Annotated in this window: 46 protein-coding genes and 1 pseudogene (2 of these 47 cut by a window edge); 33 read left to right on the forward strand and 14 right to left on the reverse strand. The window is 45.0% G+C overall.

What is annotated here, in order from left to right; genetic code table 11:
* From C1S74_RS16635 to C1S74_RS16665, 7 genes are all read left to right on the forward strand, one after another.
* Window positions 1–617: the 3' portion of a class I SAM-dependent DNA methyltransferase gene (locus C1S74_RS16635; protein WP_045395724.1), read on the forward strand. It extends 13 nt beyond the left edge of the window; the window shows 617 of its 630 coding nt (coding positions 14–630); its start codon lies off the left edge, out of view; the stop codon is at window positions 615–617.
* Window positions 618–642: 25 nt separating this feature from the next.
* Window positions 643–1,398, forward strand: coding sequence for a class I SAM-dependent methyltransferase (locus tag C1S74_RS16640; RefSeq protein ID WP_045395727.1), 756 nt, complete (start codon window positions 643–645; stop codon window positions 1,396–1,398).
* Between the two features lie 17 nt (window positions 1,399–1,415).
* Window positions 1,416–1,847: a GNAT family N-acetyltransferase gene (locus C1S74_RS16645; RefSeq protein ID WP_045395730.1), complete on the forward strand. Its 432-nt coding sequence runs from the start codon at window positions 1,416–1,418 to the stop codon at window positions 1,845–1,847.
* On the forward strand, window positions 1,847–2,377 hold the full coding sequence (locus C1S74_RS16650) for a GNAT family N-acetyltransferase (RefSeq protein WP_045395733.1): 531 nt from the start codon (window positions 1,847–1,849) through the stop codon (window positions 2,375–2,377). Before C1S74_RS16645 ends, C1S74_RS16650 begins: the two co-directional genes overlap by 1 nt.
* Entirely contained in the window at window positions 2,377–2,787 is a 411-nt protein-coding gene (locus C1S74_RS16655) for a hypothetical protein (RefSeq protein ID WP_045395736.1), read from the forward strand. The genes C1S74_RS16650 and C1S74_RS16655 overlap by 1 nt, the downstream gene beginning before the upstream one ends.
* A gap of 189 nt (window positions 2,788–2,976) precedes the next feature.
* On the forward strand, window positions 2,977–3,348 hold the full coding sequence (locus tag C1S74_RS16660) for a hypothetical protein (RefSeq protein WP_231565459.1): 372 nt from the start codon (window positions 2,977–2,979) through the stop codon (window positions 3,346–3,348).
* A 4-nt stretch (window positions 3,349–3,352) separates the two neighbouring features.
* Window positions 3,353–3,676 (forward strand): helix-turn-helix domain-containing protein, encoded by a 324-nt coding sequence (locus C1S74_RS16665; RefSeq protein WP_045395739.1) that lies wholly within the window; start codon window positions 3,353–3,355, stop codon window positions 3,674–3,676.
* A gap of 48 nt (window positions 3,677–3,724) precedes the next feature.
* Here C1S74_RS16665 and C1S74_RS16670 read toward each other — a convergent pair whose 3' ends face one another.
* Window positions 3,725–4,234 (reverse strand): GNAT family N-acetyltransferase, encoded by a 510-nt coding sequence (locus C1S74_RS16670; RefSeq protein ID WP_045395745.1) that lies wholly within the window; start codon window positions 4,232–4,234, stop codon window positions 3,725–3,727.
* Window positions 4,235–4,342: 108 nt separating this feature from the next.
* Complete coding sequence (locus C1S74_RS16675; protein ID WP_045395748.1) at window positions 4,343–4,882, reverse strand: TetR/AcrR family transcriptional regulator; 540 nt, start codon at window positions 4,880–4,882, stop codon at window positions 4,343–4,345.
* A 257-nt stretch (window positions 4,883–5,139) separates the two neighbouring features.
* Between C1S74_RS16675 and C1S74_RS16680 the strand changes: the two genes are divergently transcribed.
* From C1S74_RS16680 to C1S74_RS16705, 6 genes are all read left to right on the forward strand, one after another.
* Complete coding sequence (locus tag C1S74_RS16680; RefSeq protein WP_045395751.1) at window positions 5,140–5,988, forward strand: MBL fold metallo-hydrolase; 849 nt, start codon at window positions 5,140–5,142, stop codon at window positions 5,986–5,988.
* Window positions 5,989–6,183: 195 nt separating this feature from the next.
* Window positions 6,184–7,320 carry an efflux RND transporter periplasmic adaptor subunit gene (locus C1S74_RS16685; protein WP_045395754.1) on the forward strand — a complete coding sequence of 379 codons (1,137 nt, stop codon included), beginning with the start codon at window positions 6,184–6,186 and terminating at the stop codon, window positions 7,318–7,320.
* Window positions 7,313–8,584: a TolC family protein gene (locus C1S74_RS16690; RefSeq protein ID WP_038870603.1), complete on the forward strand. Its 1,272-nt coding sequence runs from the start codon at window positions 7,313–7,315 to the stop codon at window positions 8,582–8,584. The genes C1S74_RS16685 and C1S74_RS16690 overlap by 8 nt, the downstream gene beginning before the upstream one ends.
* Complete coding sequence (locus C1S74_RS16695; protein ID WP_038880611.1) at window positions 8,581–9,810, forward strand: ABC transporter permease; 1,230 nt, start codon at window positions 8,581–8,583, stop codon at window positions 9,808–9,810. Before C1S74_RS16690 ends, C1S74_RS16695 begins: the two co-directional genes overlap by 4 nt.
* 2 nt (window positions 9,811–9,812) lie before the next feature.
* Window positions 9,813–11,096 (forward strand): ABC transporter permease, encoded by a 1,284-nt coding sequence (locus tag C1S74_RS16700; RefSeq protein WP_045395758.1) that lies wholly within the window; start codon window positions 9,813–9,815, stop codon window positions 11,094–11,096.
* Between the two features lie 22 nt (window positions 11,097–11,118).
* The gene (locus C1S74_RS16705) at window positions 11,119–11,811 is read left to right on the forward strand and encodes an ABC transporter ATP-binding protein (protein ID WP_045395761.1); all 693 of its coding nucleotides are present in this window, start codon (window positions 11,119–11,121) and stop codon (window positions 11,809–11,811) included.
* A gap of 55 nt (window positions 11,812–11,866) precedes the next feature.
* Here C1S74_RS16705 and C1S74_RS16710 read toward each other — a convergent pair whose 3' ends face one another.
* On the reverse strand, window positions 11,867–12,481 hold the full coding sequence (locus tag C1S74_RS16710; protein ID WP_045395764.1) for a 3'-5' exonuclease: 615 nt from the start codon (window positions 12,479–12,481) through the stop codon (window positions 11,867–11,869).
* A gap of 810 nt (window positions 12,482–13,291) precedes the next feature.
* Here C1S74_RS16710 and C1S74_RS26885 point away from each other — a divergent pair.
* Both C1S74_RS26885 and C1S74_RS26890 read left to right on the forward strand, forming a co-directional pair.
* Complete coding sequence (locus C1S74_RS26885; RefSeq protein WP_244184841.1) at window positions 13,292–16,087, forward strand: DUF4011 domain-containing protein; 2,796 nt, start codon at window positions 13,292–13,294, stop codon at window positions 16,085–16,087.
* Entirely contained in the window at window positions 16,077–19,031 is a 2,955-nt protein-coding gene (locus C1S74_RS26890) for an AAA domain-containing protein (protein ID WP_244184842.1), read from the forward strand. Before C1S74_RS26885 ends, C1S74_RS26890 begins: the two co-directional genes overlap by 11 nt.
* Before the next feature lie 356 nt (window positions 19,032–19,387).
* Here the strand turns inward: C1S74_RS26890 and eamB are convergent, their stop codons facing one another.
* Window positions 19,388–19,972 (reverse strand): cysteine/O-acetylserine transporter, encoded by a 585-nt coding sequence (gene eamB, locus C1S74_RS16720; RefSeq protein WP_045395769.1) that lies wholly within the window; start codon window positions 19,970–19,972, stop codon window positions 19,388–19,390.
* 112 nt (window positions 19,973–20,084) lie between these two features.
* On the opposite strand from eamB, the gene C1S74_RS16725 reads away from it, so the two are divergent.
* The 5 genes from C1S74_RS16725 (at window position 20,085) to C1S74_RS16745 (ending at window position 26,707) form a co-directional block, all read left to right on the forward strand.
* Window positions 20,085–20,960, forward strand: a complete 876-nt coding sequence (locus C1S74_RS16725; RefSeq protein ID WP_045395772.1) for a LysR family transcriptional regulator — start codon at window positions 20,085–20,087, stop codon at window positions 20,958–20,960.
* A gap of 255 nt (window positions 20,961–21,215) precedes the next feature.
* Complete coding sequence (locus C1S74_RS16730; RefSeq protein WP_045395775.1) at window positions 21,216–22,190, forward strand: DUF1852 domain-containing protein; 975 nt, start codon at window positions 21,216–21,218, stop codon at window positions 22,188–22,190.
* A gap of 30 nt (window positions 22,191–22,220) precedes the next feature.
* Window positions 22,221–23,261: a methionine synthase gene (locus C1S74_RS16735; protein ID WP_045395778.1), complete on the forward strand. Its 1,041-nt coding sequence runs from the start codon at window positions 22,221–22,223 to the stop codon at window positions 23,259–23,261.
* A gap of 380 nt (window positions 23,262–23,641) precedes the next feature.
* Window positions 23,642–25,276: a leucine-rich repeat domain-containing protein gene (locus C1S74_RS16740; RefSeq protein ID WP_045395781.1), complete on the forward strand. Its 1,635-nt coding sequence runs from the start codon at window positions 23,642–23,644 to the stop codon at window positions 25,274–25,276.
* A 207-nt stretch (window positions 25,277–25,483) separates the two neighbouring features.
* Entirely contained in the window at window positions 25,484–26,707 is a 1,224-nt protein-coding gene (locus C1S74_RS16745; RefSeq protein ID WP_103415307.1) for an IS4 family transposase, read from the forward strand.
* An 80-nt stretch (window positions 26,708–26,787) separates the two neighbouring features.
* Here C1S74_RS16745 and C1S74_RS16750 read toward each other — a convergent pair whose 3' ends face one another.
* Both C1S74_RS16750 and C1S74_RS16755 read right to left on the reverse strand, forming a co-directional pair.
* Window positions 26,788–27,807 (reverse strand): DUF2955 domain-containing protein, encoded by a 1,020-nt coding sequence (locus C1S74_RS16750; protein WP_045400901.1) that lies wholly within the window; start codon window positions 27,805–27,807, stop codon window positions 26,788–26,790.
* A 9-nt stretch (window positions 27,808–27,816) separates the two neighbouring features.
* Window positions 27,817–28,881, reverse strand: coding sequence for an HlyD family secretion protein (locus tag C1S74_RS16755; RefSeq protein WP_045400902.1), 1,065 nt, complete (start codon window positions 28,879–28,881; stop codon window positions 27,817–27,819).
* Between the two features lie 114 nt (window positions 28,882–28,995).
* Between C1S74_RS16755 and C1S74_RS16760 the strand changes: the two genes are divergently transcribed.
* From C1S74_RS16760 to C1S74_RS16770, 3 genes are all read left to right on the forward strand, one after another.
* A complete protein-coding gene (locus C1S74_RS16760) occupies window positions 28,996–29,856 on the forward strand; it encodes a LysR family transcriptional regulator (protein ID WP_045400904.1) in 861 nt (286 codons plus the stop codon).
* A 117-nt stretch (window positions 29,857–29,973) separates the two neighbouring features.
* Window positions 29,974–30,516: a hydrolase gene (locus C1S74_RS16765; RefSeq protein ID WP_045400907.1), complete on the forward strand. Its 543-nt coding sequence runs from the start codon at window positions 29,974–29,976 to the stop codon at window positions 30,514–30,516.
* 21 nt (window positions 30,517–30,537) lie between these two features.
* Window positions 30,538–31,014 carry a GNAT family N-acetyltransferase gene (locus C1S74_RS16770; RefSeq protein WP_045400983.1) on the forward strand — a complete coding sequence of 159 codons (477 nt, stop codon included), beginning with the start codon at window positions 30,538–30,540 and terminating at the stop codon, window positions 31,012–31,014.
* A 129-nt stretch (window positions 31,015–31,143) separates the two neighbouring features.
* Here C1S74_RS16770 and C1S74_RS16775 read toward each other — a convergent pair whose 3' ends face one another.
* From C1S74_RS16775 to C1S74_RS16785, 3 genes are all read right to left on the reverse strand, one after another.
* Window positions 31,144–32,586 carry a hypothetical protein gene (locus tag C1S74_RS16775; protein ID WP_045400910.1) on the reverse strand — a complete coding sequence of 481 codons (1,443 nt, stop codon included), beginning with the start codon at window positions 32,584–32,586 and terminating at the stop codon, window positions 31,144–31,146.
* Between the two features lie 96 nt (window positions 32,587–32,682).
* The gene (locus tag C1S74_RS16780; RefSeq protein WP_045400912.1) at window positions 32,683–34,017 is read right to left on the reverse strand and encodes a hypothetical protein; all 1,335 of its coding nucleotides are present in this window, start codon (window positions 34,015–34,017) and stop codon (window positions 32,683–32,685) included.
* A 330-nt stretch (window positions 34,018–34,347) separates the two neighbouring features.
* Window positions 34,348–35,244: a 1-aminocyclopropane-1-carboxylate deaminase/D-cysteine desulfhydrase gene (locus tag C1S74_RS16785; protein WP_045400914.1), complete on the reverse strand. Its 897-nt coding sequence runs from the start codon at window positions 35,242–35,244 to the stop codon at window positions 34,348–34,350.
* 264 nt (window positions 35,245–35,508) lie between these two features.
* Here C1S74_RS16785 and C1S74_RS16790 point away from each other — a divergent pair, with 264 nt between their 5' ends.
* A complete protein-coding gene (locus C1S74_RS16790; protein ID WP_045400917.1) occupies window positions 35,509–36,747 on the forward strand; it encodes a leucine-rich repeat-containing protein kinase family protein in 1,239 nt (412 codons plus the stop codon).
* Between the two features lie 110 nt (window positions 36,748–36,857).
* Here C1S74_RS16790 and C1S74_RS16795 read toward each other — a convergent pair whose 3' ends face one another.
* Together C1S74_RS16795 and C1S74_RS16800 are read right to left on the reverse strand one after the other, a co-directional pair.
* Window positions 36,858–38,156 carry a sensor histidine kinase gene (locus C1S74_RS16795; RefSeq protein ID WP_045400918.1) on the reverse strand — a complete coding sequence of 433 codons (1,299 nt, stop codon included), beginning with the start codon at window positions 38,154–38,156 and terminating at the stop codon, window positions 36,858–36,860.
* The gene (locus C1S74_RS16800; RefSeq protein ID WP_045400921.1) at window positions 38,153–38,830 is read right to left on the reverse strand and encodes a response regulator transcription factor; all 678 of its coding nucleotides are present in this window, start codon (window positions 38,828–38,830) and stop codon (window positions 38,153–38,155) included. The genes C1S74_RS16795 and C1S74_RS16800 overlap by 4 nt, the downstream gene beginning before the upstream one ends.
* Before the next feature lie 152 nt (window positions 38,831–38,982).
* Here C1S74_RS16800 and C1S74_RS16805 point away from each other — a divergent pair, with 152 nt between their 5' ends.
* From C1S74_RS16805 to C1S74_RS16840, 8 genes and pseudogenes are all read left to right on the forward strand, one after another.
* Window positions 38,983–40,023: a glycosyltransferase family 2 protein gene (locus tag C1S74_RS16805; protein ID WP_082039061.1), complete on the forward strand. Its 1,041-nt coding sequence runs from the start codon at window positions 38,983–38,985 to the stop codon at window positions 40,021–40,023.
* A 2-nt stretch (window positions 40,024–40,025) separates the two neighbouring features.
* Complete coding sequence (locus C1S74_RS16810; RefSeq protein ID WP_045400923.1) at window positions 40,026–41,432, forward strand: ArnT family glycosyltransferase; 1,407 nt, start codon at window positions 40,026–40,028, stop codon at window positions 41,430–41,432.
* A 4-nt stretch (window positions 41,433–41,436) separates the two neighbouring features.
* The gene (locus tag C1S74_RS16815) at window positions 41,437–41,823 is read left to right on the forward strand and encodes a GtrA family protein (protein ID WP_045400925.1); all 387 of its coding nucleotides are present in this window, start codon (window positions 41,437–41,439) and stop codon (window positions 41,821–41,823) included.
* Between the two features lie 390 nt (window positions 41,824–42,213).
* The gene (locus C1S74_RS16820) at window positions 42,214–44,310 is read left to right on the forward strand and encodes a methyl-accepting chemotaxis protein (RefSeq protein ID WP_045400928.1); all 2,097 of its coding nucleotides are present in this window, start codon (window positions 42,214–42,216) and stop codon (window positions 44,308–44,310) included.
* A 552-nt stretch (window positions 44,311–44,862) separates the two neighbouring features.
* Window positions 44,863–45,531 (forward strand): helix-turn-helix transcriptional regulator, encoded by a 669-nt coding sequence (locus C1S74_RS16825; RefSeq protein ID WP_005434997.1) that lies wholly within the window; start codon window positions 44,863–44,865, stop codon window positions 45,529–45,531.
* A gap of 24 nt (window positions 45,532–45,555) precedes the next feature.
* Window positions 45,556–45,939 (forward strand): RidA family protein, encoded by a 384-nt coding sequence (locus tag C1S74_RS16830; protein WP_005434996.1) that lies wholly within the window; start codon window positions 45,556–45,558, stop codon window positions 45,937–45,939.
* Between the two features lie 40 nt (window positions 45,940–45,979).
* Window positions 45,980–47,387: pseudogene (locus tag C1S74_RS16835) on the forward strand (cation:dicarboxylate symporter family transporter).
* A gap of 76 nt (window positions 47,388–47,463) precedes the next feature.
* Window positions 47,464–48,786, forward strand: coding sequence for a CoA-disulfide reductase (locus tag C1S74_RS16840; protein ID WP_045400931.1), 1,323 nt, complete (start codon window positions 47,464–47,466; stop codon window positions 48,784–48,786).
* A gap of 79 nt (window positions 48,787–48,865) precedes the next feature.
* Here C1S74_RS16840 and C1S74_RS16845 read toward each other — a convergent pair whose 3' ends face one another.
* From C1S74_RS16845 to C1S74_RS16860, 3 genes are all read right to left on the reverse strand, one after another.
* On the reverse strand, window positions 48,866–49,819 hold the full coding sequence (locus C1S74_RS16845) for an APC family permease (protein ID WP_045400934.1): 954 nt from the start codon (window positions 49,817–49,819) through the stop codon (window positions 48,866–48,868).
* A 3-nt stretch (window positions 49,820–49,822) separates the two neighbouring features.
* On the reverse strand, window positions 49,823–53,332 hold the full coding sequence (locus C1S74_RS16850; protein ID WP_045400936.1) for a T6SS effector BTH_I2691 family protein: 3,510 nt from the start codon (window positions 53,330–53,332) through the stop codon (window positions 49,823–49,825).
* A 539-nt stretch (window positions 53,333–53,871) separates the two neighbouring features.
* Entirely contained in the window at window positions 53,872–56,265 is a 2,394-nt protein-coding gene (locus C1S74_RS16860) for a YgiQ family radical SAM protein (RefSeq protein ID WP_045400939.1), read from the reverse strand.
* Between the two features lie 409 nt (window positions 56,266–56,674).
* Here C1S74_RS16860 and C1S74_RS16865 point away from each other — a divergent pair, with 409 nt between their 5' ends.
* Window positions 56,675–57,671, forward strand: partial view of an EAL domain-containing protein gene (locus C1S74_RS16865; RefSeq protein ID WP_045400942.1) — the 5' end (the start) only. 1,466 nt of this gene lie beyond the right edge of the window; 997 of the gene's 2,463 nt are visible here — the first part of the coding sequence; it begins with the start codon at window positions 56,675–56,677; its stop codon lies off the right edge, out of view.

Genomic DNA, 57,671 nt, shown 5'->3' on the forward strand with positions numbered 1-57,671 from the left:
AAATGTATGATGAAGTATCTGAGCGCTATCAGAAATTAATCGAAGACAGCCAATACGTTGGTCCGCGCTGGATAGATGGGAAGTTAAAAACGCTCAATCTCCAACAAGCTTCTGCTCTTGATTTGGCTTGTGCCACAGGCAGTATTGGGGAAGTCATCAAAACGCATTACCCGGACGTTACTCTACACGGCTTGGATATCTCATCCAAAATGGTCGATAAAGCGCGCGAGACAAACCTCTATCAAAGTGTCAACGTTCATAATCTCGACCAACCTTTCTCTCCTATTTTCAATCAAACCTTCGACATCATCACCGCTCTCGGATTCACGGAATTCCTTACCAATCCCCAATCGCTACTTCAATGCGTTACAAACAAGCTCAATGCTGACGGACGCTGTTTTATCAGTTTCCAATGTCACGACCCAGAAAGAAAAGACCTACCAAGAAACACCTACAGCGGCACGGTTGTGCATACGGCTTACACCGAGAGTGAAGTCCGCGAATTCAGCCACAACGCAGGGCTAGAAGTGGTGTCTTTAGAAAACCTCGTCGGCTACACATCAGGTGCAGGTTATGTATGTCGTTACCTGCTCTTAGAGCTAAGAAAGCCAAGTTAATCAATTAAATAAACAAGGACTGTTTTTGAAGACACAAGACCTGAGTGAGTTCGAATCGGGCATGGAATACGATGCGCAGTATGATAAACATTACGAATACGGTATCGCTCTGATACAAAGTCACATTTCCGCGATGGATGCTCGAAGTTTGCTGGATGTGTGCTGTGGCACGGGGATTGTCACAATCCCTGTTGCGAAAGGGCTTGATTGTGCTGTCGGTATTGATATTGCAGAGGGCATGTTAAAACAAGCTAAACGCAAAGCGCAGAGGCTAGGGAACCTTTCTTTTTTGCAGCAGGATGCCACTAAATTCTCTCTCGATAAACGGTTCGACATGGCGATCATGACAGGCAACGCTTTCCAAGCTTTCCTCTCTGATGAGATGTTAGCTGATGTCCTCCACTCGATCTCTAATCACCTTGAGAAAGGTGGTCGTTTCCTCTTTGATACCCGCCTACCAACGTCCGAGAATCTGGAAATTGATTCTGAAATGTCACTGTGGCAAACCTATCAACTGCCAGATAAAGGCGAAGTGAAGTACATGGGTATGAGCGAACACTATGACGATGAGAACGCGATTCTTTACTTGAAGAAAGTACGTCATTACCAAGATGGGACAACGGCCTACTCAAGCATTGATTTGAAGTACCGACAACTAGATGAGATTGAAGTATTTCTTGAACAAGCGGGTTTTCGCGTTATCGAAAAGTTTGGTTCGTGGACAGAAGAGAAGTTAACGGTTAACTCAAACAATCTTATTTGTGTCGCAGAGAAATTTTGATTTATAGGGAACGTTTAATGCAAGGGTATCGCATCAGTACCGCCTTTGAAGATATGGATCTTGATTGCATCCATCAATTCATCTCGCAAGGCTATTGGGCGAAAGGTGTGCCGAGAGAAACGTTAGATAAAGCAATACGAAACTCCTTTTGTTTCGGCGTGTTCACTGAGTCGAATCAACAAGTCGCGTTTGCTCGCCTTATTACTGACAAAGCCACCTTCGCTTATCTCGCCGATGTTTTCGTGCTCCCTGAGTACCGCGGCAATGGCATTAGCAAGTGGTTGGTTTCTGAAATCGTGTCCCATTCAGAGCTTCAAGGTTTACGTAGAGTAATGCTCGCAACGCGCGACGCACATGGTTTGTACGCACAATATGGCTTTAAGCCTATCGAGCCTGTTGAAAACTTTATGCAAATTTGGAACCCCGGTGTATACCAAGGTGACGATTAATGAGATTGGAAGCACAAGATGTAGCAATTAGGTATCTTGAAGAGTTGGACGCCGTTCCTTTGTTTGAAAACTACCTTGGTGATGATCAAGCGTGTTTGTATATCAACCGACAAGCGCATCAAAGCTCAAAACAGACGTTACAAGCCATCAAAAAATGGAGCACTCAATATGAGTTGGATCAACCCAATATCTTGGTATTCGCAATCGAAGAAACATCCTCTCAAGATCCCATTGGCTGCTTAGTCTTAATCCCTGAAAAAAGCACCAGCGAAATTCACTTTGGTATCTCTAGGAATTATCAAGGCAAAGGTTATGCGACTCAGGCATGCCAGCTCGGTATTGAGTATTTGACAAGGATGGGAGTAGAGCAGATTCATACTGCTCCTCATATCGACCATCAAGCCAGTCTTCGCGTGCTCGAAAAATGTGGATTTAAGAAGCAAGGCGTGTTGAAGGAATACACGGTATTTCCTGCGTTGAGTGCGTTTCCGCAGGACTGTTTGAACATGTGGTTTAAAAGGGCTGAATAATGAAATGGGCACTATGGTTTGTCGCTTTTATCACGATAGAAGTGGCGGCAAATGAGCCACTTAGAATCGCGGTCAGTCAAACACCATATTCTGCTGTTTTACAGCTCACGAGTTTTGAAGAAGTAGAGCAAGGTGGTGATGCCTACTACAAAATTCAAGCTGAAGTATTGGAAGACATCAGAGGGAACTCTTCCTCCCACATCTATTTCAACATGCACGCAGAGATGGGAGATGAGCCGAATTTAGACACTGCACCTGTGATCATTACGCTTTGTCATGATGAGCAAGGGTTCTTTTGGCCGAGCACTGGGTCGGAGTTTATGGCGAGTAAGCAAAATGTTTCCATTGCTAAAGACGTGGCAGAACACCTAAATGTAAAGCAAATATCGTTTTCTCATTGTCCACAATAGCAGACGTGGAGCCATGATAACTGCAAAGTATTCTTAAGTAATTGTTTATTTAAGTTACTGAAAATAAATAACTGTCATACCATTGCCGCTATGGTGTCACATGACAGAATAGCGACTGTCGCTTGTACGTCGTTTTAATCGATCAGCGCTTACGGCACGATGTGAACATCATTGAATGAATAGGGATATATGATGCAAACAGGGAAAACAATTTTAACCAGTTACTTTGAATGGAAAGGACATGACATTACTGTTCAAATTTCAATGTTAAGTGGAAAAGAATGGGTTTACGTCGATGACGAGCTCGTATCTCAAAAGTCCAATTGGTGCTTTAAATCCAGCCATATGCTTGAGATTGAAGGAGAGAAATTGGAAGTCCAAATTTGCTTAAACGGTAAGTGGATGATAACGGTCTTCCTGAAAAAGGGTTATCGAAGTATTGATGAGTATGAATTTGGGTTAACTCATCTCCAAATTCTCAAAGGCATCGGTGTTGCTTTTGCGTGTGGCTTAATTGTTGGTTTTGTAACTGTCGCTGCATTTTTTGGTGGTAAAGGGTGAATAGATGCAATTAGATACCTCAAAAATTCGCCACCTAAGGCAGCACAAAGCATGGACCCAACAACAACTCGCTGATATCTGTGGCTTAAGTTTACGCACCATACAACGTGTTGAGCTTCACGGAAGTGCTTCTTTGGAGACTGGTCGCTCTCTGGCTGCTGCATTTGATACTGAATACACTGCACTTTTGGTAAATGCTAAACCTGATAGCCACGGGAGTAATAACCCCTCATCTTTTAGCGATTCTCCTAACCTTATATTTATTAGTGTAGGGATGTTTGCGTTTGGTGTCTTGGTCGGTGCACTTGCAATGATTCTATTAAGATAAACTGGGCTACGCTGCATGCCCAAAGCAATGTGCTCTGGGCATGACATATTAGGCGACTTGTTCGTCTGGGTGACCCCACATCAATGGTTCTGCATAAGGGCCTTTGATGGATGAGGTTGATTCGCCAATACCATCTAATGCGCCTGGTGTTAATTCACGTGCAAACCAACATTCCAAAGGTGCCTGCGTTCTTACTGGTGGCAACACATTGTGCGGCGTGTTGTAGCGGTTTCCGTAGTGGAACGGCTCACCCATCACAAAGATAACGTCAGCATCTAACTGCTTCTCTGCTTCTTCCATCAATCTTGTCGCGTAGCCTTTGCCTTGGTATTCAGGTAGTACGGCAAGTGGTGCAAGTACATAGCATTTTAGGTGTGGTGCCGCGTCAATCACGATAGGGGTATAGCACGCATGTGCCACGCCTTCGTAGACGATTGAAAAGCTGCCATCTGCAATAAGATTGTCGGCAAACTCCGCATAGAGTTTGGCGTGTCTCTCGTCGTATAGTCCACCCGCTTTTGCGAACGCTTCGTATTGAATTTGATAAGGTGTATGCATTGGTTTCTCCTTTGTTTTCTATATTTAACAAATACACCGACTGACCGTACAGTCAGTGTATTTGGTCAAAAAAAACACGCACCGATATGTGCATGATTTTTGGTATTTCTAACAGTACTTTTTGATGAACTCTTGTCTGATTTCTTCGATAGGGAAATCCTCATTGAGTAAGTAGTTCATGGCAATGCCGTCGATTTCTGCGATGAACATTTTTGTCACGACAGAAGGGTTCGAGTGCCCCAGTGAACGGAAGACTTCTTCAGTGGATGCCTGTAAACCTTGGTAGCGTTCGTCTACCAGGTCGACAACAATCGCTCTGGTTGTCGGGTGAACCATCACACTAAAGTTGAACTGGTATATCTTGCGATGTTCAGGAACTGTCATGCCATCGAAGATCGAGTGGATCATCGCTTCAATGCCACCTTCTTCGTTGGATAAATGCTCATCATTTTTATCAGTTTCTTCAATGATCTGAGTGATATGAACAAAAACTTCTCTCAACAGCTCGTTTTTATTTTTGAAGTGATGAAACACCAAACCTTTTGAAATCTCAGCCTTCTCACAAATGGTGGAGACGGGCGTTTTCTCAAAACCATGTTCCGCAAATAATTGCGTTGCAACTTCAATGATCTGTTGTCGTTTGTCCATCGTGTTCACTCTACATACCGACTGACCAACTGGTCAGTTTTGCGAATGATCGTGCGTTTCTTTATCCTCCGTCAAGTATTAATAGGATCAAAACTGATTGATTGATGTGTTAGCAGCGAAGTGAAAATCAAGCATGATAGAAAACGGATACTGTAAACCTCTGTCTAATCACACAATTACCATTACTTTTTTCTAGAAGCATCAAACCTCGTTATTGTCTCATCCACTAAAGCGGTGCAACGCCATTAGGAGACACCATGATCGTTACCACTCTCGTTGATAATTCTCGTCTTGAGCACAGAACCGATCTCTGTGTCGAGCGCGGTTTATCGCTGCATATCGACACTGAAGGAACCAAACTGTTGTTCGATATGGGCAGTGGGCGAACGTTTTTCGACAACGCGCCTTTACTAAATATTGATATTCAAGAAGTGGATCTCGCCGTTATTTCTCATCGGCATCATGACCATTGCAACGGCACATCTCATTTTCTAGAGCAAAACGGTGTAGCCAAAGTCTATTTAAAGTCGTGTGGAGACAAGGACTACTGCTTTCGAGCTTTTGGTTTCAAAAGTGATGTGGGCATCGACAAAGCGTTGTTGGAGAGAACAAGTGGCCGTATCGTGCTGGTCACTGAAACGACACAAGTTGCTCCGAATGTTCATGTTATTGCGAAGATCAGCGATAAGTACCCGCAACCAAAAGGTAACCAATATCTCTATACCCAATCAAAAGACGGCCGTTATGAAAAAGACACCTTTGAGCACGAGCTACTTTTGGTGATTAAGGAGGAGGATGGCTTAGTTATCTTTACTGGATGTGCGCACAGCGGAGTATTGAACATGATTGAAACGGCCGTTGAGTTGTTTCCAAACGACAGGATCAAAGCGGTAGTGGGTGGCTTTCATCTTGTGGGCTTACCCGTATTTAATAGCATTGGCGGCACTAAAGATGACATCAAAGCATTGGGGATAGCGCTATCTAGATACCCTGTTGAGAAGTTTTACACGGGCCATTGCACGGGCATGAAGGCGTATCATTTACTGAAAGAAGTGCTTGGTGATCGTCTGGAGCATTTGCCAACGGGTCGTTGTGTTGAGGTTTAATCATCGACCCTGCTAACGTTTATGATTGTGAGCGAGCCAAATTCCAATCTCAGCTATTCATCTTGCCTATTGTCAAAGCGCCCTGACAAAACCTTACCAAATATGACAGTTTTAGCGGCTTCAAACCACGGTATCCTTAGAACTTTATGTTCATCAGATGGTCACAAGACTACAAAACAATAATTGGAATCAATAATGGCAAAAACTTGGCTTGTCGCTGCTGTGAGCGTTGCATTACTTGGCGGCGGTGCGTATTTCTATCTGCAATCTTCGGCTCAACCAGAGGCGTTTCCGACATTGGCAGTGGAAAAGGGAACCATCGAGAAACAAGCGGTGGCAGTCGGCAATATTGTCCCTGCACATTCTGTATCTATTAAGTCACAGATCGATGGCATCGTGGGTGAGATGTTCGTTCAGGTCGGTGAAAAGGTCAAGCAAGGCCAACCATTGATTAAGGTTCGTCCGAACCCGACACCTCAAGCGCTTACTGATGCTTCAACAGACTTAATGCGCAGTGAAGCGGACCTCGAATCAGCCAAACAAAAGCTCGCCAACCTAGAAAGCTTGGTGAAGCAAGACATCATTCCAAAGAATTACGATGAATACGTTAGTGCGCGTTCAACCGTGAAATCGGCTCAAGCGAACGTACTGCAAAAACGCCAGAACCTCGAATTAATTCGCAGCGGTGAAGCTTCTATTGGTGACGCTCGTTTAACCTCAACCATTTATGCACCAATTGATGGCACAGTATTAAACCGCAAAGTCGAAGTCGGTGAACCAATCATCTCGACCGAATCTAGCCAAGCCGCGACAGAAATGATGTCTCTGGCGGACATGAACAGTCTGATTTTTAAAGGCAGCGTGAGCGAGCATGATGCCGCGCAGCTTTCTCCGGGTATGCCAGTTCTACTAACCGTGGCGCCGTATCCCGATGTGGAAATCTCCGGCGTGCTGACCAAAGTGGCGATTCAATCAGAAAACCTAAACTCGCCTGAAGGCAATACGTCTGCAAAAAGCTTCGATAACGGGTTTGAGGTCGAAGTGGGTGAGCTGAAGATCCCGCAAGAAGTGTTGCTGCGTTCGGGCTTCTCATCAACGGCACAAATCACACTGAAGAAATCTGAGAACGTATTAACCTTACCAGAACGAGCGCTGCAATTTGATGGCGACACGCCAAACGTATTGATCCCTGATAGTTCAGAGCAAGGCTTCCACAAACAGGAAGTGAAGCTAGGCTTGTCGGACGGCATCAATGTAGAAGTGTTAGATGGTGTTGAGCTAGATGAAGAGATCATCGATAACAGCATGATGATGGGAGCTGCACATGGCTAAGCTGCACTTATCTAAAATTGGTGTTGCGATATTAGCGGCAACACTCAGCTTACCAAGCTATGCGATTTCGATTGAACAAGCGTGGCAACAGGCAAAGCAAAGTGACCCAAATTACGAGAAAGCCAAAATTGGTGTTCAACTTGGTGAAGTGGGTGTCGATGCAAGCCGTAGTTCACTCTTACCCGGTTTGAGTGCGACAGCATCGGCGAATTGGAGCGAATCTGCCGACAATACCAATAGTTATGGCGCATCGCTTTCTCAAACCATTTGGGACAGCAGCTTGTGGTCGGATCTAGACCAAGCGAATGCCAATTACATCAAAGCGCAGCTTGAACTGGCTCAATCACATAATGAATTAGCACAAAGATTGCTTTCATCGTATTTGGATGTCGCAAGTGCACAAGGCGACCTTCAACTGGCGCAATCCAAGTTGGAAGAAGGCAATAAACTGCTGAAGATCATCGAGAAGCGTTACCTCGCGGGTAAAGTGAAATCGGTGGATGTTGAAGAGATTCGAGCAACACAAGTCGCGGACAGAGCCGGTATCTTGAATGCGCGTTCTGATTTAGAAGTGAAGCGAGCGGAACTGGCTGCGTTGATCAATCAAATCCCGCAAAACGTCGATCAAATTCGTACTGATTCGCTTGTTCAACCGCCCTTGCTGGTGGACTCTCAAGAGCAATGGTTAAAGCTTGCTAAAGACAGCAGCCCAGAGTTGCTGGTGGCAGCCCAGAACGTCAAAGCCAGTGAGTTTGCCAAAGATTCTGCACAAGGTGGGTATTACCCAACGTTAAAAGGGAACGTTGGCTACAACGATGATGACCGACGTAAAGACGGCGAGTTCAATGCAGGCATTACACTCAGTGTGCCCATTGATTTGAACGGCGCAACGCGAGCAAGAGTCGATGAGGCGTCACTCAATACCCTAAGTGCAAAGCAAGATCTACGTCGAGTGGAAATCGATATTCAAAAGCGCGTGATCCAGCAGTTTACTCAAGTCGACATCAATTGGAACCAAGTTTTGATGGCAGACGAATTGGTTACTTCTCGTGAGAAAGTGCTGCGCAGCAAAGAGAAGCTTTATGATGCGGGTTTGCTCGAAGTATCAGAAGTGATTAGTGCACACAACAGCTTGTTTGAGGCGAAAAACAGCCTACAAACCAACTTGTACAACTATTGGCGTCAGCGTATCGGCTTGTTGCAAACCGCAGGTAAGTTAGATGACGACACCATGGCGCTGATCTCCCGAGCGTTTAATTCATGACCAGTTTATTGCAGCAAACCTTATTGCAGCAAACATGGCAAACGCTGATGGCACATCGCATGAAAAGCATGCTCGCCATCATTGCCATTGCGTGGGGCGTAATATCTGTGGTGGTTCTGATTGCGCTGGGAGAGGGCTTTTATCGCCATCAAACTCAGCAGTTGTCGTTTATGGTCAATAATGTGCAAGTCGCGTTTCCATCGAGCACCAGCAAACCTTGGCACGGCTTACCTTTACGACGTCAGATTCAGATCCCGCAGGATAAAGTCGATATGATCAAACAATCTGGCTTTGTGAAATCTGCATCCAGTGTGTATGCCAAGTGGGATGCAAACATCACCAATGAAAAAGGCCAAAAACTAACGAGTTTTGTTAGCGGCATAGATCCGTACTATTTCTCATTGATTCAACGCAAGTTGGAGTCGGGTTCGCGTAATCTGTCACCCAGTGATATTGCCAATCACACTCGCGTAGCGATTTTGGGTGACCAAATTGCCAAGATGGGTGAAATCAGTATTGGTCAAATGGCCAAAGTTAACGGCGTGCCATTTTTGGTGATCGGCATTATGAAAGACGAAGATGCGGGCATTTCATTTGGTGATAGCCGTAAAGTCTTCATCCCTCAAACTACCTACCTTGATTTGTGGGATGCCAAACCTTGGATGCTGCTACTCAAGCCTGTCGACGGTATGGATGGCAACGCATTCCGACAAGCCATTGTTAACTTCTATGCCAAGCAATTGCACTTCGACCCAACCGACAAAGAAGCGATTAACTTGCCAGACTTCAGTGAGGGCGCAGCGGTGATTACGGGTATTTTTCGTGGCATTCAAATCTTCCTTGGGGCAAGCGGTGCGATGACCATGGCCGTTGGCGCTCTTGGTGTCGCAAATATTATGTTCCTCTCTGTGACAGAAAGAACGCGAGAAATCGGCGTACGCCTGGCGATTGGTGCAACGCAAAAATCTATACTCAACCAGTTCATCCTTGAAGGACTCATTTTGGTGGCGGTCGGTACAGCTCTCGGTTTAATGGTTGCTTATTTAGTGGTCGCATTGCTTGGCTCCATTACCTTACCGGAGTGGTTAGGTTTTCCGGTTATCACGCCAGACTCTATCGCTTGGTCACTGTTAGTCACGCTGGTTCTGGCGTTGCTGGCGTCTTACTTTCCGGCAAGACGAGCATCGCGTCTCACCCCCGTAATTGCATTAAGTGCGAGGGCGTAATCATGTTGCTACCGATGAGACAAATTTTTCAAGAAATGGCAGCAGAAAAGCTGCGTTTGGGTTTGACCATTCTTGCCGTTGCATGGGCGACCTTGTGTATTGCTGCCATGTTGGCGGTCGGCGAGGGCATTCGTCAGGGCGTATTAAGAACCGCGCAAAATGGCAACGGTAATCTGATTTACTTAACTGGAGGCATGGCGACCGTCGATTATGGTGTGTTCCACCAAGGTAAGTTTCTAACCTTAAAAGCCGACGATACCGATGTCGTTAAAGCCCTACCAGAGGTGAAAAGTGTTGCGCCAACCGCAGTATGGGATGAGCGTATCACCGTGGACGATAGAGGTTCATGGCAAGAACCCTTAGCGGTCACGACGGATTTTGCGTCCATGACCAATCTGATCCCAATGGATGGCGGTCGTTGGCTCAATCCGCTCGATCAAAAGCAGATGCGTAAGGTGGTTGTATTGGGTTATTCACTCGCCGCGGATCTGTTTAATCCTAATGAAGACTTCAGTTGGTTTGCCCCTGTGACATTACAAGCCGATCCAGTGGGTAAAAAGGTCAAGATTGGCAGTGAAGAGTTCACGGTGATTGGCGTGTTGAAGAAAAACAGTGCTGAAATCGAACAGGGTGATCAAATTAACTACGCCAGTTTTGTGCCGTTAGCCACGTGGCAACGCTTTCATACTAATGGTGATATTGGTGGTATCAACGTAGAGCCGAATGCTAATGCAGACCGTGAAAAACTCGCAGAGACCATTCGTCAGGTGATCGCTCGTAAACATGGCGCGAGTGTGAGTGACGAGCAAGTCGTCCAAGTGGAGGATATGTTCCTTAAACAGAAAAGCATGCAACAGTTCTTAGTTGGTCTACAAAGTTTTCTCGGCATCATTGGCTTTGTCACGCTTGCAGTGGCGGGCGTCGGGATTGCGAATGTGATGTACGCAACCGTGAAGCGTTCAACCAGAGACATTGGCGTACGCATGGCCGTTGGTGCTACGCCAACTGCGATTCGTCTGCACTATTTGGTGCAATCGCTGATGACCATGATGTTAGGTGGTGTATTGGGATTAGGAGTGACTTACGCGCTTGTTAGCGCAATTAGCGCGATCAATTTAGAAGGCAACATGTTTTATGAACGCCTTGGCAGACCCGTCCCTGAGCTCTCTTGGATAGTCGTTGCAATTGTGATTACCACCTTGGTGTTTATTGGCGTTGCATCTGCTTGGTTACCTGCTAACAGAGCAGCAAAAGTGAGCCCGCTGGAGGCGCTGCAAAGTGAATAATAAAAAGAATTCTGGAGAGAAAATGTCGAACGCCCCATTGGTTGAGCTGACTAACATTTGCAAATACTACGCAAGCGGAGAGGCCGAAGTGCGCGCTCTAGATGGCGTCGACTTAACCATCAATCAAGGTGAGTTTCTTTCCATCCTTGGCCCGTCTGGTTCGGGCAAATCGACTCTGATGAACATGCTTGGCTGCTTAGATAAACCAACCGATGGCGAATACCAATTGGGTGGTCAAAACGTCGCAAGTTTAAGCCCGAACGAGCTAGCCGGTATTCGTAACCAAAAGATAGGTTTTGTCTTCCAAAGCTTTAACTTGTTGGAATACGCGACAGCGTTGGATAACGTGGCACTGCCGTTGGTTTACTCTGGCATCAAAGCCAAAGAACGCCGCCAGCGTGCCGCTAAATTGTTAGAGCGAGTCGGGCTAGGGGATCGTCTCGACCACAAACCAAACCAGCTTTCTGGTGGTCAAAAGCAGAGAGTCGCGATTGCAAGAGCCTTGGTCAACGATCCGCAGATCATCCTAGCCGATGAGCCTACTGGTGCATTGGATTCGAAATCTGGCGCAGAGATTGAAGCCTTGTTCAATCAACTCCACGCTGAAGGCAGAACATTGATCATCGTGACGCACGATAACGCCCTAGCAGAGCGCACCAAGCGCATCATCACCATCAAAGATGGCAAGGTGATTTCGGATAGGGTGCCGCAATAACGCTCCAGCGTTGGAGATAAACTCTCGGACAGTGAAGCGTGAGTATTCGAGTGGATTAAGCGCGGCTTTTAGCCAGTAGCTGATCCACTTTTCCTTTTGCTGTCTTACTTACCGTCTGCATAAACTTGAAGCTTGGCGCTGCAATGCCGGATTGTTCAAGCTCCTCTACCATCAACAACCACAGTTTTGCTGTTACCTGTGCATCGGCTAACGCGCGGTGGAATACACCGTCGTTTTCGATGTTCTTGTAACGAACCAACTCACCCAATTTGTGTGACGGTGCGTCTTGAATAAGGCGTCTTGCTACCAACAAAGAACACGCGAACTCGCCAGAATAACCACAGTCGATTCGTTCTAGTTCTGCATCCAGAAAGCGCTTATCGAACGACGCGTTGTGCGCGATAAGATTCTCATCCGCAATAAACTCACTGAACGATGCCATGACTTCATCGCAGCTCGGCGCTGTGCGCAGCATGTTATTGGTAATGCCTGTGTAGCCCTCAATAAATGAGCTCACACGAAAGCCAGGATTCATAAGTTGCTGAAAACTATCGACCACCTCACCATCAACGATCTTAACCGCACCGATTTCAATCGCGCGATCACCCATATTCGGAGACAGACCTGTGGTTTCAAAGTCGAGTACGACAACGGAGTTAGCTTGAGGCATGAAGTTTTCCAACTGAACAATAAGGCGCAAGAGTATCGTTGAAAGTGGTGGAAAAGGGAAGGAGTGGGAAGTGTTATTCGGGTGTAAATTTTAAGTAAGCAATAGATGAACAATAAATACCCTAAATCACATAGTGCATACGTTCCTCACTAAACAAGCACGATTATATTGACCAAATTTTTTTAATGTTAGAGGCTCATATTTAACCAGTATCTTTGAAGGTTTATATGGATAGTACTAGTAAGGCTATTTATAAAATCACTAACAAGAACGGAAAAATCTATATCGGAAAGGATCTGACAAGCAGCATCAATTTCTGGGAAAGTGCGACAATACCGGGAAAGTAATAAAGCGTGGTTCTGGTAGATTTTTGGTACGCGTTATCATTGCGTTTCTCAAAAAATACAGAACGTAGTATTATAACGAGTGGCGTACTGTACGTGATAGAGGATAAAACTAACAAGTAACGATTGAGCGTTGTGCAGCTAAAGCTTAATCCTAGGGTACGATAAGTACATTGTGTAAGCGGCTTTTTAATTGACCGAGCCACAAAAACATAGAAATGGTCAATCTTCTGTTCTCTCAGGTTTTGAGTTCATATTCTCTGATTTGGTTGCTGAAAACTGTATAACCGAAATAGTAGAAAAATCAGCAAGATTGTTTGGCAGCTCAAAATGAAAGCTTTAATCGAAGCTGAGAAGTTGCTGTGCTCAGAGGATATTCCTCTCACTTCAGTAGATTACGCCAAGAAAAGAGCTTAGCTAGAGAATTTAATTTATTTTGGTTAAACCGTTACATCAGTGATGAATCATGTCCAACGAATATAATAAGTATTTGATAGACCAACTTGAAGAGCTGGTCGAAAAACACAAACACAATGACTCGATACTCAAAAAAATTGATGCCGTTTTAGCTTCCCGTCGAATTAGAAAGCGCAATACGGATTTACGAGATCGTATTAAAGCTATTCGGACCACGGCGAAGAACAATGTTCCTCGAACGTATAAGTCCTCGAAAAATCAATCTACGAAGAGTGAGCCGATGAGAAACACCGATACACCCATTGTATATCCCGATAATTTTCTTATTTCTGCGTTTGAAGGGATGCGGCAGAGGCTACTAGATACATCTGGTGGGCGTTCTCGATTGCTAAATTTGGACCAGAATGGGCGGTCATTTGTTCGTATTGTCGATGAGCTACCTGATCAGTTGATGAAACTTCTGATGTCTGACAATGCAATGCATGTTGCGCCGGTTCCAGAGCCGACATCAAAACAACTTGTCGAACATGGCTTTCTCCGATGGGATGATGAGCTTGAAAAGTTCATTGAACTAAAGAAACAGCCTGATGCGAAGCAGTGGGCAGGTATTCTTGGTATTCACAACAGCTTTGAGTTGCCGTTAGATTCGGAACATGCTGATGATAATAGACACTCAGATCTGGAGCTTCAATCGCTGCTTTTTGAGGCAGAGCTTAACAGTTGCCTCAAAAAACTAGCAACAGACGCCAGAACTGCCATCGATGAAACGGGAAATAACATCCTTTTCTTATGTTTGGGTTTTCTGGAGTGGGTTGAGCAAGATGAAGGCGGTAGAAAGCGTTTGGCCCCGCTTTACATGGTGCCTGTAAGTATTACGAAGCATTTTCAAAGAGGCCTCGCTGTATACCGCTTGCAGTACACCGGAGAGGATATTATTCCGAACTTAGTACTTCGTGAAAAACTTCAGCAAGAGTTCGGTCTTACGCTCCCTGATATTACCGAACCAGATAGTGACGATAAGCTACTTACACCTGAAAAGTACTTTCAAGAAGTTAGCGCTTTACTTGACAGAAAGAGTAACGATAAAACAGTCAGACTTTGGCAAGTTCGTCGCTTTGGCACCCTAGCTACTCTTAGCTTAGGTAAACTTTTGATGTACAAAGACCTCGATCCAAGAAAATGGCCGGAAGGTGAAGGTAATATTCTTCAGCATGAGGTTTTTCGTCGCTTCTTCCAAGATGAAGCTAGACAGTCTGAATTCCGTGGTGAAGCAGAAAGCTACGTTCTAGATCAAATAGAGAGCGTTCACCAAAGTTTCCCCATGATTGAAGATGCGGACAGCTCTCAAATGAGCGCACTCATCGATGTGATGAAAGGTAAGAATCTGGTGATTGAAGGGCCGCCTGGCACTGGTAAATCACAAACGATTACCAATATTTTGGCTGCTTCTATGGCTCAGGGGAAAAGTGTCCTTTTCGTAGCTGAGAAACAGGCTGCGCTGGAAGTGGTTAAGCGCCGTATGGATAAAGCGGGTCTTGGTGACTTTTGTCTAGATCTACATAGTGACGGGGCGAAAAAACGTGTAGTGTTGGATGACTTTAACCAGCGTATTGCTAATTCCCCCAATTTCAATTATTCGACAGCTGAATATGAACGCCAAGTAGAGCGTTATGAACGTGCCCGTGAGAAGCTGCAGAGCTACGTCCAGATGATCAATGCGGAGTGGAAGCACACCGGGTTGACAATTCACGAGATACTTATGGCGGCGACTCGCTTTAGTAGCGAATGCTCCAATCTTAAGTTTCAAGATGTTGCTCCTGATGACCTCACTGGTGACACATTCAATCGTGTCATCCTAGATGAAAAAATCGAGCAATTAACGCAATTTTATGACTACCTACAGCGTGTTAGTCAACAGCTTGATGATAGCGACAATTGGTGCTCTCATCCCTGGTATGGTGCTACGAACAAAGCTCTATCTGGAGTAGAGCCAGAAGAAGTAGTTCGACAGCTTCAACAATGGTGTTCTAGCCTCATTGATTGGCTGAATGAGCTCGTAGACCAGTGTGATTCATTCGATCTTCATCCTGATTATCACTTGGTTGAAACTGAGGCATTTGTCAGCTCTTGGGCTAACATTCCAGCCCCTAAGGGAGACGAACTTTTCACTGTAATAGGACAAATCACGCCAGAGTTACTTGAAGAATTCGACGACTACTTAGCGCTATACCGCTCCATTGCTGAGGGATATGGTGAGCTAAGAAAACATTTCGTAATAGATGTCATTGAGAATCTAGACAACGTTGAGCATATCGAACTGGCAATGCTTGGGTTGGCTGACCTTGGCGTGGATAGAACTCTTGGATTTAGTGAGCTGGCAAGAACCTTAAACTCCTTGCAGATTGCTATTGACACGTGTGCGAAAATTGACACAGTCCGAAGCGAAATGGTTCCTCATTTACCCGAGGCTACTAAGCAACTTTTGGGTTTTAGCAGACAAGGCTTGAATGAGTTGGATACGTTTGTTCGTCTGGCGTGTGAACTGCCACCTGCTAATCTCTCTTTAAGAAACGAACTTTGGGATAGCGAAGAGCTAGCACATGTATTGGGAAGATTAGAGCAACGAGTGCAGGCTCTGAGAGATGATAAACGTAAACTAAGTGAAAGCTTGAATGTTGACGGTTTACCCTCGATTGAACTGTTAAAACGCTATGCGGAAGCATACAGAAACAAGGGACTGTTTTCGTGGCTTTCTCCTACGTGGCGAGAAGCCAAAAAAGCGGCTTCAGGGTTTAAAAAAAACTGGAAATCACTCGAGCCAAGACATTGCAGCCTTGCTAGATAGAGCTGCTGCTTGGCATGAGGAAAGTAATAAGCTTCTAAGTGACTCTGATTTCCGCTCGCTGCTTCAAGAGCATTTCCAAGGCGTAGATACCGACGTAGAGAAAGTTCGTTCCATGGTCGATTGGTATCAGAAAGTTCGAGCTGAATATGGTATTGGATTTGGTCGTCGAGTGCCGCTTGCTCAAGCTTTGTTCTCGCTTCCTTCTGAGTTTTTACGGGGAATCAATACACTAAACAACGATGGCCTTCGCCAACAAATCGACTCTTTTAACCAAGCCCTGAGAAGGCTTGCATTGGTTTACACTAAAATGGCTGTGTTTACTGCGGACGATGTCGACTTTGCGTCCGACAACAAGCCGCTCGAAACTGCAAAAGTTGAGATTGAGAAAAAGCTTATTTCATGTCAACGATTTCTTGTTGATGCCAATATGTCCCAAGCGTTACTTTGGGAGAAGGTCACTTCGGTCAAACAACTTGATGCTCGGCTTAAGTCATTCCTACATCAAGGGCTCGATGAAAAGTATTTTGGCAACGATGCGCTGTTATCCATACCAGTCTCAGGTCATGTCTCTCCTGAACTTTCTCGTATCACCGCAACGATGGATTTTGTTAGAAAGCTATACAAGCAGTGTTCTTCTCCTGACATTATTTCTCTCGTTAAGCAATGCTCAAACATTGAGTCCATAGCTGAGTTAAGACAAGTAGGCTCTGCGCTTGAAGCGCTCATGCGACGTACGCAGTATGAAGAGTCTGTGTTTTTTGAACTGGTGGGTGGAAATCGCGAACAGTGGTTTGAATACAGTGGTTTCGATATAAAACATGTCATTGAACGCAATGAAAGAGCAGTAGAAAGTGGGGAGTGGTTGGATAGCTGGATAAAGTATCTTTTTGCTAAAGCTCGTATGGAGAAAGGTGGATACTCTCGGCTAAATCAGTACTTGAGCCAAAGTAGCTGCTCGCGTGAACAGGCGCAGAGGGCTCTTAAGTTTGCCACTTATCAAATGCTAGCTCGAGAAATTTACAGAGAGCGTCCTGAATTAACGCAAATGTCTGGTCATGAGCAGGCTGCAATTCAACAACAGTTTGCTAAATATGATGAAGAGCTAAAAATTCTGCAGAGAAAACGTGTTGCCGCTTTGGCTAGTGAAAGGCACATACCGAGCGGTACAAGAGGTGCTAAGGTTGCAAGCTACACGGAAGATGCTCTGCTAGACCATGAGATCAAGAAAAAGACGCGTCATATCTCTATACGGAACCTGGTGTCTCGTGCTGGCCCGACTTTGGTGGGATACAAGCCTTGCTTCATGATGAGCCCTATGGCCGTTGCTAAATATATCCCGCCTGGCAGTATAACCTTTGATATCGTAGTAATGGATGAAGCGTCACAGGTGAAGCCTCAGGATGCACTTAGCTGCTTTGCTCGTGGTAAGCAAATTGTAGTGGTGGGTGATTCCAAACAGCTACCACCTACGTCATTCTTCGAAAAAACAGTGTCGAATAATGCTGAAGATGATCAAGAGGATGTTGGCGTAATAGATGATGCAGAGAGCATTCTTGATGCAGTAAGTGACCATTTCCAAAAGAGACAACTTAAATGGCACTACCGTTCGCGACATGAAAGCCTGATAGCCTTCTCAAACCATCGTTTCTATGAAAATAGCTTGGTTGTTTTCCCATCGCCTTGGGGGCAATCGGATGAATTTGGTATCAAATTTAATCATGTCCCAGAAGGACAGTTTTTGAATAGTGTTAACCACGGTGAATCTCATGCTGTTGTCGCTGCGATTAGGGAGCACCTGCTTTCAAAAACATCAGAGAGTCTTGGCGTCGTTGCAATGAACTCCAAACAACGCGATTACATTGAAGCAGATTTAGAGCTACTGATTGGCAAAGACAAGCTTTTGCGCGAGGCATATGAATCAAATCAACGTAGTGATGACCCTCTATTTATCAAAAACTTGGAAAATGTTCAGGGTGATGAACGTGATGTGATTTTCATCTCTTTCACATATGGGCCTCAGGAAAAAGGTGCGGCAAATATTCCTCAACGCTTTGGTCCGATAAACAGTGCAAGTGGTTGGCGACGACTGAATGTTCTTTTTACCCGAGCTAAGAAACGAATCCAAATTTACAGTTCAATGATAGCTGATCAAATTGTTTCAAACGAAAACAGTAGTTTGGGCGTCACTTCGCTGAAGGGGTACCTTAAGTATGCTCAGCATGGTCAGTTGATTGGATATGATGGTGTCCAACAAAAAGAACCTGATAGTGACTTTGAAATTTCGGTCATGGATGCTTTGGCGAGAAAGGGCTTTGAATGCGTCCCGCAAGTCGGAGTTTCAGGGTTCTTCATCGATATCGCAGTGCGAGACCCAGGAATGCCAGGTAGATACCTAATGGGTATTGAGTGTGACGGAGCAACCTACCACAGCAGTAAATCTACTCGTGATAGAGATCGAGTAAGGCAGGGGGTTCTCGAGGGATTGGGGTGGAATATTCGTCGGATATGGTCAACGGACTGGTTTAAACATCCTGAAGCTGAGTTAAAACCAATTTTTGAAGAACTCAAAAGGCTTTCAACACCTATGAAAGAACAAACCTACGCAGAGTCTGCTTTTGAGGCCAACAAGAAGCTAACAGAAGGACTGAGCCATAAAGCAGCGGAAACACTGGAGATCGCCTTAAATCGTTACAAGTTGGTCATTGAGAAAAAGTATCCAGATACTGAGCCCCATGAGAGGTTACTTCGTCCAGATATGATTGAACACCTGATTATGGACAGGCCGATGACTCATGAGGAATTTACATTGAGAATTCCTGCGTATCTTCGACAGAATACTTCTGTCAAAGAAGCGGCGGATTATCTTGATGATGTCTTGGAGATTATCACTGACTACGAAAGCATTGAGTCTTTCTCTTTAACTAGCCCAGGACAGTACTCGTGATTATGCACTTCGAATATTAAGTTAGTACAATAAAGGGACGTTGGGGAGCCAAGATACATTTAGGTAGACAAGCATGTAAAACGCTAGAAGTGCAAGTTAAACGCCAGTAGGTGGTAGAGTGTATTTCTCATACCACCTTCGCTGCTTTGTGGAACACAGTGATGCTCGATACCTGAGTATGGTCAACTCTATTTCTGTCGATCAGGTCTTGGTTGAAAGAAGTAAAGAGTTGGCCGTTAATCTGATAGATTTTGATAACTCATATAACAATGAATTTAGCTGCTGTAGTCAGTTGAATGATGCCATTCCTGTATAAATCTAAGATGCAGCAATCACTGCGTCTCATCTCCTCAATCTCAAACAAACAACTGCACCGCGCAGTAAAGTAGCGTCGCCGCTAAAGTCATATTGATCGCTTTGCCGTACTTCTGGAATTGTGATTGAAGCAGTTTGCCTGCGATAGCCCAGATCAAGTTGCTGGCTAAAGCGATAAACGCGAGCAGTAGGCTGGTTGCCAAGATCCAGTAGATGTTTTGTGTGTAAGGCAACACGAATGTTGAGATGGATGTTACGCCGTACAGAATGATTTTCACGTTCACGAACTGCAAACCAAAGCCCGTCAAGAAAGTGATGCCCTCAGAATTTTTTGATGTGGTTTTGATATCACTTGTCGCAATTCCCCAAGCTAACCAAATGATATAAGCCGCACCCACCCATGTAAGCCAAGGTGTAATCACAGGAAGCAGGCTGACCATGTGGTAAGTGAAAACGCCACACAACAGCATCAAAACAATGTAGCCGCAGAACATCCCAGAAATGACTTTGGTCGAACGCTTTAGCCCGTGCTGCGTTGCAACACTGAGCGACAAAATGTTGTTGGGGCCTGGCGTGATTGAAGTAATGATGACGTAGGTGAAAAATGCGGTGTAGATGGCACTCATCTCTATCTCTCCTGTTTTTTGTGCACTATACTTCGCGTTAATCAATTAAAAAATTGAATATATTTAAACTAAGAGTTTTAATTTTTCGAACTATTAAGTTAGGAGTTTGGTCATGAATCTAAAGCGTTTCCTTACGTTTAAAACCATTGTTGAGGAAGGCTCATTTCTGAAAGCATCACAAAAGCTTTATTGCACTCAGTCGACAGTGACCTTTCAGATCAAACAGTTAGAACAAGATCTCTCATTGCAATTGTTCGAAAAGATCGGCCGAAAAATGGTGCTGACTCAGGCAGGAGAAAAGATCCTTCCGTACGTTTATGAGCTCGCACGAGTGATGGAAAACATTGAAGGCACGGCACAACAAGAGAGCTCTGAGCCGACAGGGGAGTTGAAGGTTTTAATCGCCGAAACTCAGCTCGCTTATAAAATGGCCAATGTTTTGAAGGAATTCAGAATACGAGCGCCGAATGTAAGGCTCTCTTTGCAATCACAAAACTGCTATAAGATTCGTGATGAATTGATTGCTGATAAAGCCGATTTGGGTGTGTTTTATCGTGTCGGTAATGATGATGCACTCAAGGTGCATGAGTTTGAGCAAGAGCCGCTAGTCCTTGTTGCTTCGTCGCTTTTAACAGGATTGGATTTGCAGAAAAGGGATCAACACATTGATCTGGGGTTCATCAGTAATGGTCCTAAGTGCCTTTTCCGACAGACCTTTGAGAGCATCATCCAAGAGCGCAACATCAGCATCGATAACATGATTGAGCTGAGTAGCATTAACACCATCAAAAACTGTGTAGAGAGTAATATCGGTATCTCTTATCTGCCTCGCTTCACTGTTGAAAAAGAACTGCAAGAGGGCAGTCTGCAAGAGCTAGCGTTTACCGACGCACCGCAAATGATCAAACCGCTGTGTGGCTACCATGCCGGAAAGTGTGTTACGCCTGCAATGGAAGTCTTTATCGACTGTATGCGTAATGCGCACTAGACAGGCTTTTTCCTCAAACCATGAAATTCCTTCATGTTCAACGTGAAGTATTACCAATGTTATTCAAGTAACGAAGCAAGTATAAAAAACAGACTGCTCTGGTGTTAGGCACTGTGACAGCTGTTTTTGAACTGAATTTTCGAAGTAAACGCTGCACAAACTGACGATTGGGAAAATCAAAAAACACAACCATCCCCAAGAACAGAGTTAGGAATCAGTCAGCGTTTATCTAAGGAAATAGGATACCAACTCACCATGAATAACGATTTCAACTTTGCTATTAAGAGCATCCGTTTTGATGAGAACTACCAACCATCAGACAGCACGCGCATCACGACCAACTTTGCCAACCTAGCTCGTGGTGACAGCCGACAAAATAACCTTCGTAATGCACTGCGCATGATCGACAATCGTTTTAACGCCTTGGCACATTGGGATAATCCAAATGGCGATCGTTACAATGTCGAGTTGGAAATCATTTCTGTGGATATGGACATCCAAGGTAGTGGTGAAGCGTTCCCTTCCATCGAAGTGCTTAAAACCAACATTATTGACCGCAAAACCAACGAACGTATCGAAGGCATTGTCGGTAACAACTTCTCTTCTTATGTGCGCGATTACGACTTTAGCGTTCTGCTGTTAGACCACAACAAAGACCAGCCTCAATTTAGCATTCCTGCTGATTTTGGTGAGTTGCACGGCAAGCTGTTTAAAGCGTTCGTGAAGTCGGAATCGTACCAACAACATTTCCAAAAACCGCCAGTGATTTGTTTGAGTGTGTCGGACAACAAGGTTTACCGCCGTACTGAAAACCAGCATCCAGTGTTGGGTTTTGAATACCAGCCAAACGAATCGTCATTGACCGAGCAGTACTTCAAAAAGATGGGCTTACAGGTACGCTACTTTATGCCGCCAAACAGTGTCGCTCCGTTGGCATTCTACTTCTTCGGTGACTTGTTGAATGACTATTCTAACCTAGAGCTGATCAGCACCATCAGTACCATGGAGACGTTCCAGAAGATTTATCGCCCAGAGATTTACAACGCGAATGCGGTAGCCGGCCAGTGTTACCAACCGAATTTGAAGAATCTCGATCACTCATTAACCCAAATCGTTTATGACCGCGAAGAGCGCAGCCAGCTTGCGAAAGAGCAAGGGAAGTTTGCTGAGGAGAATTTCATCAAACCTTATCAAGCGATCCTTGAGCAATGGTCTGCAAATTACGCGTAATCGAAAACGAGAATCTAGAAGGGAATGACGATGAAAACACTATTACCGACTTCAACGGCGGGCAGCTTACCTAAGCCTTCTTGGCTGGCTCAACCAGAGACGCTCTGGTCACCTTGGAAACTGCAAGGCGATGAGCTGATTGATGGCAAACGCGATGCGCTGCGTGTCTCTTTGCAAGAGCAAGAACTGGCAGGGGTCGATATTGTCAGTGATGGTGAACAAACTCGCCAACACTTTGTGACGACCTTTATTGAACACCTTAGCGGCGTAGACTTTGAGAACCGCAAAACCGTGACCATTCGTAATCGTTATGACGCGAGTGTGCCGACGGTTGTTGGCCCAGTAAGCCGAACCAAACCTGTATTTGTGGAAGATGCGAAGTTCTTGCGTCAGCAAACCAAACAACCGATCAAGTGGGCGCTGCCGGGGCCAATGACGATGATCGACACACTGTATGATGATCACTACGATAGCCGTGAAAAACTGGCTTGGGAATTCGCAAAGATCCTCAACCAAGAAGCCAAAGAGCTTGAAGCGGCGGGTGTCGACATTATCCAATTTGATGAGCCCGCATTTAATGTGTTCTTTGATGATGTGAACGAGTGGGGTATTGCTTGCTTAGAACGCGCCATTGAAGGACTCAAGTGCGAAACCGCAGTGCATATCTGCTATGGCTACGGCATCAAAGCCAACACGGATTGGAAGAAGACGCTAGGCTCTGAGTGGCGACAATACGAAGAGGTTTTCCCGAAGCTGCAGAAATCCAATATCGATATTATCTCGCTTGAGTGTCATAACTCACGTGTACCTATCGAACTACTAGAACTTATCCGCGGCAAAAAAGTGATGGTTGGCGCAATTGATGTGGCAACCAACGAGATTGAAACACCAGAAGAAGTTGCAGAAACACTGCGCGAAGCACTTAAGTACGTTGATGCGGACAAACTTTACCCGTGCACCAACTGCGGCATGGCGCCTCTATCTCGTGAAGTTTCAACTGCTAAGCTCAATGCACTCAGCGCAGGCGCAGAGCTCATTCGTAAAGAGTTGGCGGGTTGGTTGAGTCTTTAGCAATACTCAATATTCAGTTATCAACTCCTAGATAAACAAAACCAAGAGTTCGGCTCTTGGTTTTTTTCGGCCTCTTGATTGTTTGATACTGAGTAAAGATAAACAATAGAGTTAATAGATCTCCGAAAAGACTGAAGCTGTTTGAAGGTCAAATCATTCTAAACCAAGTTGTGTTTGTCAGGCAGACTTGTACTTGTAAAGGCTTTACATATAAACCATTCTTGTTGTCTAAATGACTTTTTGTATAGTTAAATCGTTGTTTTGTATAACCTTGAAGCATTTGGCTATAAGAAGTTTGATATAGTCGCTATAACTTAAATTTTATTAACTTTAGTAATTGTTTATTAATTAGATTTGTATGACTTCTGTTGGATTATTGAATGTTTAAAAAAGTTTTTATGCACTTGATTATTGGTGCTGCGATAGTAGTTATTGGTGGGATTTTACATGATTATTTTTACTTGTTTACATTAGGTGATTGGATTTTAAATAGTGGAGTCGTATATGCTATCTTACTATCGATGTTGGTCGTTTTTAAAGTAAAATCTCGAACCTTATTATATTGTGTTTTTGCATGGTTTTTAACGACGTTGATAATTTGCTCTAGATTATTTATTACTCAAGAGCTAACTTTAGATGATGTGACTTTTAATAATAGCTCTGGCACCATTACATATTACAATGGAATTTATACTAATATCTCTATACCTGATAATTTTGGAGGTTTTCCAGTAAAGGCAATTGGAAGATTAGCATTTCTAGATAGAAATTTGGATAAAGTGATAATCCCAGACTCTGTTACTAGTATTGAAAGTGGTGCTTTCCAGCATAACAGGTTAAGTAAAGTTTCCCTTCCTAGTTCACTAATAACTATCGGTGAAGAGGCTTTCGAACGAAATGACTTAACTGTTATTACTATTCCTAGTTCTGTGATTGAAATAGGAAAAGGAGCTTTTTCTGGAAACAATTTAACTAGACTAAATATTCCAGAATCAGTCAAGGATATTGGAGCTGAAGCCTTTTCTAATAATAACATAACTCATGTTACTATTCCTGCCTCTATAAAAACTATAAAGGAAAAACTTTTCGATAGGAATGAACTAACACGAATTATTATTCCTAACTCGGTTACTTCGATTGAATATAGAGCATTTGCAAATAATAACCTAAATACTGTAGATATACCAAAGTCTGTAACAGAAATAGGTACTATGTCATTTGCTTACAACAATATAAAAAACATATCACTACCTCATACCCTGACTCACATTGGTTCTGCTGCATTTAACAATAATGTGATTGTTGAAATAAATAGGAGACAATCTGATGGGATAATTTATAGTAGGAATGTTGATGGATCTGATGATAAATCAAGTGTCATCTCCTATGGCAGCAATGCTACCAATCTTACTATTCCGGATACAGTAACTGCTATTGGTGAAAGAGCTTTTGCATATAATAATTTAGAGTCTGTGATTATTCCAGATTCGGTCAGATTCATAGGTCACTGGGCATTTCGTGATAACAAAATTTCTTATTTGAAACTAGGGAATTCTATTGAGAATATAAATTATCGAGTATTCGCTGAAAATGATCTGAAGTCCGTTATTATTCCCAATAATATAGTGACGATTGGTTCCGGTGCATTTGCAAATAATCAGCTTACCAATGTTACTATACCAGACTCTGTCACAAAAATTGGATATGCGGCATTTGAAAGTAACAAACTAACTAGCCTCAATATTCCTGACACAGTGCTTGAGGTTGGGACCTCTGCATTTGAAGACAATAATTTGAATAGTTTAGTCATTTCTAGTTCAGTTAGCCGAATTAATGAACGGACATTCAGAAAAAATAAACTTGTCAATTTAACCATTCCTGATTCTATAAAAAATATTGATTCTAATGCATTTAGTTTAAATAATATTAGAGATGTCCGGATACCTAATACTGTAGTTAATTTGAATGCTAGTGCGTTCGATGATGATGTTAAGATAATCAACGCTGTTGAATGACAGTTTAACATGCGTCAAGAGATACCAGGTATCAAGCTGTTGCTGGAAAGAGGAAGTGGGTACTAGGTGCGATTAAGGTTTATAGTTTGCCCCCTTATAGGCTGTCTCTTATACACAAATCCCCAAGCTTGTAGCTTGGGGATTTTTTTTGAACTCTTTCACGTGTGTGCGATCTGATCACTTAGTAATCCTTACTGAAACACTAAGATGACACACTCAGACGCTAAACTTTGGGCACAAGAACAATTTGGACAAGCACAACTTAAAGACCCTCGAAGAACACAACGCCTCATCAGTTTAGCGACTTCCATTGCTAATCAACCAGGAGTCTCCGTGGCTAAACTTCCTTTTTCTCCCGCCGATATGGAAGGTGCATATCGCTTTATCCGCAATGAAAACATCGATGCAAAAGACATCGCAGAAGCAGGCTTTCAATCAACTGTATCCCGAGCTAACGAGCATGAGGAATTACTCGCGCTTGAAGATACAACAACGCTCAGTTTTCCGCATCGAAGTATAAAAGATGAACTCGGGCACACGAATCAAGGCGATAGAATTCGAGCTCTCCACGTACATTCGACGTTACTTTTTGCACCACAAAGTCAGACCATTGTTGGCCTGATAGAGCAGCAACGATGGAGCCGAGATATTACTAAGCGTGGGCAAAAGCACCAACACGCGACTCGTCCTTATAAGGAGAAAGAGAGTTACAAATGGGAGCAAGCTTCTCGCCGTGTCGTTGAACGCCTAGGGGATAAAATGTTAGATGTTATCTCGGTCTGTGACCGAGAAGCTGACCTATTCGAATACTTAACTTATAAACGTCAACATCAGCAGCGTTTTGTCGTTCGTTCAATGCAAAGTCGTTGTCTAGAAGAGCACGCAGGCATACCTGTTTATTATGTTGGTTGCCTTGAGCAAGGGACATCAAAAGACAAGTTAGCATGGCACCTCTTGACGTCGGAGCCAATAAACAACGTTGAAGACGCTATGAGAATTATCGGTTATTACGAGCGCAGATGGCTGATTGAAGATTTTCATAAAGTCTGGAAAAGTGAAGGGACAGATGTGGAGTCACTCAGGCTACAAAGTAAAGATAACTTAGAGAGATTAAGTGTCATCTATGCCTTTGTTGCTACGCGTTTATTGGCGTTACGCTTCATTAAAGAAGTTGATGAGCTAACGAAAGAAAGTTGTGAAAAGGTATTGGGCAAAAAAGCTTGGAAGCTACTGTGGTTGAAACTAGAAAGTAAGACGTTACCTAAAGAAGTGCCCGATATGGGCTGGGCGTACAAAAATCTCGCTAAATTAGGCGGTTGGAAAGATACCAAGAGGACGGGTAGAGCTTCAATAAAGGTGCTTTGGGAAGGATGGTTTAAACTACAAACCATCCTTGAAGGCTACGAACTCGCAATGTCTCTTGATCACTAGACTTGTGATCAAGAGACAGCCTTATAGGGGGCGATTAAAATGCACGCCTTTGCTGGTTGATTTTTACTAGAACCAACCTTTTAGTCGATATCGAAGTTCTTCATCTCAGGATGCTTCAACAACATCACGCGAATCCAGTGGTGTACCACCCACATCACCATTGCGGTGAGCATTACCGCTACGAATATCGAACTGAATCGGTACAAGATGGAGAAGAACGCGTCTTTCTGCTCAGGCACCAATGATGTGGTCAGTGGAACGGAGAGGGCAGACATCGCCGAGAACGCAATGGCGGCTTTGACTTGTCCTTTCGTTAGCCACAAACAGAATGGCCCCATAGCGATAGTAAACGCCAGCCAGAACAGCAACCCATGACCAAACCAACTGCCCAAGATTAACTGCACCGCCATACCCGCGATACAACCCAGCGCTGTACCGATGATGCGGATTTTCGCCATGGCCATTGAGCCTGCCAATGTCATTGGCGTTAGGATGATGAGGATCGAAGCCTGCGCCGAAAGTGAGTCGTACAAATCACCTATTTGGAATACCAAAAATGCCGCCATCGCCACCACCCAACCCATGGCTACTTGGCTGATGTAGTCGATATCGCTTTTTACCGGCGTGGTCATTTCTGTTTGCAAGATCTTCGATTCTGGCTCTGGGAATAGCCAATAGGCGAGGGCACAAACAAAAATATTGCTGAACGAAATCACCCAAAGGTTGACGTTGAACTCTTCAATATCCATGAAATCGTAACTCGCGAAGTTCAGCACGATCGAGCCAACCAATAAGCCCATGTAGCCAAACAGATAGGTTTTTGGGTTCATCATTGCGATGCATTTAAACAGCATCATAATGCCCACCGCCGCGAACATCAGTGTGGGATGGAACTGTAAGTATTCGAGAATAAAGGTGGCTTGAACCGTGGTCCAAACCGCAGAGAACAACACCATCAAGACGAGTGGCAGACTGAAGTGGTCCATACGGCCGAGCACGAACAGTGGCAGCATGACGGCAAAGAAACCGTAAGACCAACCAAAGATCATGCTCAACGCCAAACCCATTGAGCAGCCAAACCAAATGCGTAAGGTTTTCATCGCAGCCGCCTAGTAGATAAAGTGGAACCAGCTAGCAAGGTAGATTTGAACTTGTGCCATCATTGCCCAGAACGGACTGTTGTCTGGGTAAAGAACGATAGTGGCACGAGAACCGACGAACAGAGAGGAAGGTAAGGCTTCTTCGCTGGTAAGGTTCACGCGAGTGCGCTGCGCATCACGTATCCAACGGTTGTTCACTTCAACTTTGGTCAATGCACCGTTTGGAGTTTGCTGTGCAGCGGCAACGCCGTAATCTCGGCTAGATAGGTCGAAGTCATAAACCGAACCTGGGTTAGCATCAAACGCAACCATGGCGTGGTAACTGTTGTCGACGCCCGCTACCGATTTCTCACGAAAATCCGCAGCAACCCACATTGATCCGGTTGGTACAAAGGTAAGCAATGGCATGTTGGTGTTTGCCATGGTGCCGACTTCCAATTGCAGGTTAGTTACTACGCCGTCACTTGGAGCAAGGACTGCGGTATTAGTTAGGTCGAGTTGAGCTTTCTCAATACCGTTTTGAGCAATGCGTACTGCGGTGCTTTGGCCTTTTTTGTCCCCAAGTTGTGCTTCAATCACTTTCAAGTTTTGTTGTTCTGCTTTGAGCGCAGCTCGTGACACTTGGTTTTGTGCGTAGGCACTGTCTAAGTTGGATTGAGAAATGACTTTTTGCTTCGACAACTTTTGTAAACGTGAGTACTCACTGTGCGCGTTGTTGTAAGTCGCTTGAGCACGAGCAATGTTTGCCAGTGCAGCTTCCCGCTGCGAATACAGTGTTGCTTCTTTCTCGTAGGCGGATTGCAGTGAAAGCTGCGCTTGTTCTAAAGCGATTTTGTATTTACGAGCATCAATGGTGAACAGCACATCGCCTTTGTGTACAGACTGGTTGTTGGCAATCAGCACATCGGTCACTTTACCTGAAACTTCTGGTGCAACTTGCACCACGTAACCTTGGACTCGCCCTTCGGTCGTGATTGGAGCGTGTCGATCCGCAATGATGATGTAGAAAAATAGTACAATGAACAGGACAATAAGTGTTCGCATCCAGTGTTTGAATTTATGATCTGCCGTCATAATAGATACCTGAATTTATGGTGCTCGTAAGCAAATTAGACAGGCGATTATAGAGAACTTGGTCACAATTCAGTAGAATGACAATAAGCGCATGAATGACCTAAAAGTAGGACAATGAACGTTAGTTTTGATGATCTTCACCTGTTTAGCCAAACCGTTGTGCACGGTGGTATCAGTGCTGCGGCAGAGGCGAACCAGTTACAACGCTCCAAAGTGAGCCGCAGACTACAGGAATTGGAGAAAGCGCTGGGCTGCCAATTGCTGATTCGAACCACGCGAACCATAGAGCTTACCGAGCACGGCAAGCGTCTGTTTGAGCTGGTGGTGCAACCCATAGAGCACATTCAACAAGGTTTGAATGTGATGCATGAATACCAACAAGAGTTGACGGGTAAAGTGCGTGTTGCGATTCCCTCTGCATTGATGAGCTCGGCGGCGTTTAATTCGATCATTAACGAATATACGACCCGTTACCCTGAGATGTCGGTAGAGATTGAGAACCACCAAGAGAGTGTCGATCTTAAGCGACAAGCGTTTGATCTTCAGCTTTTACCGAGCGTGGCGAAAGTCTCGGACGACAGCTATGTTCAGTTCAGCTTATTGCCTTACCGCAGTCACTTTGTCGCTTCCCAAGCTTACTTAGATGCCCATCCCCCTCTAAAGAGCATGGACGATTTAAAGCATCATCGTTTGCTGACTAACCGATACAATGCCGGGTTGTTAGATCCAGAATTGCACGTGGCGGTTAGGTCGGACGATTTGAACTTGCTGCGGTTAATGGCGATTACAGGTAACGGCATCGCCTTTATCCCGCAAGTACACTCTAAGCCAGCTTTAGAAGACGGCCAGTTAGTCGAAGTATTGCCAGAGTTCACGCACCCTAAACAACATCTGACGTTGATTTACCCGTCTAATCTGTTTTTACCCAACAAGGTCAAAGTGTTAATCGAACTGTTTCGAGAGCGATTCAAATAGCGTGAGCGGACAATAATTTTGCGAGTTTGCCCATCTGATTATGCTGGGCTTCTGGTACATTCTTTATATTCAAATGCTTGAGCAGAGTGATGCTCTTGTCGCTCATAGGAGATGAGAATGTTATCGAAGAATACCACGGGTCTAATTGTTGTCGACGTTCAGGGTAAACTGGCAACGCTAATGCACGAAAGCGAAACGCTGATTGAGAGTACGACTAAGTTAGTCAAGGGCGCAAAGGCTCTCAAGCTTCCTATTGTTTGGCTTGAGCAAAACCCAGACCGATTAGGTCCGACGGTAGAACCGATTCGTGAAGTGCTCGCGAAAGATCACTTACCCATCGCCAAGTACACCTTTGATGGTTGTAAAGAGCCGACATTCAAACTCGCGGTAGAAAACGCCAAAGTCGATACTTGGTTGGTTTGTGGTATCGAAGCGCACATTTGTGTGTATCAAACCGCGGTGTCGCTGCGTCAAATGGGTTACAAAGTGGAACTGGTGACGGATTGCGTTTCTTCTCGAACGCCAGCCAACAAAGCGCTCGCGCTTGCAAAACTGACTGCGAATGGCGTTGGCCTAACAGGCGTAGAAATGTGTTTGTATGAAATGGTAGAAGATTGCCGAGCACCAGAGTTTAAAGAGATCTTAGGGCTCATCAAATAATAAACAATGGCAGAGACGAAGATGGAACTGAGAGCATTTGAAAAGGAAGATTACGAGGCACTCATCCGTTGGATTGATTCAGAGCAACTGCGCTATCAATGGGGTGGGCCAAATTTCAATTTCCCTCTAGACCACCAACAGATTAGCCTCCATTGCGCGAAACCTGAAGTCTTCCCGTTTATGCTCGTTTTTGACGGGAAGCAGGCTGGCTATGTTGAGCTGTTTAAAGAGTCTCAATCCCAATTTAGAATTTGTCGTGTTTTTGTTTCCAATGATTTTCGAGGGAAAGGTCTTTCGAAAGTCATGCTCACGCAGCTCATCGAACTGTCTCAAACTCAGTATCATGCTCAAGTCTTGTCGTTGGCGGTCTTTGAACGTAACACCGTGGCCAAGAATTGTTATGAATCTCTTGGGTTTGAAGTGACGTCGCGTGAATCAGGAGAGCGTTCTTTTGATGGCGAGATCTGGGATTTGTTATTCATGGAAAAGCGTTTTTAGCACGAATATAATCCCCCTTACTATCCACAAATTCAGGAAGAAACAAACACCACAACGTGAGCAGTATGAGTTTGTATTCATCTCCCCTGACGATATCGGCCAGCCAAGGGAAACACGTCTTATTATGGCTTACGCTTCGTCATGTGTATGACTCGAATCTTCATATGGATAGAGTGCGGCATTAGTCTCATCCAACCCTTCCGGCTCAAACTGATAGCCTGACCCCATGCTCATGTCTTTGTACTTCACCAACATCTTTTCAATAACGAGAGACTGAATACGCAGAGGATCTTTTCCTAACGTTGAGGCGATGTATTCACTGAACACCTGAACCGTCACGTTATGCTTTTGTACGTTTGGTTTTGTACCAGTTTTCACTTGAATGACGAGGTTTTTTTCGTTCTCAGATATTTGAGTTAGATGCGCTTTAAACTTGTCATTGTAAACGTTGGATGTTGCCTTTAATCGGAGCTTGTTGATTCTTGGATACTGACTTTCGAGTTCGTCATCGAGCTTTTGGTGCAGCTTCAGATCTTTTAACGCAATGGATTTTTGCTGATCAATGCTGTTGAAGAACTTCATTTCGTTGGAGACATCAATATCTTCTGAAGAAGAGATAAATGCAGGGTCAAACAACACATTGCGGTTGAGCATAGTAAACTGTTCGATCGGTCGGCCTTTTACTGCCCCTTCATTGAGCAAGCTGTTTGGTGCTTTTGCGCCTTTCTCGTAGGTGTCACCACTTGTGACGCCAAGTGCAATATACAGCGTGGTATCGTCTTTGACTTCTGACGTTGCCTCTTCTGCGGCTGAGATAAGATCCATTTCAGACATGAGTACGTTGCAGTCCATCATGGTGATTTTTTTAAGTTGGTTGAGTTTGCAAAAATCCACGACAGCTTTTCTTGTTGCACCGAAACCAACGGTACCGGACTCGAATGACCACCCAACCAAACCTACGCCAGCGGCTTGAAGTAGTGTCCCCATTTGCTCTTGATATAAGTTCAGCTCACTTTGGTGGACGAACAGATAGACGGGGCGACTCATCCCCTCAGTGTACCAATACAGTTCTTGCAGCTTTTCTTTGGATTTAAACTCTTCCGGCATTCCGACAGAAGGTACCATTAACGCGGTACCTGAGTTGGATTGAGGTGGGATCTTAATATCAAATTGAGACATACTTTCCGAAGCAGAATCTCGGCTTTGTTGCCGAGTTTGCATTGGGCTTGGATCATTGATTTGTCGGCGATAATAAACGCGCTCTAGCTCATCAAAGTTATTTAAAACCTGATCGACGGTGACTGGCTCGTACTTCAATGCGCCGGTGTTGTCGTTAACGACATAACGGTAGTTAAAACGAATCAGCGCTTCTGGCGGTCTGTCTTGGATTGCCAAGTCATTTTCTTCAACGTGGTTTTGCCAGTTGAGTTGGAACTCGTTCCACTTCGCTAAGTTTTGAACGTATCGTAGTCGTTTCGTCGGAGCGCCTTCTTGTGAGTGGTGAGACGCGTCATTCTTTCTTTTTTTTGTTTGGCTTGGAGAAGAAGCCGGTTGGTTATTTTCACCGTACATAAACGTGTTCACTTTTTTGAATTCAGGCGACGATAGGCTGATTTTTATCGTATTGGCGTTTGGGTAGGCGCTTTTTTCGAGCGCAGCTGGCGACCGTTAAGTCTTTGATACACTGGTTATATGCGTCAGTTGTATGCCGTCTTCAATAAAAGAAACGGCCACACGTAACAACCGATTTTCCACCTTCTGTACATTCAACACAGGTGTATTCTGTGACAAGTTGGAATGGTTAAAGATATTGATGACGGTTGATGGTTGGTTTGCACCGCAATACTCGCCCCATACATCTCGCTTTGAATATTTTCCCCAAATATCCCCAAGCGGATAGGCATGTCCGACGATGAAGTCGTTCTGTGGGCAACTTTGGTCAGAATTGCCCGTTGCTTGAGCCGGCTGCGTAATGTTGACCGTTAGCACATCGCCAACTTTTAATGAAATAGGATCACTTTCAAACGTCGAATTGAGTTTGAGCAGCGCTTTTGCTGACAAACCGTAGAGAGGAGCAATGTCTGTCCACCATTCTTGTTTTCCGTCGTCTTTTGTTCTCACCTTATGATTTTTTATGTGGACGGGTTTAATGTCCGATTCAGTGGCTGCTTTGGTTCGTGGCAGCAAAGGCTGCTTCCCCACAGCTTTAAGTGCAGCAATATCGATTAAAGTGGCGTGTTGATCGAGCCAAGTTTGGTTGATTTCTGCAAGCGCGTCATTGGTGAGTTTTTCGCGACGATAGAAAATATGTTGCGCTGCTGCCTTCTTACCTTCAATAGCGACAGGGGCGAGTATCATGTTAAACGTTTTTGGGCTAATGAGCTCATCTGTCATGCCGTTGGCCGTAGAAGCCGTCACTTGCCAAGAGAATTTATCATTCCCTAGGATCGCCATTTCATACATTAGCTTCCCATCATGGAAATAATAGTAATAACCTTGCGCTGCCCATCCTAATAACCCCTTGGTTTCTACCGCTGGAATAAATGGTAAGAACTCAGCATTAATATATTCACTACCAACTGGCTTGGGGGTGATTTTAAATTTTTGATTCAGGCCGATGTCTTGAAAAAGTTCATGTAAAAGGGTTTTGTCTTCGGCTTCGAAACATTCGGCTGATAACACCGTGCAGAGTGATGGTTGATTTTGCTCCAATTTGCTCCAGCGTTTTATCAACGGTTCATTTTGTGTTTTCGCTAAAGAAAAAACACCAGACTGCAGGGTATTTAAGTCATCTTTGGGAGCATGAATTTTTATTCGACATTCGAATCCAGCCTCGGCTTGAGATTGACTGTTGCTAACGACAGAACCGTAGCTTGCTTGAGTCGCGTTCTTTGACGTTGATGAGTAGTTTGTGCGCGAGCGGTTACTTGACGAAGACGTTACTGGGTCGATAAGTGGCGCGTAGCCAGCTCCCCTCACACGTGTTGATGTTGGACGCTTCATTAATATCGCCTCTTGAATTTAATTGGTGATAGCTTAGCGGCAAATAAAAGAACGCACTATAGACAAAACAACCAATTCCTTTTGCTTACTTACTAAATCTATAGTCAGAACGAAAGTCACGCAGGGTAAGGTATTTAATGATAATAATGTTTTTTAAAGCGAGGAGGTGATGCAATAAATATTATTAATGCGAAGGGAGGGTAGATATATTTAAGGTTTATTTTAGCAAAGCGTGAAGCGCTAATTATTGGTTATTATTGACGAAAGCTTAATAACCAATAACTGCTAATCACTCACTCGCGCTGCGGCTTATTAGAAGTACTAACAAGCTTATTCAAACTCTCTTTGGTATCTCGGCAGCATGGATTCATTGCCAAGCAACCCGCCTTGATGGATATAGATGAGCGTTTTGTTTTCGTTTTCTGCTAACCACGGCTGCAAACATTGCCACATGTAAGGATCATAAAGCAGGTCAAACTCGAGGTTGGTATGGTCGTACAAGGCATTCCAGGTTTCGTAGTCGCTTTGGTATAAACGGCCAAAATGGTGTTTATTGCGCACCGAAAGTATGGTTGGGTGGTTTTCAGTTTCCAGTGTATTGAATTGCTCAGTAAGGTAGTCGGCATCCCCTACGCAAGCACAGGTAAGGACTTCGATTCCATGTGGCTTTAGGTGTTTACTCAGGTACAACGCGGTGGTTCCTGTTCCCGATGGCAACGCTACGGCAAACTGTTTTTTGCCTTCAAGGCGTGTCCAATCAAGCAGTTCACGCGCCAGTTGTTTTACCCCGGCTTCGGCAATCGTCGCTTTTCCGCCTTCTGGGACAACCAAGGTTGTGTCGTCCAACCCACGTACTTGCTCGATATATTCGGTTGGATGCAAAGTGGACTCGATGTCCTGCATCGCCGTGATATTCATACCTAAATCGAGCGCGCCTCGATAGTTGCCGATAGGGGAGTCTTTAAGCCAAGACGGAATATGTTGAACGTAGAACTCGAAGTTCCAGCCTTTGATTTGCGCCAGAGCGGCAAGGGAATACATCGCGTTGGATTGAGCTGAACCGTAACTGATGAGTGTTTTGATTTGGCTATTTTGCGCTTCCATCAGCGCCATAAATTTACGTGCTTTGTTGCCCGAAAAGTGAGAATGAAGCATGTCATCACGTTTAAGAAAAAAGGTGTGACCGTAAAAGTTATGTTGAGTTATCGGGCTTTCAGAGAGTTTCATGCTACTGCTGACGTGTCCAACCACGCGACCTGCCGTTCAAAAGGGCGCGTAGTGTAACGCCATTAAATCCAGATCAAAAGTCTGTGTTTGAGCGGTAGCCGGATTCGACTTCTTGTTAAAGTGGCAACCTTTCTTCACGCCCTGTTTCAGTTGATGTCCTTTTTTGAGTGTTTTTTCTTTGTGACATTCTTAACGTTCCTCGCCTTTCAAGGTTAAGACACGTAAACTACGCCGCTTATTTCAACTCAATCAGAAGGCTTGGTTTTGCAAACTCTAGAACAATTAAAAACAGGACAATTAGTAGGAACGAAACAACTGAAGTTGGCGGACGGGCTAACTGAGTTTCCTATGGAAATTTTAGAGCTTGCAGAAACGCTTGAAGTGTTAGATTTATCTGGTAACGCACTGTCAGATTTGCCACAAGAACTGGAACAGTTGACCAAGCTAAAAATCATCTTTGCTTCCAACAACCAGTTCACGCACTTACCAGAAGTCATAGGCAAGTTGCCAAACCTAGAAATGGTTGGCTTTAAAACCAACAAGATCAAAATGGTGAGTGAAGCCTCACTACCAACTCAGTTACGTTGGCTTATTCTGACCGATAACGAGATTGAAGTTCTCCCAAACAGTCTGGGTGAAAGACCGTGCCTAAGAAAGCTTGCACTTGCGGGCAATCGCATCAAGCAACTGCCAAACAGCATGGAAAACTTGGTTAATTTGGAATTGATTCGTCTCTCTGCGAACCAGCTAGAGCAGTTCCCTGATGTGTTGATGAAGCTGCCTAAGTTGGCGTGGTTTGCTTTTGCAGGTAACCCATTCTGCAAACATCCATCGTCGCTAGACAGTGTGCCGAAAGTGACCACAAACAGTTACTCGCTTAACCATGTTCTCGGGCAAGGTGCGAGTGGCGTGATTTCTCATGCTAACTGGACTGATGCTCAATACGACTTCCCGAGTGAAGTTGCGGTAAAAGTGTTTAAGGGCGAAGTGACCAGTGATGGTTACCCACATGATGAACTTGAAGCATGCTTGCAAGCAGGGCATCACAACAACTTGGTGAAATCCATCGCACAAGTCGATGATGGCAATGAACTGGCGTTGGTGATGGAGCTGATCCCAAACAGCTACTACAACTTAGGTTTGCCGCCAACGTTGGAAACCTGCACCCGAGATACGTTCCTACAAGGGTTTACACTGACAGTCGAGCAAGTCAATTCAATTGTTGAGCAGATGGTGGACGTATTTAATCACCTGCACGACAACAAGGTGTGCCATGGCGATTTGTATGCGCACAATACTTTGGTGAATGAGCGAGGTGAGATGATCTTCGGCGACTTTGGTGCGGCGAGCATTTACGGTTACTTATCGGACGAACAGCAAGCGGCAATCCGAACCATTGAATCGAGAGCGTTGAAGTACTTTATCGAAGATATGTTTTCTGTGTGTGAAGTGTCGGAATCGGCATCACAGGCATTCAATCGACTCGCTGCGCTTGCGGCATAAGACTTTATTTAACCGCGAAAGGTCGACAGACTATAGAAAGAGGTATCGAATTGCTCGTTTTAATACTGAGCCAATGAGATACCTCTTAATTGAACCAAGTGCTGAGGAAGTTACTCTGAGCAAGTCTCTTGATGCTCTGACGCAAGATCAATCACCGCCTCACAACCACCTTCTGGATGTGTTCCAATCTTAAATTGCCAGCCATAGCGTTGGCACAAATCGTCCACAATCATCAAACCTAATCCGTGCCCATCAGAGTGCGGAATGGTCGAAAAGCCTTCACCTTCGTCACGCACCGAGATGGTGTTCTCATCCATGCTGACATGAATTGACCCCGAAGGTGTCGCAGCGATGCCGTTGCGAATCAGGTTGCCAAGAATAATGGTCAACACGGCATTGGTCGCGCGCGTTCTTGGGTTACCGTCGATCTGTACATCAAAGCTGAGTGCTTTCTCATCCGCCTGAGCTTGGCTTTGGAAGATGATTTGGTTGAGTTCTTCTTCGGTGACGCTGCGCACTGGTGAATCATCTGCATTACGCTCGTAACGTACTAAGCCGAGTAGGGCATCCACCATGGTCGACATCTGCTGCGTCGCATCTTGAATTCGGTTCACTTGGCGAGTCTGGAAATCCGTGTTCGCACTTCTCGCCAGTAAGCTGCTTGAGCCTTTCATCACGGTTAACGGTGTACGCAGTTCATGGCTCGCGTATCGTGCAAAGGCTTGCTCACGCTTGATGACTTGGTTGATTTTATGGCGGTACTCATTCAACTCATCCGCAAGGGTTTGGAACTCTTTGGCCGAGCCCTCGGGCACACTAAAGGTCTGCGTGGCATCGCCTTGGTGATGATCGAGTTGAGTTTTGAGCGCATTGACGGGTTCAATCAAGCGCTGTGATAAGCGCAGCAACAGACTACCAAACAGGAACACCAGCACGGCGACAATCGATAACACCATAGCGACGACGAGAATGAATTCCTCTGAGGTGATCTCGATTTCATCAATCAAGGAAACCAGAATCACAGGATGTTCAACGCCTTTATAGGTGTAAGTGCTCATGTAAACCATGCGCGAGTATTCACCGTCTTCTACTTCATCGAGAAAGTGTTTTTGACCAATCAGGTATTTTTGGTAGCGCTCGGCTACCAGTGAGATGTCGTTGTAAGCGGTGGTCAGCAGGTCAAGCTGAATACTGCCTTGCTCTGGATGGGACTGGAAATGTTCAATCGCCTCTTTTTTGTCGACCATAATACGACGCTCGCCCACGCGGTCTTCAGACCATAGCAAGGAGCCGGTAATCAACAAAAAGCAGAAGATGCCAATCACGACTGACACCAAAGAGAAAAACAGAGCGAGTCGCCCTGTCATACTTTGTGTGCTTTGCGTGCTGGCAAGTAAGCGATTGATCATGCACCTGTCTCCAAGCGGAAGCCAACTTTCGGCACGGTGATAAGCACATGTTGTTCAAATGGCTTATCAAGTTGGTTGCGAAGTTGGTAAATGTGGCTGCGCAGAACGTCGTTGTTCGGCTCGTTCTCTCGCCAAAGTTGGAAGGCGACTTCTTCACGCGTCACCACATCCGGTGCGCTTTTTACAAGCATTTCCAGAATGGTGTAAGTGGTTGGGTTTAGCGCCAGCAGTTTATCTTGGCGGTAAGCTTTACGTGTTTTTTGGTCGATAGAAACTTCACCGTATTCCAACTTGCTCGACGCGACGGTACCACGGTAACGGCGGATCAGTGCCATCATGCGCGCTTCAAGAATATCCAGATCGAAAGGTTTGGTCAGATAGTCATCGGCACCGTGTTGGAAGCCTTTGAGCATATCGTCGCGGTTATCAAGCGCGGTCAGCATAAGTACCGGTGTGTTGTTGCCCGCATCGCGAAGTTTATTACACATGGTTAAGCCATCCATGCGTGGCAACATGAGATCGAGCAAGATGATGTCGAAGGTGTTTTCCATCGCCAGTTTCAGGCCGAGCTCGCCGTTGTCTGCATAATCGAGTTCCATACCTGCACACTCAAAATAATCGAACAACATGCCTGCGATTTCTCGATTATCTTCGACTAAAAGTACGCGTTTCATGTATTTCTCTCCAAGTGTGCGGGTTTTCGAAAATAAGACTTCGTCTTAACCGAACATTATTCACTAAGAACGTGAAAAAGATGTCAACAACATCTCTTTCACATTGATGTTTGTAGACTGGATTCATTCATCGGATTTAGTGGAAGAGTAGCATGTCAACCTTCAACATTCACGCTGCAGCCTTTTCAAAGGTGAGCCAAAACACTGAGCCTAAAACAGTTTTGTCTGTTGTGGTGCCATTCTTTAACGAGCAAGAAGTCTTGCCTGAATTTCATCGTCGTTTAGCCGCCGTTTTGGATGAAATGCCAGAACGTTGTGAAATCGTTTATGTCGACGATGGCAGCAAAGACGACAGCCTAATGATCGCGCAAAACTTTTCTCAATCTTCTAGCGACGTTCGTTGTATTGCATTAAGCCGTAACTTTGGCAAAGAGTCCGCCATGAGTGCGGGTTTGGAACACTGCCAAGGTGAAGCGGTGATCGTGATTGATGCCGACTTGCAAGACCCGCCGGAGTTGATCCCGCAAATGGTATCAAAATGGCGTGAAGGGTATGACGTGGTGAACATGCAGCGTAGTGAACGCCATGGTGAAACTTGGTTCAAACGTTTCTCGGCCGCTTGCTTTTACAAGTTGCTTAACAGCATGGCGAAATTAGATGTACCGGAGAACGTGGGCGATTTCCGTCTACTGAGCGCAAAAGTGGTTAAACACATCAATGCGCTACCAGAGCGTAACCGATACATGAAGGGTATTTTCTCTTGGCCGGGTTTTAAGCAAGTGACGGTTCAGTTTGAGCGTGACGCTCGTTTCTGTGGTGAAACCAAATGGAACTACCTCAAGCTGGTTGGTCTCGCAATGGACGGCATTACCTCGTTTTCCATTCGCCCTTTGCGCTTAGCGACACTTGCCGGTGCGTTAGTGGCGTTCAGTGCCTTTATCTACGGCGCATTCATTGTGATGAAAACTGTTGTGTTTGGTGAGCCTGTTACTGGCTACCCATCCATGATGGTCGTCCAACTTGCATTGGGCGGTGTGCAATTGCTGTCGATTGGTCTTTTAGGTGAATACATTGGCCGCATTTTTGTCGAGACCAAGCAACGTCCTCTTTATCTTGTTCAGTCTGTTTATGAGCAGCCTGCAAAACATCAATCCATCCAAACCATGAAGTTTAAACTGGGAGAAACCGCGTAATTATGAGTATTAATAAAACCCATCTGTGGTTGTTGTTGGCGTTTGCTCTTTTACTCCGTCTTATTTCACTTGCCGCTTACCCTTTGATGGACACCACAGAAGCCCGCTACGGCGAAATGGCGCGCTTAATGGTGGAAACCGGCAACTGGCTTACCCCACAGTTTGATTACGGCGTGCCTTTTTGGGGGAAACCACCCCTGTTCACGTGGATGAGTGCTTACGGCATTGAGCTGTTTGGATTGAATGAATTTGCAGTGCGCTCGCCTCATTGGTTAGCGGGTGTTGCGACGATTGTTTTTGTTGCTTTCATGGCGCATCGTGCAGGCTTTAATGCAGTCATCGCAGCGTTGGTATTGGCGACGTGTGGCATCTTTTCAATTGCGGCGGGCGCAGTGATGACCGACATGGCACTGACGTTGGCAATGACCATGGCGATGGTCGGCTTTTACTATTGCTGGCTCGGCAAAGACAAACACAGCCGATTGTGGGGTTATCTCGGTTTCTTTGGCTTGGCTTGTGGGTTGTTGGCAAAAGGTCCCGTAGCGATAGTAATTATGGGCATCGCAGTATTTCCTTGGCTTGTGATTCAGCATGGTTTCTTTGGCGCTTTTAAAGCCTTGTGGCAGCGGTTTCCTATCGTATCGGGTTTGGCGCTTATGCTGGCGGTTGCTTTGCCTTGGTACATCATGGCAGAAATGGCGACGCCTGGATTTATTGATTACTTTATTGTTGGTGAGCACTTTAAGCGTTTTGTTGTCAGCGGTTGGGAAGGGGACCTGTATGGCTCTGCTCATGATCAACCACGTGGGATGATCTGGGTATTCTGGCTGCAGTCGGCTGCGCCTTGGTCGATTGTATTGCCTATCTTGGCGTGGAAACGTCGTAAGGTACTCAAAGCCATTGAAACGGATCATCAAGGCCTATTTAGCTTCCTGATGTGTTGGCTGATTTCTCCAATGATCTTGTTCACCATGGCTGGGAATATTTTGCCTGCTTACGTACTACCGGGTGTGCCTGCGTTGGGTATCTTAATTGCGATGCTGGTGGATAAACACGATTTTAAATGGTTGACCGGAACGGCGGCGGTGTTACCAGCCCTGCTTATGATTGCGATGTTGGTTTTGAATATGGGCAAAGCAGACAGCCGCAGCGACCGCATAATCTTCGCGCAAATTAATGACAACGCTCCGGTATTTTACATTGGTAAGCGCCCGTTCTCAGGCCAGTTCTATAGTCATGGTCAGGCGAAAAAGCTTGAAGATAAGAGTGACTTAAACGACCTGAAGAAATTCCACCTGATTGGTAAATCGCAGCAAGTGGATAGCATGATTCATGAAAATGCGTTGAGTTGTACCAACGAGTTCACAGCAAAGTCGAAACGCTCACTCTACACCTGTGTGGTTGGGTAACGGAATGCACAAATTAATCAGGTTTGCTCTGGTTGGTGGTGTTGGCTTTATGGTCGACACCCTTATCTTTTCTGTGTTGTTCCATTGGTTTGGTCTGGAGCTGATGCTGGCTCGTGGGATAGCATTTTTGTTTGCAGCAACCACGACTTGGCTTGGCAATCGCTGGCTGACTTTCTCTCAAGCGGAAAAAACCAACCCTTTCGCTCAATGGCAAAAATTTATGGCGAGTGCCTGTATCAGTGCTTTGCCGAACTTTATTGTGTTCAAAGGCGTAACGCTCGCGCTAGGAACGCAAGGGTTGATGGTCTATTTGGCTTTGATCTTAGGCATATTGGCAGGCATGGTGAGTAATTATTTGCTCAGTGCAAAATGGGTGTTTCGCCAAGGGTAAGTAGGGTGGGGTTGTCGAGAATGACGATAATTCCATTTAAAACAGGGAGATGGATGAAATTTAAGTGTGATCTATATCACGTATTGAGTGATCTGTCTCTTTCTATCCATGCGCTCTGATATCTCTCTATTTTCATATAAAAACCATTTTATTATTAAGGGTTAAGTTCTATAAATACAATAGCTTAGGCTTTCTTCTGATGCACTTTATTTATTGTGCAGCTCATGCTTCGAAAATATAAAACCGCTCTCCACCGTAACTCTGTTAATAATGCAGATCTTTCTGTTCTCTTTCTGTTCATATTTTGGCGTCTTCTATTCACTTCTGTTGTTTAAAATCCATGAAATTTCAAAAGCTAACGCCAATTTATCATCAGTCATAGAGGCTAATATGTTTAACAGTATACGTACGCGAATTGCAGTGAGTGCGGGTGGAGCAATGGCTTTCACTTTGTTGATTGCAATGGGCATGACCACCAACGCTTTCACGGATGTGAACAAGCAAATTAACGAAAAAGTGAAAGCGCAATTGACCGATGCGACCAACACGGATCTGCAAAATACCGCGATTCAGCAAGGTTTGAATATCGCTAACCAGCTTGATCCTGTCTTGGCAAACCTAAAGCAAGCGCGCTCTATCATTGAGTTAAGCGCAGAACGTAACGCAAGCGCAGACCTTATTGTTAAACAGTTTACTGCCGCGCTAGAGGCTCAGAATAAAGCCGTATTTGCTGGCTACATGGTTTGGCAAGATAAAACATGGCCACAACAAGTGACGTTCAACGCAGAAGATGGGTTTAACAGCCAAGGTTACCTTGCGCCGTTTTTCTCGCCTAACGAGCATGACAGCTTTGATGCGGTCGCCATGGAAAGCTTTAGCAACACAGAGCTCAACAGCAATGGTGAGCGCAAAGATGATTGGCACCTTATGCCTTACGAAACGGGTAAGACGTTTGTCATGGAACCTTACTTCTATCCAGTACGAGGCAAGCAAGAGCTGATCACGACCATCAGCCAACCAATTAAGCAGGATGGCAAAATCATCGGTTCATTGGGCTTCGATTTATCGCTGCATGAGCTACAAAGCCAGAGTGAACGTTTTGCGCATAACCTGTTTGATGGCGAAGGCAAAATCCTTATCACGTCTTGGAAAGGCATTACGCTTGCGAACAGCCGGGCTGCCGATATGGTCGGTAAGAAAGTATCGTCTGAGCTCGCTGCAGAATGGTCAAACATTCAGTCTATTGCGAAACGTGATGGCGCAGGTCTTGTGACTTTTGGTGGTGATGAATACGCGATCACGGCTATCGATACGAGCGATGCACCGTGGGTAGTCATGGTGTCGGTTCCCAGTAGCCACCTTGCAAGAAGCGTCGATGACTACGCGCAATGGAGTGATGAACAGAATTCAAAAGCGCTTGAAAAAGGTGTGTGGGCGGGGATCATCGCTGCTCTTCTAGGCATTGCCTCGATGGCTTTGATCGCGAACTCTTTGGGTAAAGTGCTAAACAATCTGGTTGAGCGTTTTAAAGATGCCGCGCAAGGTGAAGGTGACTTAACTTACCGTATCGAAGTGAAAGGTAAAGATGAAACTGCGCAATTGGCACATTGGTTCAATACTTTCCTATCGCGTATGCAGGAGATGCTGCTGACTGTGATGGCAACGGCAGACCAAGTCGATAAGAACGCCACAGAAGGCCAGACACGTGCCGCGGCTTCTCGTGACCAATTGAATGCCCAAGTAAATGAGGTGAACTCGCTAGCAACCGCAATCAATGAAATGAGTGCTACTGCGCAAGAGGTCGCGAACTCAGCAGTTCAAGCGGCAGCCGCAGCAAGCCAAGTACAAAGCAACAGCTTGAACGGCATGACACGCATGGATAATGCTGCAAATGCGGTAGATAGCTTGGCAATGCAAGTGAACGATGCGCAGCAACAAACACAGAACTTGGTTGATTCCAGCACGGCGATTCAAGGCATTCTGAGCGAGATCGGTGGTATTGCAGAACAAACCAATCTATTGGCTCTGAACGCTGCAATTGAAGCGGCTCGCGCAGGTGAGGCAGGTCGAGGTTTTGCAGTCGTTGCCGATGAAGTTCGTAATCTGGCAAATCGTACTCAAGGTTCGACAGAAGAAATCCGCGTTATGCTCGCTCGACTAGAGCAGGAGACGCAATCTATCGTGGTGTTGATGGAGCAAAGCCAAAAGCAAGCTAACGATACTAAAGGTGAAACGCAAGCTGCCCACCTAGCGCTGTCTGAAATCAACCAAGCGATTGAAGTCATCAATGATATGAACAACCAAATCGCTTCGGCAGCAGAAGAGCAAAGCTCAGTATCGGAAGAGATTAACCGTAACGTCGTAATCATCAACGATACGGCGGTAGAGGTGATGGATACGATGACCTCTTCAGTAGAAATCAGTAACGAGTTGACGGTAAAAGCGAGCGATCTTCACGGAGAACTGAGTAAGTTCAAGTTGTCTTAATCGTTTCATTTATTGAGTCTCTCTAACAAGCCGAGTGCATTATGCGCTCGGCTTTTTTGTTGGTGCCAACGACATTAAACCAAGGTATTCAATTCAACTTTTTCTGCTTTGGTTGCGTCTTTTTGAAAATGACTTCGTCTTATCGGCATGGAACGGAATTAAGTGATGTATGCATGGTGATGTTTTATTCATCTAATGCCTTTTTGAGAGTACTGTAATTGGCGTCGATTTTATAAATCAAGTTGCGCTTCAAATTGATTATTACCGTACGCGATTTTTACTGGGTTTTGGAACTTGTTCTAGATCATTAAAGTGTTCAAAAACGCAATCTTTGATTTTAAATATTTAAACTTTGATGTGGTTTAAGAAATTAAACCTGACTCATATGTTTTTGGTGATCTTGTTCAACTATTGTGCGTGATTTCGATCGGTTCTTGGTAATTTGCTGGTGTTTTAAGCGCATGTTTTAGGTTTACAGAAGTTTACTCTGTATTGCTGAACTCACCCGAAAGGAGTAGTTTGCAGTCATTGAGTTCAAAAATGTAAACCGAAATGATGAGTGTAAAGCAAGTTCGATTCACCGACGAAGACAGAGAATGTTTAAGCAACTATTTTCGTTTAGCAGACACGATTGCCGATTTGATCGGACCGTACTGTGAAGTGGTTATTCATTCATTTGAAAGCCTAGAAAATTCAGTCGTGAAGATCGTGAATGGTCATCATACCGGGCGTGAAATTGGCTCGCCAATCACCGATTTGGGCTTACGTATGTGGAGCACATTCGAGAAAACGGGCGAAGTCTCTCCGAAGAGCTATTTCACCAATGCTGCTGATGGCTCGCTACTGAAATCGACCACGTGCATTTTGGCAGGCCCAGAGCAAAAGCCGATTGGCATGCTGTGCATCAATATGAACTTATCTTTCCCATTCCCAGAAATCGTCAAGACGCTGATGCCACAGTGTCACGTATCGCAAACCTTGGTCAGTGAAACCTTCAGCAATAACGCGAACGACGTGATTAAGCAGGCACTGAGCGCTGCCATGCAAGAGGTGGATCAAGACGAGACGGTTTCCGCAAAAGGTCGTAACAAAGCCATCATTCGTTGTTTGTTTGATAACGGTGTGTTTGAGCTAAAAGAGACGACCACACAAGTATCAGAGCAACTTGGGATCAGCCGTCAGGCGGTCTACAAGTTTATCCGTGAATTTAAATCAGAATAAAACTAATAACTTAGGAGTTATATCGTGAAACAGATCATTGCCACTGAACAAGCACCTGCCGCTATCGGCCCTTACTCTCAAGGTACATCTTACGGCGACATGGTTTACACATCAGGCCAACTACCACTGGTTCCAGAAACCATGCAGTTTGTTGAGGGTGGCATCAAAGAGCAAGCTCGTCAGTCACTAGAGAACTTAAAAGCGGTTCTAGAAGCAAGCGGTGCGGGACTAGACACTGTATTGAAGACGACGTGCTTCCTATCAGATATGGAAAACTTCGCCGCATTTAACGAAGTGTACACAGAGGTATTCGGTACAGAAAACGCACCAGCTCGCTCTTGCGTTGAAGCAGCAAGACTACCAAAAGACGCATTGGTTGAAGTTGAAGCCATTGCATACAAAAAGTAACCGATTTTCGGACATAAATGGGTATCAATAGGAGATTCTCATGAGCGTTTCATTTATTGGATTGAGCATCCTGTTCTTTGGGTTCTACGCATTACTTGCGAACTTCAAAAAAACAAAAGAAAAGCTTTAACTTCCGCGTACTGAGTGCGCTTGCTGCTGGTCTGTTATTCGGCGGTGCGATTCAGCTCGTATTCGGTGTGGGCAACGTGGCGACCGCAGGCTTTGCTGAACTGATCTCCGTGTTCGGTAAAGGCTACATCAAGCTTCTACAAATGATTGTAATCCCGCTGGTATTTGTGGCGATGATCTCTTCGATCATGAACGTAGAAGGCGGTGGTGCACTATCGCGCATCGCACCAAAAATCATCGGTATTCTACTTTTCACTTGTGCTATCTCTGCGGCAGTGGGCATCGCAAGTATTTACCTATTCGGTATCGATGCTAACGCGCTAGTCAGCACTATCGGCACTAACAGCGCTATCGAAGCACGTGGTGACTCTCTGATTGCAACACAAGATGCGATGGCGAGCAGCGGCTTGTCAGGTATGGCGCTGTCTATCATCCCAACCAACATCTTTGACATGCTAACGGGCTCTCAACGTACTTCGACGCTATCAACTGTATTGTTCGGTATGTTCCTTGGCTACTGTATCCTGCAAGTGAAAAACCGTAAGCCAGAGAAAGTGCAAAACTTTGTTGATTTCATCAACTCTGCAAAAGAAGTTGTACTTTCAATGGTACGTGAGATTCTGAAGCTGACGCCTTACGGTGTGTTCGCTCTGATGACCACGTTCATGATGACAAACGATTTGTTTGCACTAGCAGAAATGGGGCGCTTCCTACTAGCAAGCTACGTGGCAATCGGTGTAATGTTCGCTATCCACTTCGTGATGGTGTCTATGTTCGGTCTGTCTCCTGCGAAGTTCATGAAGAAAATCTGGCCAGTGCTAGTATTTGGCTTCGGCTCTCGCTCAAGCATGGCGGCAATCCCACTAAACGTTGAAACTCAAACTCAACGTCTAGGCGTGGACGAAGAAACAGCAAACATGTCAGCAACATTCGGTACCAGTATCGGTCAGAACGGCTGTGCGGGTATCTACCCAGCAATGCTAGCTATCATGGCGGCTCAAGTAATGGGTATGCCAGTTGACCTAGGCTTCATCCTACAACTTATTGCTGTAATCGCGATTGCTTCATTCGGTATCGCAGGTGTTGGTGGCGGTGCAACGTTCGCAGCAGTAGCGGTGCTAACTATCATGGGTCTAGACATTACGGTTGTGGCGATTCTGGTTTCTATCGAAGCGCTTATCGACATGGCTCGTACCGCGCTTAACATCTCTGGCTCAATGTTGTCAGGTGTACTAACCGCGAAGAAGAATGGCTCACTAAACACTGAGCAATACAATGCTGACGTTACTGCAACAGTAACAAAAGAAGCAGCAGTGTAATTTCCAAACTTAATAAAGAGCACCCAACGCGGGTGCTCTCCGTTTTTCCTGAGTTCAGGTTATTTAGGTAATAAATATGAAAGTTGTTGTCGTAGGCGGTAGCGCTGCAGGTATGAGTTTCGCAGCGAAATACAAACGTAATCAGCCATCAGATGAAGTGATTGTGCTGGATAAGCGCGATTACATCTCGTTCGGTGCGTGTGGCTTACCTTACTTTGCTGGTGGCATGTTTGATGACACTGAGCGCATGATTTCTCGTACGCCAGAACAAGCGATTAAATCTGGTTTAGACGTGCGCATTGAAACCGAAATTGTGGCACTAGACCGCACTGAAAAGCAGATTAAAGTTCGTCACCAAGGGGAAGAAAGCACCATCGATTACGATATGTTGGTGATTGCCACAGGCGCGCGTCCAATCGTGCCATCGTTCGGTGAGTTCAACCCAGAGCACGTATACACGCTAACCTGCATGGAAGATGGTTTGGCAGTAAAAGAAGCGCTTAAGGATAGCAACAAACAACGCATTTGCGTTATCGGCGGTGGTTTTATCGGTCTTGAAGTGTTCGATGCCGCACACTTACTAGGTAAGCACGTCACCATCATTGAGCGTGAACAACATGTAATGAGCCGTCAGTTCAGCCCTGAAATGATTGAAGTGGTAGAAGGTGCGATTCGTGAATCTGGCGCTGAGCTTAAAACCGGTTGCAGCGTATCAGCCATTCGCGACGCAGAGCAGGGCGGTTACATCGTAGAAACCGACAACGGCAATGTTGAAGCAGACGTTGTGATCATGTCACTTGGCTTCAAACCAAACACAGAAGCATTCGAGTTACCAAAAGCAGCGAACGGCGCATTACTAGTAGATGAGTTTGGCGCAACAGAAGGTGCACACATTTACGCTGTTGGCGACTGTGCCGTGGTTCACCACATGGCGCTAGGCAAATCAGTGTATGTTCCACTGGCAACCACAGCTAACAAACAAGCGCGCATGATGGCTGACAAACTTGCTGGCAAAGACACTTACATGAGTGGTTTCTTAGGCTCATCTTGTTTGAAAGTGCTGGATTACGAACTGGCATGCACAGGCGTATCGGAACTTCTAGCTAAAGAACACGGTTTGGAAGTGAAGACATCAACCATTTCAGATAAGAACCAAACCGACTACTACCCAGGTCAAGAAGACATTAAAGTGAAGCTGGTTTACCACCCAGAAACCAATGTGCTGCTTGGTGGCGAAATCGTTGGCAAGAAGGGCGCAGTAGGCCGAATCAACGCACTTGCTGTTGCTATCACTGCGAAGATGACCACACAGCAACTAGGCTACATGGACTTCTGCTACGCACCACCATTCGCACGTACTTGGGATGCACTAAACGTTGCAGGTAACGTAGCGAAGTAATTTAGTTATCCACGTAATTCAGACAAAACAAAAGGGCTCCAGAGTTATCTCTGGAGCCCTTTTTAATGCTTGTTGTGAACTATGAAGCAGGAGTAGTTTGCTGTTCACCAGCCTCTTTTAAGCGTTCGATTTCAGATTCCGTTTGCCACTTGCCGTTGTATATACGTCGCCATTCAGGAAGCGGGGCGTTTTGAGCCCTAAGGTCAAAGGTATCGGCTACCGGAAATTCAAGGCTACGAGAAGGGATATCTTCAATTCGAGGTTCAGGTCTTCCTTCAAAAAACGCTTTATGGTCTGGAAAATCAATACATTCAATGCCGTACTTGTTTGAAAGGGTTTCTAGCAATGCATCTAAGTCTTGAACAGTCTTAAAGAATATGTAGCTATAACCACGAGTTTGAGCTCTGAAGACGGTGTGCTTCTCTAGGTTCCTTTTAGAACACTCGTCATACTTGTGGTAGAAGCGAATCACTTTGCGCTTTTTGTTGTAGTAGGCGAACAGCCAATCTTCTTTCTCTGCTACTCGAACTTCCGTAGGTTCGTCAGGCTGACGCTTTAGCATACGAAATGAAACCAGTATAAACCCCCCAGCCCCGACAAGAACCATGGGCCCAGCAATACCTACCATTACTACACAAACTATAGCACCAACCCAGCCCATGAGCTGCGTTGCTGAGTTTACCCAATTAGGTAAATCACGTCGCTTTTTTATCACTAAGCCGTTGTCGGACAAAGTGTAGTCATAGCGATTGTCTAAACCAAAAGTCAAATAGGACACTCCAGACATTATTATCGTCAGACCCGATAAAATGTAAGTTAAAAGCATTTCACTACTATCATGAAGGAAGTATGTAAGGAAAAATAATGGGCTCACTGCGGCTATAGCAATCGATAAGTATAAGTATCGAAAAGGTTCTTCAATATCATGCTTGTGCCAGGTTGTGAGCTCTTTCCCTTTTAGAATTTGTTGCTCTTGTTCTTCTTGATAAACAGAGAGCTCGTCTGGGGTGATGTAAAAAGGTAAATAAGCCAAGGGTTACTCCTGTAAGCTAAGTTCACTTGCATCTGAAGTTAATGAACTTCTGATCGTTGCCTGCTTAGTATTTTCTGAAATTGCCGTGTAAGTTGCACGTTGTTTTGCATTATTTTGGAACCAGTACTTACGGCTAAAGTCGCTCTTATCATCAAGAATGTATTCTATCTCCAATGCTAGGTAGTTAACTGAGTCTTTCATGGGGAAAGTCAATTTATAGACGCTTTGAGAATCTGAGGAATCCGACGACCTGTTCAAGGTTTCTAGATCTACTCCAGTGTACCAAACTCCTGATATCAGTTCCCCTTCAGTCACAGAAGCATTTGTCCTAAGCTTTATTCCATCTCTTGCTGCATTGGTAGGAACTTGGATATGTAACTCAATACCAAACAATTCTTGTGTTGCTGATGGGTATTGTGTTGTCGAACTTGGAACAACACGCATCAATGGAATTTGGTGGATTGATGGTTTATCCATAATAGTTTGTAAATCAAACATTACTGTTTGCACTAAAGACGAGTTATGCTTTTCTCGTTCTGATAAATCGGGAGACTGACTCCATAGTACTCTATCGGGGTGATATCCCCACGGTAACTTGTCTAACCATTTTTGATAATCATCTTGTTTAAACTTGTTTATGACATAATTGCTAAGGAGGTAAACAGCAGTTAGTCCCATAATGACAAACATTATTGGTCCTCCAAAGAGAATGTTTGCCGACCATATACCTGTTATTCCACCAATGGCCTGAAAGGCACCAACGACCGTTAATCCGACCAACGAAGAAAAGTTGAAATACCCAGCGATTCTTGCATCTCTTTCTAGGTCATCGATGCTATTTAAAACACGATAAGCCTCTATTCCGGACGCTAGTGCACCTATGATCCCAGTAACTGCAAGCCATTTATTGAAGGTTTTTATGTCGTCTATTATTAGGTGCTCGAAACCATCGGCTTGATCTGCAATTAGCTTTTTAAGCCTTACCCGTGAGTGTGTTCTGAGCTGGGCTTCACCTTTCACTCTATCCCATAGCTTACCAGTGCGAATTCCCGTCCAAGCGTTTACTGTATAAAAAAGCTTTTGCTGAATATCCAAAAATTCATCTGAGGACATTAACCCCGTGTCTTGGATACTACTCATAGCATCACCAAGCGCGATGCAGTTGAATATTAGTGCTAAAAAGCCTAGGCCACCTGCATTCTCGAACAGTTTATTCAAATCATCGAGCTTATTCATCATGATCCGAGTTCTAAGCTCGACGGTTCTTTGCGGTAGATCATCAGGTAATTCAATATACTGTGGGTACTCCAATGTAGTCACAGCGAGTGCCTTCTTAATTCTCTTTTTATTTTTTAAAGCTGTTGTGTATTTAGAGTTGGCTTTGCGGTTATTTTTCTGGAAGTCAGCAATGACCGCATCGTTTTTTTTGAGCTCACTTAGGTAATCATTTACGCGTGTTTTCCATTTTTTAAAATCGCGAGCGTAGCTTTCATTTACAGCCACTGGCATATTGTGTGCCATATGCTCTGCAATAACGGCAAAAAAATAATAGCTATGACGGTTCAGAGGTTTAGCGAAAACAGGCATCAGTAAAATCGATGCTTGTGAAGTCATGCTAACGCCAAGTTCTATAACGCCTTTTGCAAGCGCACCTATTGCAGATTTAAAGATAATATCGAGCTCTTGGAAACCTTTGCCAATATCCTTGAGAAAGTCCGTTTCCGCAGTGTTTGGGTTGGAAACAAAGTCCATGATTTTAGAGTACATACTCACACGGTTGCTAGTAGCAGAGATCTGATCCATCAACTGATTATCAGAGTCAGGATTTTCTGAGGCGACCGACTGTTCATTAAGCGCCTCTGTAATATTCTTCTCCATCACTTTAAACAAACTACGACTAAACCCAGAGGCATAGAGTGCAAGTAAACTAGTTGGTTTCTCCCATTGGCTCTCAGCCCATTGGCGGTCTTCTTCTTGCACGACCAAAGTAAATGACTCAACCGCTTGTTTATGAAGTTGATACAAGCTGTACTGCGTGTCTTCACTGTATAGGTCGAAGGTTCTTTCGAGATGATGCGGTGTCAAAGACTCCATTACAGCGATAAAGTCGCTTTTTACTGAAACAACTTCGGCAAGCATGGTTTCTTTTTGTTCTGACAGCTCCTGCATTTCGCTCAGCATTTGCTTCCAGTTGAGCTGCTTACGCCAACGCTCAGTCGCTATCCATTGCTCGTATTTACCAAATCGGTTTGCTGAAATGCCATATTTCTTCTGTATGGCCTCTGCTATCTCTGAAGTGGATTTTTGGTAATCATCGATAGCTTGCTGGGAAAATGAAGATGGCATTCCTTTGATGATAGCGGCTTGAGATTCACCGGTAAGGTCAACCATTGCTGAGTTGTCATAGTAATCCGCCATGTCCATATAGAATTCAAGCTCTTGGTTTTTGCGCTTTACTCCTGTGGGCATGTCTATATTGTCGCTTGCACCAAACATACACAGTTGCATGGCGGTCTGCATCAAGCTCCACTGGTTTGAAAACTGGTCAGTGAAAAGGCGGTAAGGGCTTGCGGCACCAACAAAATGCAGCGACATGTCTTGAATGTCTGCGGCGTAATCTTTTATCGCGACGAAGTAGCCCGATTCTTCTGCTGGAATTGAAGAGGTTAAATCACTCTCAGCTGCGACAGGTTTAAAGACAGAGCCATCTTCGTCAGCTTTGGTGGCGATGCCAGAATCTGCAAAACGCCCATCATCGACGGCAGAAGATTCAATATCAGCAACTTGAGTTAATTTATCGATTGGTGCAATGTTGTGCTGATTCTCGTTTGCGGACAGCACGACAGTCTGCATGCGATCGATATGGTTGCTCGGATTGTTAAGGACGCGCATGAACATGTTCCATGTCCAACGGTGTTCAGAGTAACAAATCGACAGCACGCTCCCGTCTTCGTAAGTAAGGCAAGGTTTTGCTCCTTCTGGTGTCCCACGCTGTTCAGATTCTGGGCTTTCCGACTCTCCCAGCTTGTAGAGCGTGAATTGCGTTCCTTTGATTTCGTATTCGTCTAGGCTTTTGTTGATTGCATCATAGACATACAACCAACCATCGCGAAGCTGACGCAGGGTGTAGCCAACGGTATTGAGTTTGGCTGGGCCTTGGCCTTTCCATTCTTCAGGCAAACCAAAAGGTTGTGTTTCTTCTGTTTCTAGCTGATCGATGGCGTAGCGAACAGGGACGAAATGTGCCGGTAAAGCCTCCGTTGGTTCTTTCTCGGTTTTTAAATTGAGAGGTTTTGGTTCAGACGGCGGTGGTGGATCGATTTTTTTGGTTTCTCCCTCCCAAAACATACTTCGCTCTGGAGGCGAGCCAGCCATATCATCGGATGCGGTGGTTGGAACGGTATTCAGAGATTTCAACGTGCCATCGCTTTCAAATGCCTGAACAGCTTCTTCGTGGGTGTAGCTGTTGTCGTGCCAAAACATCGAAGTTTTTGGAGGAAGTGGATTACTCATCGTCAGCCTATGTTTAAGAGTTTTACTTCATTAGGCAAATATCGCACCAAAATAAAACAGCTAAAAATCAGTAGGTTAATTATTGCATGATTCTACTTTAATCAAAAAGTTGTTTGTTTTTCCAATAAGTTGGTTGGCGCATACCATTTTTTGTATCGAAAGAGATCAAGTGTGGGTCGAAAGAGATAGTTCTAAAGAACAATGACTTCCAGACAAAATAAAAGGGCTCCAGAGTTACCTCTGGAGCCCTTTTATTATTCAAGTTCGAGGGCCTGTTGATCTTTCGTGGTTAAATTTTGTTCGAGATAAAATCGTTTTAGGCGAGGCAAGGAGTGTGTCGCCTAGTCATTCTAAGCAAATACGCCTTAACACAGCATAAAACGATTTTAGCCGAACCCTTTGGGCAGCGTTTGTTGGTCATTTCTACTGCGTTATCAGCTTTTCATGTAGGCTAACTACACATCAAAGCCTCTGCCTTGTATAAATACCCAACAATTCGCTGCAAAAATCAGCTCGAAAGGTCAACAGACCCTAGTCAATTAACGGCGTTTTGGTTTGCGTTGACCCGCTGGTTTGCCTTGTCCTTGAGGACGACCTTGACCTTGTGACCCCGTACCGTTTGAACGGTTTTGGTTGTTGCTACCAGGGCGTGACCCCGTATTAGGACGCTGACCGTTGTTTGGGCGTTGACCGGTTGCACCGTTGTTTTGGTTTCCACGACCTTGTCCGTTTGGACCGCCTTGCGCTTTACCTGAACCGTTGCGGTTGCCAGATGGTTTGCCATCACGTGAGCCACCTTCTGAACGTTTATTCAAGTGGCCACCGAAGCCAGGTTGATTCTTGGTGTGTTTGGTTGCAAAACGGTTTGCGCCGTGACGACCAGACTTACGACGTTGTGCTGGTGTTTGTGCATCAATGTCTTCTGCCGGAACCAGACAGTTTGGTTTATCACCAATCAGGTGTTTTTTACCCATGTTGATCAGCGCTTCGCGGATCATTGGCCAGTTTGCTGGATCGTGGTAGCGAAGTAGGGCTTTGTGTAGGCGACGCTGACGTTCACCTTTCGCCACTGGCACATCTTCACGTTGCTTGTACTTCACGCGTTTCAGAGGGTTTGTTTCTGAGTAGTACATCGACGTTGCGTTACACATTGGCGATGGGTAGAAGTTCTGTACTTGGTCACACTCGAAGTTGTTCTTCTTCAGCCATAGCGCCAAGTTCAGCATGTCTTCGTCTTCTGTACCTGGGTGCGCCGAAATGAAGTAAGGGATCAGGTATTGTTTTTTACCTGCTTCCGCGCTGTACTTCTCGAACATCTCTTTAAAGCGGTCGTACGTACCCATGCCCGGCTTCATCATCAGATCCAGTGGACCTTTTTCTGTGTGCTCTGGTGCGATTTTCAGGTAACCGCCGACGTGGTGCGTCACAAGCTCTTTCACGTACTCTGGTGATTCAATCGCGAGGTCGTAACGTACGCCAGATGCGATCATAACTTTCTTCACACCTTCCACTTTACGCGCCGCACGGTAAAGATCGATGGTGTGTTTGTGGTCCGTGTTTAGTTTGTTACAGATACCCGGGAACACACAAGAAGGGCGACGACAGTTTGCTTCTGCTTTTGGATCGCTACAGCCAAGACGGTACATGTTTGCTGTAGGACCACCCAAGTCAGAGATCGTGCCAGTAAAGCCAGGCACTTTGTCGCGGATCTCTTCCAACTCATTGATGATGGATTCTTGTGAACGGTTTTGGATAATACGGCCTTCGTGCTCGGTAATAGAACAGAAAGAACAGCCACCAAAACATCCACGCATGATGTTAACCGAAGTCTTGATCATGTCGTAAGCAGGGATCTTTGCCTTGCCGTACATAGGGTGAGGAACGCGCGCGTACGATAGCCCGAATACGTAATCCATCTCTTCTGTAGTCAAAGGGATTGGCGCTTGGTTCACCCATAGCTCACGGTCACCATGACGTTGCAATAGAGCACGACCCGAATATGGGTTGGTTTCTAAGTGCAGCACACGGCTTGCATGCGCATAAAGAATGCGGTCGTTGTGCAGTTTTTCGAAGGCTGGTAAGCGCACCGCTGTGTTCGCTGCATCATGACGTGATGGGCGAATAGTGATTGGTTGTGCAACAGGCTCTTCTTTTTTAGTATCGCACTGAGTTTCCACTTCGTAAGGGTTCTTTGGTACGAACGCTTCTTTACGAGGTTTCTCAATACGAGAAGAATCGATAACGGTGTAACCTTCTGGTTCGGCTGGCAGGTTAACCGCAGTACCGCGAATGTTGGTCATGGTCGAGATGTCTTCGCCATCAGCAAGACGGTGCGCGACTTCTACTAGGGCACGCTCAGCGTTACCAAAAAGAAGAATGTCCGCTTTCGCATCGAACAGAACAGAGCGACGAACTTTGTCTGACCAGTAATCGTAGTGAGCAACACGACGCAAGCTGGCTTCGATACCACCAAGAACAATAGGTGTGCCTTTGTAGGCTTCACGACAACGCTGTGAGTACACCAAGGTTGCACGATCTGGACGTTTGCCGCCTTCGTTGTTTGGTGTGTAAGCATCATCGTGACGAAGCTTTTTGTCCGCCGTGTAACGGTTGATCATGGAGTCCATGTTACCCGCAGTGATCCCGAAGAACAGATTTGGCTTACCAAGCTGCATGAAAGCATCTTTGTTGTTCCATTCTGGTTGAGCAATGATACCGACACGGAATCCTTGTGCTTCCAAGAGACGACCAATGATTGCCATACCAAAGCTTGGGTGGTCCACGTACGCGTCACCCGTGACAATGATAATGTCACAACTATCCCATCCTAGGGCATCCATTTCTTTGCGGCTGGTCGGCAAGAAAGGTGCCGTACCAAAACACTCAGCCCAGTATTTTTTGTACTCATGAATAGGAGTAATGTCGTTGGTCATATTTTGCTCTCTGTTCCAGGGAGCGCGAATTATAGCGATTTGATGATCAGGTATCTATACCCAAGTGATTATATAAAGCTTAGTTCGACTAGATTTATTTGGAGATGAAAATTACTCTCAATTCCATCGCTGATTTTTACGCCATTATGTCCTTCAATCCCTTATGGTTATTGAGTTTTTTAACCTTGTAAAAATTAGTAATAAGCAACGGTGTGCTTATCGAATTCTGTTCCTATAATTGTATTAGTGCATACTAAAATGCACGTGCTTGTTGACTAAAGCGCGCCGTAAACATCGTTGATGTTTCAAATGGTATTGACCGATTTGCAATCAAAAAACTACAGCAAACAATCGTCATACATGGGTGGCGCTCTCAAAGTCTCAAGCCGATACAACAGGGGGCTAGGTTATGAGTGAAATGCTATCCGTAGCACAAGGAGAAGTGCAGCCTGGGTCCGGTCATTCTCAAGTGATCGAGTGGTCTTATGATATAGAGACACATGAGTTTGAATGTGACCAGCAAAGCATGATATCTGTTTTAGGCTTAAAACAGACAGTGAATAGTTTGGATGATGTTTTTCAATACATGTTGCTTGGTCAGGGTGACAGTGCGAAGCAACACATCTTCGACGTAGAACAAAATGGTGGGCATGGTAAGTTTTCTGGTTGTCTGATGCTAGATAATGACCGACTCGTGCATGTAGCATTGAGCTTTGAGCGCCTTAATGGTCATATCGTGCAAGGTGCCATCATCCCGCAATTGAGTATTACCGGCTGTGAAGAGTTAGCCAAAATTCTGGAAACCATTTTCGATTTACCCAACGTAGGCGTTTTGGTCGCAGATCAAGACACTCGCATATTAGGCTGCAACCCAGCGTTCGAACAGCAAATGGGTTATGAAAACCGTGACCTTGTTGGTCTGAAAACCCATATTTTAAGTTCTGAACATCATAGTAAAGCGTTTTACGAACAAATCTGGCAAGACATTGATACTGAAGGTTTTTGGAGTGGTAACCTTCTTAGTCGTACCGTGAATGGGAGTAACCAAGCGCATCATCTTTGCATTTATCGGTTAGTGTTCAATTCTGGTCGTACGCTTTACCTCGGTTTTTCTACCGATATTTCTGCCTCATTATTGTGGATGAAAAAGGCCAGTGACCAACCTCAACAGTGGACTACTTTTCTTCCCCCTCGCGAAGAATTTGAACAACAGTTAGCACGATTGGTGGATGAAAATAGCCACAAAGATCTCAATATCATCGTGACAATTAGACCGAAATTCTCACAGCAGTCCCTACTTGAGCAGCAGTTAGGTTTTTCCGATTTTGTGATGCGAAGTCGCCACGCCAGTATTGCGGGTCAATTGTCGCGGGACGTATTTGTAGTGTGTTTGCAAACGCCTCGAT

The sequence above is a fragment of the Vibrio hyugaensis genome (assembly GCF_002906655.1).
GTDB classification, from domain to species: domain Bacteria; phylum Pseudomonadota; class Gammaproteobacteria; order Enterobacterales; family Vibrionaceae; genus Vibrio; species Vibrio hyugaensis.

Bases quoted from the DNA above. Each gene is read 5' to 3' on its own strand.
- C1S74_RS16850 (WP_045400936.1), bottom strand. From the start codon at position 53,332: ATGAGTAATCCACTTCCTCCAAAAACTTCGATGTTTTGGCACGACAAC.
- C1S74_RS16820 (WP_045400928.1), top strand. From the start codon at position 42,214: ATGTTTAACAGTATACGTACGCGAATTGCAGTGAGTGCGGGTGGAGCA.
- C1S74_RS16770 (WP_045400983.1), top strand. From the start codon at position 30,538: ATGGAACTGAGAGCATTTGAAAAGGAAGATTACGAGGCACTCATCCGT.
- C1S74_RS16685 (WP_045395754.1), top strand. From the start codon at position 6,184: ATGGCAAAAACTTGGCTTGTCGCTGCTGTGAGCGTTGCATTACTTGGC.
- C1S74_RS16675 (WP_045395748.1), bottom strand. From the start codon at position 4,882: ATGGACAAACGACAACAGATCATTGAAGTTGCAACGCAATTATTTGCG.
- eamB (WP_045395769.1), bottom strand. From the start codon at position 19,972: ATGAGTGCCATCTACACCGCATTTTTCACCTACGTCATCATTACTTCA.
- C1S74_RS16660 (WP_231565459.1), top strand. From the start codon at position 2,977: ATGATGCAAACAGGGAAAACAATTTTAACCAGTTACTTTGAATGGAAA.
- C1S74_RS16645 (WP_045395730.1), top strand. From the start codon at position 1,416: ATGCAAGGGTATCGCATCAGTACCGCCTTTGAAGATATGGATCTTGAT.
- C1S74_RS16730 (WP_045395775.1), top strand. From the start codon at position 21,216: ATGAATAACGATTTCAACTTTGCTATTAAGAGCATCCGTTTTGATGAG.
- C1S74_RS16710 (WP_045395764.1), bottom strand. From the start codon at position 12,481: ATGCCTCAAGCTAACTCCGTTGTCGTACTCGACTTTGAAACCACAGGT.
- C1S74_RS16665 (WP_045395739.1), top strand. From the start codon at position 3,353: ATGCAATTAGATACCTCAAAAATTCGCCACCTAAGGCAGCACAAAGCA.
- C1S74_RS16800 (WP_045400921.1), bottom strand. From the start codon at position 38,830: ATGAAACGCGTACTTTTAGTCGAAGATAATCGAGAAATCGCAGGCATG.
- C1S74_RS16745 (WP_103415307.1), top strand. From the start codon at position 25,484: ATGACACACTCAGACGCTAAACTTTGGGCACAAGAACAATTTGGACAA.
- C1S74_RS16795 (WP_045400918.1), bottom strand. From the start codon at position 38,156: ATGATCAATCGCTTACTTGCCAGCACGCAAAGCACACAAAGTATGACA.
- C1S74_RS16755 (WP_045400902.1), bottom strand. From the start codon at position 28,881: ATGACGGCAGATCATAAATTCAAACACTGGATGCGAACACTTATTGTC.
- C1S74_RS16760 (WP_045400904.1), top strand. From the start codon at position 28,996: ATGAACGTTAGTTTTGATGATCTTCACCTGTTTAGCCAAACCGTTGTG.
- C1S74_RS16670 (WP_045395745.1), bottom strand. From the start codon at position 4,234: ATGCATACACCTTATCAAATTCAATACGAAGCGTTCGCAAAAGCGGGT.
- C1S74_RS16705 (WP_045395761.1), top strand. From the start codon at position 11,119: ATGTCGAACGCCCCATTGGTTGAGCTGACTAACATTTGCAAATACTAC.
- C1S74_RS16765 (WP_045400907.1), top strand. From the start codon at position 29,974: ATGTTATCGAAGAATACCACGGGTCTAATTGTTGTCGACGTTCAGGGT.
- C1S74_RS16700 (WP_045395758.1), top strand. From the start codon at position 9,813: ATGTTGCTACCGATGAGACAAATTTTTCAAGAAATGGCAGCAGAAAAG.
- C1S74_RS16735 (WP_045395778.1), top strand. From the start codon at position 22,221: ATGAAAACACTATTACCGACTTCAACGGCGGGCAGCTTACCTAAGCCT.
- C1S74_RS26885 (WP_244184841.1), top strand. From the start codon at position 13,292: ATGTCCAACGAATATAATAAGTATTTGATAGACCAACTTGAAGAGCTG.
- C1S74_RS16650 (WP_045395733.1), top strand. From the start codon at position 1,847: ATGAGATTGGAAGCACAAGATGTAGCAATTAGGTATCTTGAAGAGTTG.
- C1S74_RS16775 (WP_045400910.1), bottom strand. From the start codon at position 32,586: ATGTACGGTGAAAATAACCAACCGGCTTCTTCTCCAAGCCAAACAAAA.
- C1S74_RS16840 (WP_045400931.1), top strand. From the start codon at position 47,464: ATGAAAGTTGTTGTCGTAGGCGGTAGCGCTGCAGGTATGAGTTTCGCA.
- C1S74_RS16740 (WP_045395781.1), top strand. From the start codon at position 23,642: ATGTTTAAAAAAGTTTTTATGCACTTGATTATTGGTGCTGCGATAGTA.
- C1S74_RS16860 (WP_045400939.1), bottom strand. From the start codon at position 56,265: ATGACCAACGACATTACTCCTATTCATGAGTACAAAAAATACTGGGCT.
- C1S74_RS16815 (WP_045400925.1), top strand. From the start codon at position 41,437: ATGCACAAATTAATCAGGTTTGCTCTGGTTGGTGGTGTTGGCTTTATG.
- C1S74_RS16695 (WP_038880611.1), top strand. From the start codon at position 8,581: ATGACCAGTTTATTGCAGCAAACCTTATTGCAGCAAACATGGCAAACG.
- C1S74_RS16780 (WP_045400912.1), bottom strand. From the start codon at position 34,017: ATGAAGCGTCCAACATCAACACGTGTGAGGGGAGCTGGCTACGCGCCA.
- C1S74_RS16825 (WP_005434997.1), top strand. From the start codon at position 44,863: ATGATGAGTGTAAAGCAAGTTCGATTCACCGACGAAGACAGAGAATGT.
- C1S74_RS16810 (WP_045400923.1), top strand. From the start codon at position 40,026: ATGAGTATTAATAAAACCCATCTGTGGTTGTTGTTGGCGTTTGCTCTT.
- C1S74_RS16655 (WP_045395736.1), top strand. From the start codon at position 2,377: ATGAAATGGGCACTATGGTTTGTCGCTTTTATCACGATAGAAGTGGCG.
- C1S74_RS16750 (WP_045400901.1), bottom strand. From the start codon at position 27,807: ATGAAAACCTTACGCATTTGGTTTGGCTGCTCAATGGGTTTGGCGTTG.
- C1S74_RS16805 (WP_082039061.1), top strand. From the start codon at position 38,983: ATGTCAACCTTCAACATTCACGCTGCAGCCTTTTCAAAGGTGAGCCAA.
- C1S74_RS16725 (WP_045395772.1), top strand. From the start codon at position 20,085: ATGAATCTAAAGCGTTTCCTTACGTTTAAAACCATTGTTGAGGAAGGC.
- C1S74_RS16785 (WP_045400914.1), bottom strand. From the start codon at position 35,244: ATGAAACTCTCTGAAAGCCCGATAACTCAACATAACTTTTACGGTCAC.
- C1S74_RS16690 (WP_038870603.1), top strand. From the start codon at position 7,313: ATGGCTAAGCTGCACTTATCTAAAATTGGTGTTGCGATATTAGCGGCA.
- C1S74_RS16680 (WP_045395751.1), top strand. From the start codon at position 5,140: ATGATCGTTACCACTCTCGTTGATAATTCTCGTCTTGAGCACAGAACC.